This window comes from Vibrio sp. R11-SG3-ISO9 (assembly GCF_059834255.1).
On record NZ_JCBDGU010000045.1, the window covers coordinates 1 to 57,671 of the forward strand.

Annotated in this window: 47 protein-coding genes, 2 tRNA genes and 1 pseudogene (1 of these 50 running past the window's edge); 12 read left to right on the forward strand and 38 right to left on the reverse strand. The window is 45.5% G+C overall.

Annotated elements, in window-relative coordinates; genetic code table 11:
* Positions 1-596, forward strand: a 596-nt coding sequence (locus AC6R05_RS15910; protein WP_500647989.1) for a LysR substrate-binding domain-containing protein, incomplete at its 5' end; no start/stop codon positions are given.
* 37 nt (positions 597-633) lie between these two features.
* Positions 634-846 (forward strand): VF530 family protein, encoded by a 213-nt coding sequence (locus AC6R05_RS15915; protein ID WP_500646505.1) that lies wholly within the window; start codon positions 634-636, stop codon positions 844-846.
* Positions 847-1,060: 214 nt separating this feature from the next.
* On the opposite strand, the gene fusA is transcribed toward AC6R05_RS15915, so the two are convergent.
* Both fusA and radA read right to left on the reverse strand, forming a co-directional pair.
* Positions 1,061-3,148, reverse strand: coding sequence for an elongation factor G (gene fusA / locus AC6R05_RS15920; protein WP_150869204.1), 2,088 nt, complete (start codon positions 3,146-3,148; stop codon positions 1,061-1,063).
* 236 nt (positions 3,149-3,384) lie between these two features.
* On the reverse strand, positions 3,385-4,764 hold the full coding sequence (gene radA, locus AC6R05_RS15925) for a DNA repair protein RadA (RefSeq protein ID WP_255230010.1): 1,380 nt from the start codon (positions 4,762-4,764) through the stop codon (positions 3,385-3,387).
* Between the two features lie 161 nt (positions 4,765-4,925).
* Between radA and AC6R05_RS15930 the strand changes: the two genes are divergently transcribed.
* A complete protein-coding gene (locus AC6R05_RS15930; RefSeq protein ID WP_500647990.1) occupies positions 4,926-7,274 on the forward strand; it encodes a PilZ domain-containing protein in 2,349 nt (782 codons plus the stop codon).
* A gap of 84 nt (positions 7,275-7,358) precedes the next feature.
* Here the strand turns inward: AC6R05_RS15930 and serB are convergent, their stop codons facing one another.
* Positions 7,359-8,339 carry a phosphoserine phosphatase gene (gene serB / locus AC6R05_RS15935; RefSeq protein ID WP_500647991.1) on the reverse strand — a complete coding sequence of 327 codons (981 nt, stop codon included), beginning with the start codon at positions 8,337-8,339 and terminating at the stop codon, positions 7,359-7,361.
* Positions 8,340-8,448: 109 nt separating this feature from the next.
* Here serB and AC6R05_RS15940 point away from each other — a divergent pair, with 109 nt between their 5' ends.
* Positions 8,449-9,063, forward strand: a complete 615-nt coding sequence (locus AC6R05_RS15940) for a YtjB family periplasmic protein (RefSeq protein WP_032551571.1) — start codon at positions 8,449-8,451, stop codon at positions 9,061-9,063.
* A gap of 95 nt (positions 9,064-9,158) precedes the next feature.
* Here AC6R05_RS15940 and deoD read toward each other — a convergent pair whose 3' ends face one another.
* From deoD to AC6R05_RS15985, 9 genes and pseudogenes are all read right to left on the reverse strand, one after another.
* Positions 9,159-9,878, reverse strand: coding sequence for a purine-nucleoside phosphorylase (gene deoD / locus AC6R05_RS15945; protein ID WP_032551570.1), 720 nt, complete (start codon positions 9,876-9,878; stop codon positions 9,159-9,161).
* 70 nt (positions 9,879-9,948) lie between these two features.
* A complete protein-coding gene (locus AC6R05_RS15950; RefSeq protein ID WP_152469230.1) occupies positions 9,949-11,169 on the reverse strand; it encodes a phosphopentomutase in 1,221 nt (406 codons plus the stop codon).
* A gap of 68 nt (positions 11,170-11,237) precedes the next feature.
* Complete coding sequence (deoA, locus tag AC6R05_RS15955) at positions 11,238-12,596, reverse strand: thymidine phosphorylase (protein ID WP_152469231.1); 1,359 nt, start codon at positions 12,594-12,596, stop codon at positions 11,238-11,240.
* A 98-nt stretch (positions 12,597-12,694) separates the two neighbouring features.
* Entirely contained in the window at positions 12,695-13,471 is a 777-nt protein-coding gene (deoC, locus tag AC6R05_RS15960) for a deoxyribose-phosphate aldolase (protein ID WP_152469232.1), read from the reverse strand.
* Positions 13,472-14,026: 555 nt separating this feature from the next.
* Positions 14,027-15,289 (reverse strand): NupC/NupG family nucleoside CNT transporter, encoded by a 1,263-nt coding sequence (locus AC6R05_RS15965; RefSeq protein ID WP_152469233.1) that lies wholly within the window; start codon positions 15,287-15,289, stop codon positions 14,027-14,029.
* Positions 15,290-15,493: 204 nt separating this feature from the next.
* Positions 15,494-16,294, reverse strand: a complete 801-nt coding sequence (locus tag AC6R05_RS15970; protein WP_500647992.1) for a TatD family hydrolase — start codon at positions 16,292-16,294, stop codon at positions 15,494-15,496.
* Positions 16,233-16,428, reverse strand: a pseudogene (locus AC6R05_RS15975) (DUF5363 family protein). Before AC6R05_RS15975 ends, AC6R05_RS15970 begins: the two are co-directional and overlap by 62 nt.
* A 107-nt stretch (positions 16,429-16,535) precedes the next feature.
* Positions 16,536-18,116 carry a peptide chain release factor 3 gene (gene prfC / locus AC6R05_RS15980; protein ID WP_032551563.1) on the reverse strand — a complete coding sequence of 527 codons (1,581 nt, stop codon included), beginning with the start codon at positions 18,114-18,116 and terminating at the stop codon, positions 16,536-16,538.
* Between the two features lie 146 nt (positions 18,117-18,262).
* Entirely contained in the window at positions 18,263-20,260 is a 1,998-nt protein-coding gene (locus AC6R05_RS15985) for a putative bifunctional diguanylate cyclase/phosphodiesterase (protein ID WP_500647993.1), read from the reverse strand.
* Positions 20,261-20,477: 217 nt separating this feature from the next.
* On the opposite strand from AC6R05_RS15985, the gene AC6R05_RS15990 reads away from it, so the two are divergent.
* Positions 20,478-21,464: a PstS family phosphate ABC transporter substrate-binding protein gene (locus tag AC6R05_RS15990; RefSeq protein ID WP_500647994.1), complete on the forward strand. Its 987-nt coding sequence runs from the start codon at positions 20,478-20,480 to the stop codon at positions 21,462-21,464.
* Between the two features lie 88 nt (positions 21,465-21,552).
* Here AC6R05_RS15990 and rimI read toward each other — a convergent pair whose 3' ends face one another.
* From rimI to ubiT, 4 genes are all read right to left on the reverse strand, one after another.
* The gene (rimI, locus tag AC6R05_RS15995; RefSeq protein ID WP_500647995.1) at positions 21,553-21,999 is read right to left on the reverse strand and encodes a ribosomal protein S18-alanine N-acetyltransferase; all 447 of its coding nucleotides are present in this window, start codon (positions 21,997-21,999) and stop codon (positions 21,553-21,555) included.
* On the reverse strand, positions 21,992-22,390 hold the full coding sequence (locus AC6R05_RS16000; RefSeq protein ID WP_500647996.1) for a DNA polymerase III subunit psi: 399 nt from the start codon (positions 22,388-22,390) through the stop codon (positions 21,992-21,994). The genes rimI and AC6R05_RS16000 overlap by 8 nt, the downstream gene beginning before the upstream one ends.
* 146 nt (positions 22,391-22,536) lie before the next feature.
* On the reverse strand, positions 22,537-23,040 hold the full coding sequence (locus AC6R05_RS16005; RefSeq protein ID WP_390518625.1) for a GNAT family N-acetyltransferase: 504 nt from the start codon (positions 23,038-23,040) through the stop codon (positions 22,537-22,539).
* Positions 23,024-23,551, reverse strand: a complete 528-nt coding sequence (ubiT, locus tag AC6R05_RS16010) for a ubiquinone anaerobic biosynthesis accessory factor UbiT (protein ID WP_191907558.1) — start codon at positions 23,549-23,551, stop codon at positions 23,024-23,026. The genes AC6R05_RS16005 and ubiT overlap by 17 nt, the downstream gene beginning before the upstream one ends.
* Positions 23,552-23,811: 260 nt before the next feature.
* Between ubiT and AC6R05_RS16015 the strand changes: the two genes are divergently transcribed.
* From AC6R05_RS16015 to AC6R05_RS16025, 3 genes are all read left to right on the forward strand, one after another.
* A complete protein-coding gene (locus AC6R05_RS16015) occupies positions 23,812-25,851 on the forward strand; it encodes a sensor domain-containing protein (RefSeq protein ID WP_032551557.1) in 2,040 nt (679 codons plus the stop codon).
* A 140-nt stretch (positions 25,852-25,991) separates the two neighbouring features.
* A complete protein-coding gene (ubiU, locus tag AC6R05_RS16020; protein WP_152469240.1) occupies positions 25,992-27,005 on the forward strand; it encodes a ubiquinone anaerobic biosynthesis protein UbiU in 1,014 nt (337 codons plus the stop codon).
* Positions 27,006-27,022: 17 nt separating this feature from the next.
* Positions 27,023-27,901 carry a U32 family peptidase gene (locus AC6R05_RS16025; RefSeq protein ID WP_285466489.1) on the forward strand — a complete coding sequence of 293 codons (879 nt, stop codon included), beginning with the start codon at positions 27,023-27,025 and terminating at the stop codon, positions 27,899-27,901.
* 70 nt (positions 27,902-27,971) lie between these two features.
* On the opposite strand, the gene AC6R05_RS16030 is transcribed toward AC6R05_RS16025, so the two are convergent.
* From AC6R05_RS16030 to rlmE, 17 genes are all read right to left on the reverse strand, one after another.
* Complete coding sequence (locus AC6R05_RS16030) at positions 27,972-29,309, reverse strand: MATE family efflux transporter (RefSeq protein WP_152469242.1); 1,338 nt, start codon at positions 29,307-29,309, stop codon at positions 27,972-27,974.
* A gap of 126 nt (positions 29,310-29,435) precedes the next feature.
* A complete protein-coding gene (locus AC6R05_RS16035) occupies positions 29,436-29,843 on the reverse strand; it encodes a MarR family winged helix-turn-helix transcriptional regulator (protein WP_032551756.1) in 408 nt (135 codons plus the stop codon).
* A 142-nt stretch (positions 29,844-29,985) separates the two neighbouring features.
* Positions 29,986-30,906 carry a lipoprotein NlpI gene (gene nlpI, locus AC6R05_RS16040; protein ID WP_032551552.1) on the reverse strand — a complete coding sequence of 307 codons (921 nt, stop codon included), beginning with the start codon at positions 30,904-30,906 and terminating at the stop codon, positions 29,986-29,988.
* A gap of 122 nt (positions 30,907-31,028) precedes the next feature.
* On the reverse strand, positions 31,029-33,149 hold the full coding sequence (pnp, locus tag AC6R05_RS16045; protein ID WP_500647997.1) for a polyribonucleotide nucleotidyltransferase: 2,121 nt from the start codon (positions 33,147-33,149) through the stop codon (positions 31,029-31,031).
* A 363-nt stretch (positions 33,150-33,512) separates the two neighbouring features.
* Complete coding sequence (gene rpsO / locus AC6R05_RS16050) at positions 33,513-33,782, reverse strand: 30S ribosomal protein S15 (RefSeq protein ID WP_032551549.1); 270 nt, start codon at positions 33,780-33,782, stop codon at positions 33,513-33,515.
* A 207-nt stretch (positions 33,783-33,989) separates the two neighbouring features.
* Positions 33,990-34,943 carry a tRNA pseudouridine(55) synthase TruB gene (gene truB, locus AC6R05_RS16055; protein WP_150869219.1) on the reverse strand — a complete coding sequence of 318 codons (954 nt, stop codon included), beginning with the start codon at positions 34,941-34,943 and terminating at the stop codon, positions 33,990-33,992.
* Complete coding sequence (gene rbfA, locus AC6R05_RS16060; protein WP_032551547.1) at positions 34,943-35,353, reverse strand: 30S ribosome-binding factor RbfA; 411 nt, start codon at positions 35,351-35,353, stop codon at positions 34,943-34,945. Before rbfA ends, truB begins: the two co-directional genes overlap by 1 nt.
* Before the next feature lie 133 nt (positions 35,354-35,486).
* Positions 35,487-38,174 (reverse strand): translation initiation factor IF-2, encoded by a 2,688-nt coding sequence (infB, locus tag AC6R05_RS16065; protein WP_500647998.1) that lies wholly within the window; start codon positions 38,172-38,174, stop codon positions 35,487-35,489.
* 22 nt (positions 38,175-38,196) lie between these two features.
* Positions 38,197-39,684, reverse strand: a complete 1,488-nt coding sequence (gene nusA / locus AC6R05_RS16070) for a transcription termination factor NusA (protein WP_150869221.1) — start codon at positions 39,682-39,684, stop codon at positions 38,197-38,199.
* A 35-nt stretch (positions 39,685-39,719) separates the two neighbouring features.
* Positions 39,720-40,175, reverse strand: coding sequence for a ribosome maturation factor RimP (gene rimP, locus AC6R05_RS16075; RefSeq protein WP_032551544.1), 456 nt, complete (start codon positions 40,173-40,175; stop codon positions 39,720-39,722).
* Positions 40,176-40,412: 237 nt separating this feature from the next.
* Positions 40,413-40,489: transfer RNA gene (locus AC6R05_RS16080), tRNA-Met, on the reverse strand.
* 54 nt (positions 40,490-40,543) lie between these two features.
* Positions 40,544-40,627 (reverse strand) — tRNA-Leu (locus AC6R05_RS16085).
* A gap of 15 nt (positions 40,628-40,642) precedes the next feature.
* On the reverse strand, positions 40,643-40,975 hold the full coding sequence (gene secG / locus AC6R05_RS16090) for a preprotein translocase subunit SecG (RefSeq protein WP_032551755.1): 333 nt from the start codon (positions 40,973-40,975) through the stop codon (positions 40,643-40,645).
* A 281-nt stretch (positions 40,976-41,256) separates the two neighbouring features.
* Positions 41,257-42,597: a phosphoglucosamine mutase gene (glmM, locus tag AC6R05_RS16095; RefSeq protein ID WP_408693592.1), complete on the reverse strand. Its 1,341-nt coding sequence runs from the start codon at positions 42,595-42,597 to the stop codon at positions 41,257-41,259.
* Positions 42,598-42,628: 31 nt separating this feature from the next.
* A complete protein-coding gene (gene folP, locus AC6R05_RS16100; RefSeq protein WP_500647999.1) occupies positions 42,629-43,459 on the reverse strand; it encodes a dihydropteroate synthase in 831 nt (276 codons plus the stop codon).
* An 87-nt stretch (positions 43,460-43,546) separates the two neighbouring features.
* Positions 43,547-45,496, reverse strand: coding sequence for an ATP-dependent zinc metalloprotease FtsH (gene ftsH, locus AC6R05_RS16105; RefSeq protein WP_500648000.1), 1,950 nt, complete (start codon positions 45,494-45,496; stop codon positions 43,547-43,549).
* Between the two features lie 106 nt (positions 45,497-45,602).
* The gene (gene rlmE, locus AC6R05_RS16110; protein WP_032551539.1) at positions 45,603-46,232 is read right to left on the reverse strand and encodes a 23S rRNA (uridine(2552)-2'-O)-methyltransferase RlmE; all 630 of its coding nucleotides are present in this window, start codon (positions 46,230-46,232) and stop codon (positions 45,603-45,605) included.
* Positions 46,233-46,346: 114 nt separating this feature from the next.
* Between rlmE and yhbY the strand changes: the two genes are divergently transcribed.
* On the forward strand, positions 46,347-46,643 hold the full coding sequence (gene yhbY / locus AC6R05_RS16115) for a ribosome assembly RNA-binding protein YhbY (RefSeq protein WP_032551538.1): 297 nt from the start codon (positions 46,347-46,349) through the stop codon (positions 46,641-46,643).
* Between the two features lie 115 nt (positions 46,644-46,758).
* Here yhbY and greA read toward each other — a convergent pair whose 3' ends face one another.
* Positions 46,759-47,232, reverse strand: a complete 474-nt coding sequence (gene greA, locus AC6R05_RS16120) for a transcription elongation factor GreA (protein WP_032551537.1) — start codon at positions 47,230-47,232, stop codon at positions 46,759-46,761.
* A gap of 516 nt (positions 47,233-47,748) precedes the next feature.
* Between greA and AC6R05_RS16125 the strand changes: the two genes are divergently transcribed.
* Positions 47,749-48,780, forward strand: a complete 1,032-nt coding sequence (locus AC6R05_RS16125; RefSeq protein WP_500648001.1) for a porin — start codon at positions 47,749-47,751, stop codon at positions 48,778-48,780.
* Between the two features lie 111 nt (positions 48,781-48,891).
* Positions 48,892-50,298 carry a serine-type D-Ala-D-Ala carboxypeptidase gene (dacB, locus tag AC6R05_RS16130; RefSeq protein ID WP_500648002.1) on the forward strand — a complete coding sequence of 469 codons (1,407 nt, stop codon included), beginning with the start codon at positions 48,892-48,894 and terminating at the stop codon, positions 50,296-50,298.
* A gap of 69 nt (positions 50,299-50,367) precedes the next feature.
* Here dacB and AC6R05_RS16135 read toward each other — a convergent pair whose 3' ends face one another.
* Positions 50,368-51,213 carry a magnesium transporter gene (locus AC6R05_RS16135; RefSeq protein ID WP_032551534.1) on the reverse strand — a complete coding sequence of 282 codons (846 nt, stop codon included), beginning with the start codon at positions 51,211-51,213 and terminating at the stop codon, positions 50,368-50,370.
* Between the two features lie 426 nt (positions 51,214-51,639).
* Positions 51,640-52,827: a tyrosine--tRNA ligase gene (gene tyrS / locus AC6R05_RS16140; RefSeq protein WP_032551533.1), complete on the reverse strand. Its 1,188-nt coding sequence runs from the start codon at positions 52,825-52,827 to the stop codon at positions 51,640-51,642.
* Positions 52,828-52,956: 129 nt separating this feature from the next.
* On the opposite strand from tyrS, the gene shyC reads away from it, so the two are divergent.
* Positions 52,957-54,246, forward strand: coding sequence for a peptidoglycan DD-endopeptidase ShyC (gene shyC / locus AC6R05_RS16145; protein ID WP_500648003.1), 1,290 nt, complete (start codon positions 52,957-52,959; stop codon positions 54,244-54,246).
* A 92-nt stretch (positions 54,247-54,338) separates the two neighbouring features.
* On the opposite strand, the gene AC6R05_RS16150 is transcribed toward shyC, so the two are convergent.
* Together AC6R05_RS16150 and AC6R05_RS16155 are read right to left on the reverse strand one after the other, a co-directional pair.
* A complete protein-coding gene (locus AC6R05_RS16150) occupies positions 54,339-57,461 on the reverse strand; it encodes an efflux RND transporter permease subunit (protein WP_500648004.1) in 3,123 nt (1,040 codons plus the stop codon).
* Positions 57,462-57,472: 11 nt separating this feature from the next.
* A protein-coding gene (locus AC6R05_RS16155) for an efflux RND transporter periplasmic adaptor subunit (RefSeq protein WP_500648005.1) crosses the window boundary here: on the reverse strand, positions 57,473-57,671 show its final stretch. It continues 911 nt past the right edge of the window; only the last 199 of its 1,110 coding nucleotides appear in the window; the start codon falls outside the window, past its right edge — the gene reads right to left on this strand; its stop codon occupies positions 57,473-57,475.

Sequence of the window (57,671 nt, forward strand, 5' to 3'; positions counted from 1 at the left end):
CAGACCTATCCATGCTAATTGAACCAACCAACAAGCTAATTACCTTTGAAGATTCGAGTATTGATATCTGTATACGCTACGGGCACGGTAACTACCCAAATCTAGAGTCGCGTTGGTTAATGGATGAGGTGCTATACCCTGTTTGTCATCCGCTCTATCAGGAGAAGTATGGAATATACAGTGTCGAAGACCTGCACAAAGCGGAGCTAATTGAAGACCGATGGCCTGATATGGATTGGTCAATATGGCTCAATGAAGTGGGGGTTGAGGGCGGTCATACGACATTGCAGTTTGATGGTTCTCACTTTGTACTAGAGGGAGCACTTTCTGTTCAAGGTGTTGCTTTGGTGAAACACAGCTTAGTGTATCGATACCTGCAAGAAGGCAAGCTGGTTAGAATTGGGAATACCGCGCTAAGGCCGAAATACAATTACTTCTTATGTGCACCGTCGGGATACTTTCATCGCGACAAGATTCAACGCTTCTCTAAATGGATAGAAACTCAAGTCAGTGAGTTTGGTAATAAAGGAAGAGAAGAGCTTAATATCGTCGATACTGATTTCTCATTGAAATGGTCCGGAAACTCCGATGACTAAGCTGCTATACTGACGAAAAATACCTATTGGACTTATCATGACACAAGTAAACAACCCACTGCATGGCATTACTTTGCAAAAACTACTGACTGAGCTAGTGGATCACTATGGTTGGGAAGAGTTGAGTTACATGGTTAACATTAACTGCTTCAAGAAAGACCCAAGCATCAAGTCGAGCTTAAAGTTTCTGCGAAAAACAGAATGGGCGCGAACTAAAGTTGAGCAAGTCTATATCGACCTAAAACGCTAATATCCGCTCCCTAAATCGCTCCAACTCCCCGTAGTTCCCTCGCGGGGATTATCCCCTGTGTCTACTTTTTAGGGGCCACATCATATCTCGTATCTCGTATCTCGTATCTCGTATCTCGTACTCGTACTCGTACTCGTACTATGATTCCCATAAAACAAAAGCCCCGCAAGCTTTCACTTGCGGGGCTTTAAAACTAATTAGATTCTAAAAACAATTACTTGTTTTCTTTCTCTTCTTTAGCTTTTGCGATTACTTCTTCAGCAACGTTTGCTGGACATGGTGCGTAGTGTGCGAATTCCATAGAGAATTGACCACGACCAGAAGTAATTGTACGTAGGTGACCGATGTAACCAAACATTTCTGATAGAGGTACGTCAGCTTTAATACGTACGCCAGTAGCACCAGCTTGTTGGTCTTTGATCATACCACGACGACGGTTAAGGTCACCGATTACATCACCAACGTGATCTTCTGGAGTGAACACGTCAACGTTCATGATTGGCTCAAGAAGTTGCGCGCCAGCTTTTGGCATAGATTGACGGAATGCGCCTTTCGCTGCGATTTCGAATGCGATTGCAGACGAGTCAACTGCGTGGAAGCCACCGTCGAATAGCTCAACTTCAACGTCTAGAGTTGGGAAGCCAGCAAGAACACCGTTATCCATCATAGACTCGAAGCCTTTCTCTACTGCAGGCCAGAATTCTTTAGGTACGTTACCACCAACAACTGTTGAAGAGAACGTGAAGCCAGAGTTTGGCTCACCTGGTTTGATGCGGTAGTCGATCTTACCGAACTGACCTGAACCACCAGATTGCTTCTTGTGCGTGTAGCTATCTTCAATCGCTTGAGTGATAGTTTCACGGTAAGCTACTTGTGGAGCACCTACAGTTAGCTCAACGCCGTATGTACGCTTAAGGATGTCTACCTTGATGTCTAGGTGAAGTTCACCCATACCTTTCAGGATAGTTTCACCTGAATCTTCGTCAGTCTCAACTTGGAAAGATGGATCTTCTGCAACCATCTTACCGATAGCGATACCCATCTTCTCAGTAGAACCTTTATCTTTAGGCGCTACAGCGATAGAGATTACTGGTTCTGGGAAGATCATTGGCTCTAGAGTACATTCGTGCTTAGGATCACATAGAGTGTGACCAGTTTGAACGTTCTTCATACCAACAACTGCGATGATGTCACCAGCTTGAGCTTCAGTTAGCTCGTTACGGTCATCAGCTTGCATCTCAACCATACGGCCGATACGCTCAGTCTTACCAGTTGCAGCGTTAAGGATAGTATCACCCTTCTTCATGCGACCAGAGTAGATACGGATGAACGTTAGTGCACCGAAACGGTCGTCCATGATCTTAAATGCTAGAGCACGTAGTGGCTCATCTGCAGATACAGTTGCAACTTCACCAGTTGGTTCGCCAGTCTCTTTATCAGTTAGAGGCTGTGGATCAACTTCAGTTGGAGATGGTAGGTAATCTACAACAGCGTCTAGTACTAGCTGAACACCCTTGTTCTTAAATGCAGAACCACAGAATGTTGGGAAGAATGCTAGGTCACGAGTACCTTTACGGATACAACGCTTGATGTCTTCGATAGAAGGCTCTTCACCTTCCATGTAAGCTTCCATTAGATCATCGTCTTGCTCAACAGCAGTTTCGATTAGCTCTTCACGGTATTGCTCAACATCATCAACCATGTCAGCTGGGATGTCTTGGATTTCGTAGTTTTCTGGAAGACCAGAGTCGTCCCATACGTAAGCTTTACGGCTTAGTAGGTCTACAACACCAACGAAGTCGTCTTCACGACCGATTGGTAGAACCATAACTAGTGGGTTTGCACCTAGAACGTTTTTAACTTGGTCAACAACGTTGTAGAAGTCTGCACCCATACGGTCTAGTTTGTTAACGAAGATCAGACGAGATACTTCTGATTCGTTAGCGTAACGCCAGTTAGTTTCTGATTGTGGTTCAACACCACCAGAACCACAGAATACACCAACACCGCCATCAAGAACTTTAAGAGAACGGTATACTTCAACTGTGAAGTCAACGTGTCCAGGAGTATCGATAACGTTTAGACGGTGACCGTTCCAGAAACAGCTTACAGCTGCTGATTGGATAGTAATACCGCGCTCAGCTTCCTGTTCCATGAAGTCAGTCGTTGATTCGCCGTCATGTACTTCACCAGTCTTGTGGATTTGACCAGTTAGCTTAAGGATACGCTCAGTGGTAGTTGTTTTACCCGCATCAACGTGCGCGAAAATACCAATGTTTCTGTATTTCGATAAATCTGCCATTGTCTTACTCTGTTAATAGGATATAAAATGCGCGCAGAGTATATCACAATCTGTGAAGACTGATAGCTTTGCATGCATTTGAGACTAAAAAACTTTTGCCTTTCCACAATAAGAAAGGAAAAGTGCTCTGTAGAAACAACCTAAGCGGTTGTTAATTTTAATATTGGGCTCGCAGAAAGACGATTAGCAAACCCAATTTGATTTGCTGCTGTATAGATTAGCCTAACTTAGCTTTATTACAACTCATCAAAAGCACTAATTGCTTCTGACAGCTTTTTCACTCCGTGGATTTGCATCCCTGGAATACCGCCCTTAGGCATATTGGCCGCCGGCACGATCGCTTTTTTAAAGCCATGCTTGAAGGCTTCGTTTAGACGCTCTTGTCCACTTGGAACCGGTCTAATCTCTCCCGCCAAGCCAACTTCACCAAACACGACCACATCTTTAGGCAGTGCTCTGTCTCTAAAACTAGACAACAGTGCCATCACTAATGCTAGGTCAGCACTGGTTTCGGTTACTTTAACACCACCAACGACATTCACAAACACATCTTGGTCGGCCATTTGCAGTCCGCCATGTTTATGCAGCACGGCGAGTAACAAAGAGAGGCGGTTTTGCTCTAGGCCTACGGCAACGCGTCGAGGGTTCGCCAACTGTGAATAGTCTACCAGCGCTTGAATCTCGACAAGAAGCGGACGAGTACCTTCCCAGACCACCATCACTGAGCTTCCCGACGTTTCTTCTTCACCACGAGAAAGGAAAATAGCCGAAGGGTTGGAGACTTCTTTAAGCCCCTGCCCTGTCATCGCAAATACACCAAGCTCATTCACCGCACCAAAACGATTCTTGTGGCTGCGCAGCGTTCTAAAGCGGCTATCAGTGCCACCATCAAGCAGTACCGAACAGTCAATGATATGTTCTAGAACTTTCGGGCCTGCTAGCGTGCCATCTTTAGTTACGTGGCCAACAAGGAAAATAGCCACATTATTCTGCTTAGCAAAACGCGTCAGTGCGGTTGCTGACTCACGTACCTGAGCCACACTACCCGGCGATGACTGAACATCGGCGACGTGCATAACCTGAATCGAGTCGATGACCATGATCTTCGGTTGCTCTTTCTCCGCAACCTGACAGATCTTATCAACGTTAGTTTCCGACAACATTTTTAGATGATCTTTCGGTAGCCCTAAACGCGAGGCGCGCATCGCAACCTGCTGCAAGGATTCCTCACCTGTGACATATAAAGTGGGAAGCTGTGAAGAGAGCAGACACATGGTTTGTAATAGTAGTGTCGATTTACCCGCACCTGGGTTACCACCGATAAGAATCGCCGCACCCGGCACCACACCACCACCAAGAACGCGGTCGAGCTCTTTAAAGCCGCTGCTAAATCTTGGTACTTCTTGCAGATCGATCTCTGAAAGGGTTTGAACACTCGACTCGGTTGCACTACCCGCGTAACCGGTAAGTCTCTCATTACGTGCAACCTGAGGTGATGCAGCGAGCCTTACCTCTGTGATTGTGTTCCAAGCTCCGCATGCATTACATTGCCCCTGCCAGCGCGGGAAGTCTGCGCCGCAGTCATTACATACATAAGCTCGTTTTGCCTTAGCCATAAAACCTCAATAATTTACTTCGTTACACGATGATGTTGTCAAATTGTGATGTCGTTGTCCGTACGGATTAAAATAATCGTTGCAGTCGTACCAGTTATACTTAAAGATCGATTTAAACTAGTCGATAACATAAGTGCACTATCCATTCTAACAATAAAAGTATGCAGCAATCTGAAATTCTATCTGTAGCAGAGCGACTCATCCCAGCCTATCACGCTGAGGATTTCGATTTCCTTCTATCACAAATGACAGAGGGCGAATCCCCGTCTCTGAAATTGCTCGTTAAAATGGAACTGAATCGTATCATGGCGCCGTGTACCAAGAGTATCGATTTACGCGGCCGTATCGACGACGAATGTCACCAGTTTACCCTAGATGGGCGTAAACACTGGCTCGATGATATCGCTCTTAATGCCTATCAGCGCGGCACAAAGAAGTTTCGCGGCTACACTGAAGGCGTTTGGGAGATGGTCATGTCTCCGCGAACTCAGCCAGTCAACAACCAAATCAATACCACTCAGCAAGAAGACAACGGCATCACCAGTGCCAATAGTCCTTATGAAGCGGAACCTATTAACCTTGGTTATGATTTAAAACGTCAAGAGAACCGCCTAAAAGTTGCGTCACAAGTCGAGATAACAACCTCAAAAGGCCAAGTGCTGCATGGTGTGACTGTGGATATATCGCCATCAGGTGGGAAATTCAAGGTGCCAAGCGCATTCAAGTATAGCCTTGGCGAAGTGGTTGGCGTCAAATTTACTGAACTGGTCGAAAAGTCGAAAGAGCCGGGAGTCGACAAAACCACCGAATTTCGAATTCTTGGTATCGACGACTCGTACGATAACAATGCCGTTAAGTTTTTAAGAACAGTACGCGTATGCGACAGTAATATCGTGGGTCGTTTAATCGAAGAATCACTTAACAGTAACAGCAAGAAGACTCAGCACGAAAACCAAGACCGAATCATTCGCACCCGTACTCGCGGAATCGAGCATACATACCTCAAGCACACCTGTAACTTGCCTCTCTTTTTTAGCGGTAGTGAGCTCAAGCTAGCTCTACTGACCGATAACAACCATCCTCTTTGGCAGTACTGGCATGATGAGCGTAACCAACAAGCTTTAGGTACGTTGTTTAATGAGCAACGTATGAACCAATTAGCGAAGCCCGGCGTGAAAGGCACGAGTAATGTTATCTACTCGTTCACTCACGAGCACCAAAATAAGACGTTGTTCTACTCAATGATGTTGCCAGAAGCAACTCGCGAGCAACGCCAACTGTTCTGGCATATTGGTGCTAAGAGATCGAGTTGGAAAACCTTTAAGTTCTCTGTTTTTGAACTGTCTGAAGAAGAGCAACAAGCATTAGCTCAGCACTCGAAAGATCTCGCCAGAAGCTCAGAGCAATTGACCCACTGTGGAATCTTGCAAGAGATCGGTGCCGACGACAGCGCGGACGACTATCTGCTTACAGAAAAACCACGTATTGCCAGCAGTGAGCTGAATAAATTCCGCCACGCACGCACCGTTGTGGGCAATATTCAGAGCATTTACTTTGACTCTCAGTCTCGCCGCAAAGAACCACGCTATCAGTTTAAGTCACCACTGCAGATAACAGCAGGCGATGGTGCAGCAGCGAACGGGCACACTCAGGATCTTTCCAAGCGTGGCTTGAGCGTCACATTAGAGCAGCCACTAGTACTCAAGATCGACGATCCTGTAACCATCAACTTCAATGAGCTTCAACTCTATGATAAGAAGCTACCTCTAAGTGCCGTACCTTACCGAGTGATCCGTGTTAGTCCGAACGGTAAGAATGTTCAATTGGCGATCGATGAAACGGGCAAAACCATGCGTACCGTGGCCTTCCTTAACGGCCTTATCGATCATAACCAAAACAAACTGATCAAAAAGAAAGAGATACTACCGACTCACTCACTGTTGGAATCCCTCCACAATGTACTATTGAGTAAAATGGTCAGTAACCCGATCTTTATTGATAAACCAAGTTCAAAGCTACGCTGTAAGATCATAGGGGTTAACTTTCCACTCAATAACTACTTGAGCTTACTGGCGAAGCTTGGACACAACCATAAATTGTCATTGGAGCCGATATTTAAAGGGCACAGTAATACTCTATTAGCGGATCCGCTGAAGAAAATAGAGGGAGCAGGTCCAAAACATCATGATGTTTACGTAGCAGCGGTTAAGTTTGGTGACAAGATTCAATCGGTACATACCAAGCTAAGCCGAGAGTTCAAATCAGTCAAAGAACGAATCATGTTCATTAAGAAAGCTCAGCATATGGGGGAGCTCTACGTTTTACGAGTATCAACCGCACCAGTTTTCGACCCACTGACTAGCTTGTTCCAATCTGATTTAGAGGCGATTGCTCGGATTAGTATGTACCAAGCGAAGAAACTCGAAAATGAAGTGACGGCCTTTATTGGTTATGGCGAAATGTGTGATATCACAGATGAAGTGCTAATCAGACTCGAGTTGACCAAGTAGCCGAACTACATCATTCAACTATTAGCAAAACCCATTAAAAAAGCAGGCTCCAAGGCCTGCTTTTTCTATCTATAAACAAGGATACTATGGTTTCACTTGCCAGCTGATTTTTTGATGCTTAGCCAATACACCAGAAAGAATACATAGCACGCCGCCCAACCCTGAGTAACGCACTGCAGACTGTGCCTGCTGCTCAACTTTCGGTTTCGCGTGATAAGCAATACCCAAACCTGCCGCTTTCATCATCACCAAGTCGTTAGCACCATCACCGACAGCCACCGTATTGTGCAGCTCTATCTCATGCTCGTCAGCCAGCTCAATCAGAATGTCAGCTTTGGTTTGCGCTGATACGACATCGCCCAACACTTGCCCTGTCAGCTTACCATTGACGATTTCCAAGGTGTTAGATTGTGCGTAATCGAGATTAAGAGTGTCTTTAAGGTAGTCAGAGAAGTAGGTAAAGCCGCCCGATGCAATGGCCGTTTTCCATCCTAGCTTATTCAGAGTGCTCACCAACTCTACCAAATCTGGCATGAATGGTAGTGTACTGCGCACCTGCTCTAAGATAGCTTCATCGGCATCTTTCAGTGCACCAACACGCTGACGGAGGCTCTGTTCAAAGTCGAGTTCGCCTTGCATTGCGCGCTCGGTAATATCGGATACCAGCTCACCCACACCCGCCAGTTTTGCAATCTCATCGATGCATTCAATTTGAATCGCTGTGGAGTCCATATCCATCACAATCAAACCCGGCTTCGATAAGTCTGGAACTTCGCTTAGGCAAGCGTAATCCAGTTTTAGACCCTGTAAGATCTCTTCATGCGCAGGAGTAAGTTGTCCAGACATCAGAGCAACTTCGTATTTGCCCACTTTCCAAGTGTCTAGAATGGTATTGTAGAAGCCTGTGAAAAAGTCGATGTCATCGAAGGCTTGAGGAGAAAGATACTCACCAAACACGATCCAGTTTGCCTTTGATTTGGCCAGTTGAGAAGCGAATCGCGTCTCCGGGAGTCGAGTTAACAGTGTAGTATGCCTTTTAATAGGCAAGAGTTTCTGTGCGTCCATGTGTATGATTCCTAATTAACTTAGCTAGACGTTAACCTATTGCAATTTACATGTGCAAGTCTCAATATACCTTAATCATAACATTTGTTTATTTCAGGCGAGATGAATCATGAATGAATCGCTGTTCTCATTACGCAACGCACTGCGTATCTTAGCGCTGATTTTATTAGCCGCTATGTTGGTGGTCACCATCAAAAATACCGTAGTGATCAGTAAAGGTAATGAGAAAATTCAAGCCAAACAGCTCGAAACTCTAACCAAGGTTCTGATCTCACAAGCGTCGCTGTCTGCGAGCAAAATGATCATTCAGCAAGACCAAGAGCGCCTGTTAGAGCTTACCAATCAGCTATCTCAAGACCGACTGGTTTTTGATACCACAATCTACAACGCTGAAGGTATTCGTTTAGCATCGAGTGAAAAAGCGCTAACAGTTCGTGAAGTACTAGGGTTAGACACTCCGCTTTCTACGGCCAGTATCGGTAAACAACAGTTGGTTGAGCCTATCTACTCTCCGGAAAACACCATCATAGGTTTTATCCGAGTGACTTTTGAGACCGGCCGAGTCACGGCTATCTCAGATCACCATTACCGCAAGAGTGACCGCTATATGATTGGTATGGTAGTGATGGGATTTGTGAGTGGCGTGCTGTTTATTCTATTAATCCTCAGACGTGGCAAGTCTAAGTCAGGCGAGAACCTGCTACTCAAGAACGTTAACTCTTAGTAGGCAAGCCCAATCCAACCAAACAATAAAAAGCCCCTACAGTCGAGACTGCAGGGGCTTTTTTCATTCAGCTCAAAGCATACTGAGGCTTTCGATTACTCGTCGTCACCCAGCAGAACAGAGTCTAGTGCAATTACCATCATGTCATTGAAAGTCGTTTGACGCTCATCAGATGTGGTTTGCTCGCCTGTTTTAATGTGGTCTGAAACAGTACAGATAGTCAGTGCTTTCGCGCCGTATTCAGCACATACACCGTAGATACCAGCCGCTTCCATCTCAACGCCAACGATGCCGTACTTGTCCATAACTTCGAACATTTCTGGATCTGGAGTGTAGAACAGCTCAGCTGAGAATAGGTTACCGACTTTTACGTCAACACCGCGCGCTTTTGCCGCGTCTTCAGCTGCACGAACCATTTTGTAGTCAGCAATTGCAGCAAAGTCATGACCTTTAAAGCGAATACGGTTCACTTTTGAATCGGTACAAGCACCCATGCCGATAACAACATCGCGCACTTTAATATCTTCGCTAACCGCACCACAGCTGCCAACACGGATGATTTTCTTCACACCAAAGTCTTTAATAAGCTCTGTCGCGTAGATAGAGCACGATGGGATGCCCATACCGTGGCCCATCACAGAGATCTTACGACCTTTGTAAGTACCAGTGTAACCAAACATGTTGCGAACATCACACACCTGAACAACATCATCTAGGAATGTTTCTGCGATGTATTTAGCACGTAGCGGGTCACCCGGCATAAGAACAACGTCTGCGAATGCGCCCATTTCAGCATTAATATGTGGAGTTGCCATTGAAAATATCCTTTATCTCAAAACAAAAAAGAAGAGAGAGGCTACCCTCTCTCTTCAGTATACTTAAAAATTACAAAAAGCTTGTGCCGTAGCCCATTGGCGACGTGCCGAAGTACGCTGCTAGCGTTTGGCCGATATCAGCAAATGTGTCACGACGACCTAGTGAACCAGCAGGTACATTCTTACCGTAAACAATCACTGGGATGTGCTCACGAGTGTGGTCAGAACCAGGCCATGTTGGATCACAACCGTGGTCAGCAGTTAGGATCAAGATGTCATCTTCTTGCATCATATCCATAACTTCGTGAATACGACCATCGAAGTACTCAAGTGCCGCTGCGTAACCCGCTACGTCACGACGGTGACCGTAAGCAGAGTCGAAATCTACAAAGTTAGTGAACACAATCGTGTTGTCACCCGCTTCTTTGATCGCGTCTTTAGTTGCTTCAAATAGGTCAGGAATACCTGTCGCTTTCGTCTTCTTAGTGATACCACAGCCAGCGTAGATATCAGAGATCTTACCGATTGAGTGAACTTCACCGTTTTTCTCTTCAACCAGTTTTTGCAGGATCGTTGCTGATGGCGGCTCAACAGATAGATCGCGACGGTTACCGGTACGCTCAAACTGACCTTTACCCGCACCAACGAAAGGACGCGCGATAACACGACCAATGTTGTAATCTTCTAGCTCTTCACGAGCGATCTGACAAAGATCTAGCAGGTTTTGTAGACCAAATGTCTCTTCATGACATGCGATCTGGAATACTGAATCTGCTGATGTGTAGAAGATTGGTAGACCTGTCTTCATGTGCTCTTCACCTAGATCATCCAGTACTTGAGTACCCGATGCGTGACAGTTACCTAGGAAACCAGATAGACCAGCACGCTCTAGAATGCGGTCAGTCAGCTCTTTAGGGAAGCTGTTCTCTTTATCAGTGAAGTAGCCCCAATCAAAAAGAACAGGAACACCCGCAATTTCCCAGTGACCTGACGGTGTATCTTTACCAGAAGACAGCTCAGCTGCGTGGCCGTAAGCACCGATGATTTCAGCGTCTGCATCCATACCAGGAGCAAAACGACCTGTTGACTCTTTATGAGCCATCGCAAGCCCCAGTTTAGATAGGTTTGGCAGCGTCAATGGACCTTGACGGTCAGCGTTATCCGCTAAGCCCTTATCACACTGATCAGCGATGTGACCCATAGTATCTGAACCTACATCACCAAATTTCTCAGCATCAGCCGTTGCGCCAATACCAAATGAGTCTAAGACTAAAATAAATGCTCTTTTCATTGCTATTTCCTTTAGCCCGCTCATTATCGAATAATTTTGGTGTGAGCAGGCTTTGTGTAATTTTTTAATTAAACGTCTTCTGAACGAATTTGACGGTAAACATCCGGCGTTGCTGTGTATTCACCACCAACAGTAATCGCACTTTGAAGGGCTGTTGCCGCTTCTTGCCATTGCTCTTCGTTGCGTGCGTGAATCACCGCAAGAGGCTTGTCTTCGCTTGCTACTTCACCTAGACGGATGAAGTTATCGAAACCGACTGCGTAATCGATGCTGTCAGTTGCAACGCGGCGACCGCCACCCATGCCTACTACAGCCATACCGATTGCGCGCGTATCCATTGCTGATACAACGCCACTTTCAAGTGCGTATACTGGCTTGATGATTTCCGCTTTCTCTAAGTAGTTGTCGTAGTTTTCTACGAAGTCAGCTGGACCACCTAGACCTGCAACCATCTTACCGAAGCACTCTGCTGCTTTACCGTTATCCAGTACTGCCATTAGCTTCTCACGAGCCTCTTCAGAGTCTTTCGCAAGGTTGCCAAGCACGAGCATTTCAGCACATGAAGCTAGCGTGATCTCTAGAAGACGAGGGTTACGGTATTCACCCGTCAGGAATTGAACCGCTTCACGTACCTCTACTGCATTACCTGCAGAAGAAGCCAGAACTTGGTTCATGTCAGTTAGAATCGCTGTTGTCTTAGTACCTGCACCGTTTGCTACAGCAACGATAGATTTTGCCAACTCTTCAGACGCTTCGTAAGTTGGCATGAATGCGCCAGAACCTACTTTTACATCCATTACTAGAGAATCTAGGCCTGCAGCCAGTTTCTTAGAAAGGATTGAAGCTGTGATTAGCGAGATGTTGTCTACAGTCGCAGTGATATCACGCGTCGCGTATACACGCTTGTCCGCTGGAGCTAGATCACCTGTTTGACCGATGATTGCAACACCTGCGTCTTTGGTTACTTCACCAAACACTTCGTTGGTCGGTGTGATGTTGTAGCCAGGGATAGATTCAAGCTTATCTAGCGTACCACCTGTGTGGCCAAGACCACGACCAGAGATCATAGGAACGAAACCACCACATGCTGCCACCATTGGGCCAAGCATTAGTGAAGTTACGTCACCTACACCACCTGTAGAGTGTTTATCAACGATAGGGCCATCAAAGTTCATGTGGCTCCAATCGATAACCATACCTGAATCACGCATTGCACACGTTAGCGCAATACGCTCTGGCATTGTCATTTCGTTGAAGAAGATCGCCATTGCAAATGCAGCGATTTGGCCTTCAGAAACCGTGTTCTTAGCAACGCCCTGAATGAAGAAGTTGATTTCTTCAGCAGTCAGCACTTCGCCGTCACGTTTTCTGCGAATAATTTCTTGAGGTAGAAAAGTTGGAGTTTTGGTATTAGATACTTCAGACATTAGATTCCTCCCAACACTCATGATGAGTATGGTATGTAAGGTAAAGAGGTAATATGGAGCGGCAAAATCACCGCTCCATCAAACAGACAATTTAAGAATTAGTAAGCCGTTGGATCAGCTGTTTCGTCTGTTACTTCTAATGTGTTTAGTAGGTTAGTCAGTAGGCTTGATGCACCAAAACGATAGTGCATGTTGTCTGCCCAATCTGCGCCTAGGATGTCATCAGCCATTGCTAGGTATTGTGCTGCATCTTCAGCAGTACGAACACCACCTGCAGGTTTGAAACCAACAGTCTTAGCTACGCCCATGTCACGGATCACTTCAAGCATCATGCGCGCGTACTCTGGAGTCGCGTTTACTGGCACTTTACCTGTTGAAGTTTTAATGAAGTCAGCGCCTGCTTTGATACAAATTTCAGATGCTTTCTTGATTAGTGCTTCTTCTTTAAGCTCACCAGTTTCGATGATTACTTTCAGTGTGATTTCGCCGCATGCTTCTTTACACTGTTTAACTAGCTCGAAACCTACTTCTTCGTTACCGGCGATTAGAGCGCGGTATGGGAATACTACGTCTACTTCGTCTGCACCGTAAGCTACTGCTGCTTTAGTTTCAGCAACTGCGATTTCGATGTCATCGTTACCATGAGGGAAGTTAGTTACAGTCGCAATACGTACTTCTGGAGTACCTTGCTCACGCAGTGCCTTCTTAGCTGCTGGGATAAAGCGAGGGTAAATACAGATTGCAGCTGTGTTGCCCACTGCAGTCTTCGCGTCGTGACAAAGCGCTACAACTTTTTCAGTTGTGTCGTCGTCATTTAGCGTAGTTAGGTCCATAAGTTTAAGTGCACGTAGAGCTGCTGCTTTTAAATCGCTCATTTCTATCTCCGATCAATATATTCAAATAGTTAACTACTTCGCCCTCCATCCAGTATAGATGGATATTTTAGTAATGCTCTGTAGTCACCAATGAACGGACTTGGTTCCCTGAAGACTTGTTGGCCTTACGCCATCAATTGCTATCCTTGTCACCGCACAGTACCAGTTTGGTCTATGGCACAACAAATCTACCTTGTTGTGTCTAACATCTATAGCGTATCGCTATGTTTGGCCTAATCCCAGAAGAATCACGATTGCGATTAAGCAAGCGGTCATTTTCTTGCCAAAAAGAGAAATCCTATCCCTATAGCTTATACATTATAGGTATCCTTCGATAATTTGTAGTGCTCCTTAGAACGCAAACGGTTTGTATCTCAAAATAATTCAGTTTCCGAGTTATTGATGGCAGCAATCGTTGTGAATAACACATCCTGTGTATCAACGTTTCCTGCACTTATTACTCAATAATCCGGTCCCTAAAACAAAAAAGCCCCGCAGCAATCTCTTGCTACGGGGCGATATTAAAGTGGCGTCTATATAATCTAATCTACTTAATTAGAAAGATAGGAAGAAGCCAGCAATTGTCGCTGCCATCAGGTTAGATAGAGTACCAGCAACAACCGCTTTAACACCCATACGAGCGATGTCGTGACGACGGTTTGGAGCTAGACCACCTAGACCACCTAGTAGAATCGCGATAGAAGAAAGGTTTGCGAAACCACATAGAGCGAACGAGATAATTGCTTGAGTCTTAGTAGACATTACTTGACCAGTCGCTTCAACGATTTGAGCGTTTTCACCAACGAAAGGTACGAAGTTTAGGTATGCAACGAATTCGTTAACTACGATCTTCTGACCGATGAATGAACCAGCGATATCTGCTTCAGCCCATGGCACACCAATAATGAATGCTAGTGGAGAGAATACTTTACCAAGGATCCACTCAAGAGTTAGGCCTTCGAAACCAACCCAACCACCGATGCCACCTAGGATACCGTTGATTAGAGCGATTAGACCGATAAACGCTAGTAGCATTGCACCAACGTTTAGAGCAAGTTGTAGACCAACAGATGCACCACCAGCAGCTGCGTCGATAACGTTAGCTGGTTTGTCGTCGCCACCGTCCATTTCATCAGCGATGTCGTCAGCAGGAGTATCAGTCTCTGGCTTGATGATCTTAGCGAATAGTAGACCACCTGGTGCCGCCATGAATGATGCAGCAACTAGGTACTCTAGAGGTACACCCATAGAAGCGTAACCCGCTAGTACACCACCAGCAACAGAAGCTAGACCACCACACATTACAGCGAATAGTTCAGACTGAGTCATTTTTGGTACGAAAGGACGTACAACTAGAGGAGCTTCAGTTTGACCAACGAAGATGTTTGCTGCAGCAGACATAGACTCCGCACGAGATGTGCCAAGAGCTTTCTGTAGGCCACCACCAAGAATCTTGATAACCCATTGCATTACACCAATGTAGTAAAGTACAGAGATAAGTGCAGAGAAGAAGATTAGAGTTGGTAGTACTTGGAATGCAAAGATGAAACCGATACCGTCAACTGAGAAGTTAACTAGGCTGCCGAATAGGAAACCAGTACCGTCTTTACCGTAGTCGATTACGTTTGCTACACCAGCAGAGAAACCTGCAAGCAAATCACGACCCCAAGGGATGTAAAGTACGAATGCACCAAGTGCGAATTGGATAGCGAATGCGCCACCCACCGTTCTTAAGTTAATAGCTTTGCGGTTGTCAGATAGTAGTACTGCGATTGCAATCAGTACAACCATACCGACTAGGCTCATAAACAGGCTCATAGTTTATGACTTCCTTATTAGTTATTTATTGGCGTGTTACAAAATGGGGCTATAAAGCGGAGGCAATTATACTCATGCGACCACTAATAAAGTAATGCCGTCCTCACACTTTGGTATAAGATTCATGTATCATTCATTTACATCTGTGAGCCAAGTCACGATACAACTGTAAAACACGCAAACGATAAACAAAAACTTTAGATTTTATTCACATATACCGAATAGCTGATGGCTATTTTTCCATATTTGAGTTGCAATCGATTGCTTTGACTCTTTCCTGAGCGAAACAAGTTCATTTAATATCGTAACTAAATATTTGGAATGATTAATGTTTCCTTGCTTACCGCTGATCGGCATATCCGGTGCATCCGTCTCTAAAACGACCCATTCAAGGGGTAAACGAGCGACAGTGGTGCGCGTTTTCTGCGCTCTAGGGTAAGTTATCGTTCCACCGACACCGATATAGAATCCCAAGCGAATCCACTCTAAAGCTTGCTGCTCGCTTCCCGAAAAACCATGGATCACTCCACCATTGGTGAATTTTTGTTGCTTGATAAGCTGGATAAGACGGTTATGTGATTTCCGTTCATGGATAATCAGAGGCAGTTTAAAAGCAGTCGCGAGCTGTATCTGATGGATAAAAAAACGCTCTTGCTTATCGATATCCACATCCACAAAGAAGTCCAAGCCGCACTCTCCTATCGCAACACACTGCTCAGAAGCGCCACTTAAATGCTGTTCAAGTTGAGCAAATTCGCTCTCACTCGCTGTCGCTAGAAAGTAAGGATGAAAACCCAGCGCATAGTAAAGGTTGGAATGTTCCGAGCTCAGTTGCTCGAGCTTTTCCCAGTTGGTTTGACCAATCGAGGGGACGACTACCTTCTCAACGCCTTGCTGCTGAGCGGTTATGAGATAGTCTCGAGCGGCCGCAGAACTGTCTTGATCACCCAACGAAAAGACGTCGAAGTCTAGATGACAGTGGGTATCGAATAGCGGTATCGACATTACGGCTTATCTTTCGGTTCTGGTTGAGGATCGCTACGATAAGGGGTGCAACTACGCTTGTTTTCTGGCGTTAACCCTAACTCTTTACACCATTTATCGTACTGCTTAATCCATCTTTTAATGACTTGAAACATCCACTCTCCTCAAGGCAAACATAAAAAAACGCCTATTGCAGAACAATAGACGTTTTTAATCACTTCGACTAGCACCACCTCAGTGAGTTGGCACCGTCATCAATAGATTAGTGCTCGCGAGTTGCACGGAACTCAACATCAGGGAAACGCTCTGATGCTAGGTTCAAATTAACCATAGTTGGTGCGATGTAAGTTAGGTTATCGCCACCATCCAACGCTAGGTTAGTTTGGTTCTTACGCTTGAACTCTTCGAACTTCTTCGCATCACCACACTCAACCCAACGTGCTGTCGCAACGTTCACGCTCTCATAGATCGCTTCAACGTTGTATTCCGCCTTCAGACGAGCCACAACCACATCAAACTGAAGCACACCAACCGCACCTACAATCAGATCGTTGTTCTGTAATGGACGGAATACCTGAACCGCACCCTCTTCAGAAAGCTGAACTAGACCTTTAAGTAGCTGCTTCTGTTTTAGTGGATCGCGCAGACGAATACGACGGAACAGTTCTGGTGCAAAGTTAGGAATACCAGAGAACTTCAGTGATTCACCTTGAGTGAAGGTATCACCAATCTGGATAGTACCGTGGTTATGCAGACCAATGATGTCACCCGCGTATGCTTTCTCAGCACGTGCACGGTCGCCCGCCATGAAGGTTACCGCATCAGAGATACTTACATTCTTACCAGTACGAACATGGTTCATCTTCATACCTTGAGAGTAAGTACCCGATACGATACGCATGAATGCAATACGGTCACGGTGTTTTGGATCCATGTTTGCTTGGATCTTAAATACGAAGCCAGAGAACTTCTCTTCTGTCGCTTCAACATCACGCTCAACTGCTTGACGAGTTTTCGGCATTGGCGCCCACTCAGTCAAGCCATCAAGCATGTGGTCAACACCAAAGTTACCCAATGCGGTACCGAAGAAAACTGGTGTTAGTTCGCCCGCTAGAAATAGGTCATGGTCGAACTCAGGGCACGCGCCCATGACAAGTTCAAGTTCTTCACGAACGCTTTCAGCTAGATCTGCACCAACTTCTGCATCCAGTTCCGGGTTATCTAGACCTTTGATGATACGAACTTCTTGGATCTCATGGCCGTGGCCAGATTCATATAAGATCGTCTCATCGCGGTGAATGTGGTACACACCTTTAAACTCTTTACCACAACCGATTGGCCAAGAGATTGGTGCACACGCCATGCTCAGCTCGCTTTCAACTTCATCTAGAACTTCCATTGGATCACGCACATCACGGTCCAATTTGTTCATGAAGGTTACGATTGGAGTATCACGTAGACGTGTTACTTCCATTAGCTTACGTGTACGGTCTTCGACACCTTTTGCAGCATCGATAACCATTAGACATGAGTCAACAGCCGTTAGTGTACGGTAGGTATCTTCCGAGAAGTCTTCGTGTCCCGGAGTATCTAGTAGGTTTACTAGGCAATCATTGTACGGGAACTGCATCACAGACGTGGTTACCGAGATACCACGTTCTTTTTCCATCTCCATCCAGTCAGATTTAGCATGCTGGTTAGAGCCACGGCCTTTTACGGTACCCGCTTTTTGAATCGCGTTTCCGAATAAAAGAACCTTTTCAGTAATCGTGGTTTTACCCGCATCCGGGTGAGAGATAATCGCAAACGTTCTACGTTTGCTCACTTCTTGTTGGAAAGACATAGTCGCCCTTTGCTGATCTAAAGCGTAAAAAGGGCAAGTTGTTGAGACTTGCCCTTGAATTTTGTGTGCGGATTATACAGAAGTCGCCCAGCTTTCTAAAGCCTGAGCTAGAAAAAGTCAGAGAGTTAGAGTGACTAGGGCTTTCACTAGCCTAAAGTGCCGGACATGGGCACAACATTAGAGGCAGAGTTCAACTTAAGATTCTCTATCAATCTATCTGCGGTTTGAGGAGAAGTAAGATAGTACCCTTGGCCTATCTCACACCCCATCGACATCAAGTCTCGTTGCTGTTGCAATGTTTCCACGCCCTCGGCGATGACTGCTACTCCAAGCTCGTTGCCTATCTGGATCATGCTCTTGAGTAGAACGAGTGAGGTCGAATTGGTGACATAGTCCATCACAAAGCTACGATCGATCTTCAGAGTATCGAACTCAAAGTCTTTAAGATAAGAGAGCGATGAAAAGCCAGTACCAAAATCATCAAGTGCGATACGAACGCCGAGCTGATGCAGCTCTTTAAAGATGATTTGTGCGAATTGGTCATTCTCGATCATCACGGTCTCAGTGATCTCTACTTCTATTCTATGCGTGGCCACACCACTAGAAATAATCACGCGCTTTAAAGCATCAAAGAATTGAGGATGCTTTAAGCTTCGAGCTGAGATGTTAAGACTCATTACGCCGATATCAATACCGCGGGTAAGCCAGTTTTTGTGTTGCGCCAACGCCAGTTCTGCCACCAGCAGATCTATCTGACGAATTTGCCCCGTCGCTTCCGCAACAGGAATAAAATCATTTGGGTACATCAAGCCTTTAATTGGATGCTTCCAGCGCACTAGTGCCTCAACACCCTCCACATCACCTGACTTCAACGCCCATTTGGGTAAGTAGTGAATCTCAAACTGCTGTTTGTCGATTGCCTGCCTTAAATCGCGTTCCAACTCTTTTTGCGACATCGCAATGTAGTTGAGCTCTTTGGAATAGAACTGGAAATTGTTTTTCCCTAGTGACTTGGCGTGATACATCGCATCATCAGCGTAACGGATCAGTGAGTGTTGTGAGGTGCTATCATCTGGGTAAATCGAAATACCAATACTGGCCGTGATTTCTGCAGTTCCGTGTTTCAGTTCAAAGGGTTCTCTCAGACGCTTAATCAGTTTCGAGGCAATTTTATTGGCGACACTCACCGCCATATCGACATCGCGCAGGTGTTCCAAAACAATGACGAACTCATCACCGCTGAATCTCGCTGAGAGATCCGTCACTCGAATCGATTGTGTTATGCGCTGTGCGACCTGCTTTAACAGTTCATCACCTGCGGCATGACCATAGAGATCGTTGACCTCTTTAAAGTGGTCAAGATCGAGAAACAATAACGCGAACGGGCGCTGAGTTTGTTGAGCATTGAGTATCGACTGCCCGAGTCTATCAAGAAACAGAGTACGGTTGGGCAGCTCGGTTAAAGGATCGAAGTAAGCTTGAGTATGAAGCTGTTTGTTCTTGATCTCGATAGAAGACTTAGCATCAGTGAGCGATTTCAATAATAAGTCTCGGCTCTGTTCATGCTTAAACTGAACACGAAGCGAGTACACACCGATAAAGACAGCTGCAATGATCAGGGTAATACTGGTTTTGGTATAACTGGCAATGCCTGACTCATAGCTGGTTTTAATCACACGCTGAATCTCATCGGCTTGGCTGGCGAAATCGAGATAATACTCGTCAGTCTTTAATCCCAGTGACGGCGTTTCTAAAACCGATTGTTGATAATGCGAACCTGCATATTGGCGAAACTCAGCCAGTGTTTGGCGTAGCATCATCAATCGCTCTCGAAGTTCAGGATCGTTGATCGGTTGATAGCTGCCCATGATGCTCTCTCCCCCATCGAGCAACGCCCCTACATGCCAATCAGCAATCTCTAAGTAGTACCAAACCTCTTGGATCGATTGGGTTGTATCTCCAGAAACAATTTCATCAAACCATAAATAAGCCAGAGAGCCGTTGATCTTTATCTCAGCAGCAGCTTCTGCAAGGGGGGACTTTTTGATCAAGAGATCGGTCGATTGCATGACGAGGACTGTGGTCGACGCTACCACCAGCAACGCTAATAAAGAGGTGAATAGGAACTTTCGTTTATTTAGCATTTTGGGGAATAACATAATCAAGACAAAAAGATTGGGAATAAATCGACCTTAATCCATTAATGTTTCAAATTAATGAACAACCAACCATTTCAGTCACTTATGAAGTTTTGATGAATATTGATGAGTGCGCATTGTATAACCAAGTCCAACACCGTATATTTCGGTGGCTTGATTAAATCTGACAATGCTGGCCGATAGAAGCGTAACGTACACTATGATGGAAAGGTTCTTACACAAAGCAATCACCACTATTATCTGTTTGTCTCTATGGCCAACGATGGGCATGGCAAAAGATCTGATCAAGATCGAAGGCTCAAGTACGGTTTACCCCATCACTCGTCAATTTGCTCAGCAATTTATGACGCAGCAGAAAGATGTCGCACAGATAGTGGTTGGTGTCACCGGAACTGGTGGCGGGTTTCGCAAGTTTTGCCGTGGTAAGACGGATATTTCTAACGCTTCCCGCCCTATCAAAACGCAAGAAAAAGCCTTATGTCGAGAAAACGGCATTGAGTTTTTAGAACTGCCCATTGCGCTCGATGCGATCACACTCGTGGTCAGTAAAGACAACGAGTGGTTACAACACCTATCCCTTGAGGAGCTGGCAACCTTATGGCACCCCTCTTCTGAGAAAACCATTACGCATTGGCATCAGCTCAATCCAAGCTTCCCAGCAGAGCCGATCAAGCTCTATGCTCCAGGAAGCGACTCAGGGACTTACGACTACTTTACCAACGTTGTTCTTAATGGCGTCGAACTGCGCGGTGACCACATCGCCAATGAAGACGATTATCTATTGGCCTCAAAGGTCGCAACCAACCCAAATGCGTTGGCTTTTTTAGGCTTTGCTTATTACCAAAACAATCAAACCCAACTCAAGGCTGTTTCAATTTCCAATGACGAGCAGCAAGCCATCGCTCCAAGTATCAATAGTGTCACCAGTGGCCAATACAGCTCGCTTTCCCGACCTCTGTTTATCTACGTTAACAAAGCAGCCGTCAATCGTTATTCCGTCAATCAGTTCATCGAGCACTACTTAAATCAAAAGCACCTATCGTATGTCGTGAGTACTGCTGGCTATATCCCACTGTCTCCGAAAATGCAGAGCGCTGCCCAATCAATCTTTGAAACACAGACCATGGGTTCGGTATTTAACAGTAAAGAGCTAAGTACTAACTTCGAACGCTTTATGGAGCGTAACTAAACAGTTGCTTTGATATCAAAAGGCTGGAGGCAATAAAAAAGCCCAACCTAAGTTGAGCTTTGCCAATATCGATGTGAGCGAAGGAAAGTTAAAAGAAGATGTAACTCATGATAATCGCATCTTCTTTGCCAGTGGCCGTTGGGTAATAGTTACGGCGACGGTCCACCTCGTTGAAGCCAACCCACTCATACAGACCAAACGCGTTGATATTACTTTCACGGACTTCAAGCCATGCGCTTTCTGCTTTTGCTTGTTCGCACACGACTAGAAAATGTTCAATCAACGCCTTGCCGTATCCCTTGCCTTGATGATGAGGGGCAACAGCGATATTGAGAAGTGTTACTTCACCAACAATGTTTTGCGCATAGAAGTAACCAACCACCTCGTCATCGACTAGCATCACATGATGGCAACCACCTCGGCTGTCGAGATCGCGAATCATGTTGTGTGACCAAGGGTGAGTATGAGCTTGTTGCTCAATCTGCCAGATCGCATCAAGGTGCGCGTCTGACACGCTAATAAATTGACTATTCATAAGAACAAATTTGCTGCCATAGAGCGCGGCGTTGCTGATTGTTACCATCAATCTGAGATAATAAAGGGGATTGCAGCGTTTTCGCTGTGATATCAGTATCGGATTCACACCCTGCAAACCATACCCACTGCGGAGAACTTAAATCAAAATGGCTCAGTTCAGTTGGATGAACATATTGCGCTTGTGACAGTTCCAGTTTGATGCTTTTTAGCACTCGCTCAAACATCTCAGCTAGCGTGCCTTGAGGCTTTTCTGGTGAGACTAATAGTAACTGGCATGTTTCAGGCAGTTTAACGAGCTCGGTCTGATAACCAGCCAGACGTTCAGGGTGACACAGTTCCCACTGAGTAATTCCCATTTCCTGTAAATACTGCGCATGAATCTGTGACATGTCTGTGCCTATATGACTGAGCCCAAGGTTGAATCGAGCTGATACTAACAAAAAATAAAGGAGCATCAAGCTCCTTTATCTCTATTGGTCACGTTTCTTCTATCCGCATCTTATGTGCTGGCGAAGTCGATGAGAGTTACGCTCGCCTAGAGCTCATTAAACTCAGGACTGTACTCAATAGTACCACTGTGTCCAGAGAACACCCCTTCCACCAGCTCAATCGCTTGAAAGGCGCCTTCAGGAACATCCCAACGGCACTGAAAACCAAACTCACTCGCAGCCTTAAAACCGACTTTACTGTAAAAGCTTGGGTCGCCCAGAACCACACAGGCTGGATAACCAAAGTCGCGTAGTGACGAAAAGGCCTCTTCCATCAGAGTTCGAGCAATGCCTTGACCACGAAAGTCTTCACGTACGGCTAATGGCGCTAAACCCTGCCAATTATGATCTTCGCCTTGTAGTGTCAGTGGGCTAAACATCACGTGGCCAACCACTTCACCTTCATCAGAGCACGCCACCAAAGACAGCGTCAGATGACTGTTTTCACGCAGGCTCATCACTAGGTTCGCTTCTGCGTCCGTTTCAAAAACAGATTTAAGCAAGCGGTCAATTGCAAGTATGTCTGCAGGTGCCTCAGTTCGAATAAGCATTCATTACCTCATTTTGTGTCTGAGGCGATTGTACCCCCTTCTGCACAAAATCAGCTAATTGATTCAATAACATTTTCATTGGAGCCGGAAGTAGGTCTAAATCTACACTGTCCATCAGGTTCTTCACCTCTAGACCAAGCTCGGTATCCCCTTCAATAGAAAGGCGGCGTTGAAAGAACAAAGTATCTGGGTCTTCTTTGCGTCCAGCGATCAAAACAAGGTCGTTCAGGTTGCCACTAAAGCTCACGTCTTCTGTCACTTCTTTATCTGCAACAACCAGTTGCTCATCTTGATAGCTGATACACCAACTCAAGCCCATATCTTTAATCGACACTTTTAACCACTTGTCTTCAAGAAACTCAAAGTCGCCATCTTCCAACGCTTCCTTGAAAACATTCTTAAGTGCTTCTAATAAGGCTTTTTTTTGTACTGTTTTTGGCAATAACTGGACTGGAGATCGCAAAATTGATGCGGCGTTTTGAACTAGTTGAGTGCGAATCTTGTTTATCACGTGACTTATCCGTAACTTTATCAATAATATGGCACTCATCTTAAGTGATGTTAAAGGCTCAAATCCTGTTATGTATCAAATTAATTTCGGTTTGATGCTTGTACTTTAATATCCTCAAAATCATAGTTATAGTAACTCTGGTAATAAGAACAGTCGCAGAATTGCTGCTATGCTAGGTAAATAGCTAAAATTACATCATTTAGTAATAAACATTCATCTATAATGAATACTCAAGCTTTTGGAGAATTGGTAGTACTTTGATGCCTCCCCAGCAACTACAACATTGGTTTTCACAGCTCACAGCAAATAGTCCTTTCTTTTTTGCTGTTCTTGATGCTCAGCATAACTATTTTATGGTTAATGAGCGCTACTGTGATATTGCGGGGTTAAACCAATCAGAGTTAACAGGAATGAACGACCGCCAAACCCTTGGTGAACAGTTCTACCAACACCTGAAGCCATACTACGAGCGCGCCTTCAAGGGTGAATCCATTGAGGCGGAAATTACGCTCAACGAAACCGACCTCGATACCAGCCTTCATTTTAGCCTAGCGCCACTGTCTAACGGAAAAGACACCGACTACATTGTCTTTCACGCCTTTGACACCTCTGAAAATCAAGTTCTTGTCCGCTCACTCGAAGAGTCTGAAGCCAAATTCCATAAGCTGACTCACTTACTACCGGACGGACTTCTTCTCGTTGAAGATGATTTCATTCTCTCTTCTAACCCAGCTGCAGCTCGTTTGCTTGGCTTTAACTCTCCATCTGAGTTACTTGGCGAAGAGCTAGGACGCCTATTCATTGATGAGCAAACCAAAACAGTCTTCAGCAATAAGCTCAGCTCTATTGTTTCTGAGTCTGGTTTGGTTTGCTTAACTGGCGCGCGCTGCGGTTTTGAGCGTAAGGTTCAATTGCATATTGATTCAACTGCCCTGTTGGGAAGCACTACCCAATTAGTCCTGATTCAAGACGCGCAAGAAGCACCCAAAACCCTCACCACCAACGTTAATGAAGATGCCTACATTGACGACCTGACTAAGCTGTATAACCGTGTTGGGTTCACCAAACGTTTAGAGCAGTTTATTCATAATGAGACGCCAGCGGTGATGTTGTACCTAGATATTGATAACTTCAAAAATATCAATGACTCACTGGGTCATCACATCGGTGATAAGGTGATTAAAGAGGTCGCATCTCGCCTTAAGCGTCTATTACCAAGACGCGCGGTAGTAGGTCATTTGGGTGGCGATGAATTTGGTATCATCTTGCCAGAGCCAGAACACAAAAAGACCGTTGAAGCTCTAGCTGAAAAGATCATTGCTCTGATCAATCAGCCGTTCGATCTTCACCATTTTAGCAAACGCTTGGCTTGTTCAATTGGTAGTGTCAGCTTTCCTCAAGATGGTACCGATGCGCGTATCTTGCTGCAAAATGCCGATACTGCGATGTATGAAGCCAAAGACCGAGGCCGTAACCGCTTAATTAAGTTCAATGAGCAGATGAACAAAGAAGCTCGTATGCGCCTTTGGCTTGAAATCGAACTTCAGAAAGCACTGCAGCAAAATGGTTTAGAGGTTTGGTATCAACCTAAGGTCAACGCCCGTGACTTCACCATCAATGGTGCTGAAGCCTTGGTACGCTGGAAACACCCAGTCGAGGGTTACATTAGCCCTGCTGCCTTTATCCCAGTTGCTGAACGCGCGGGTTTGATTGAACAGCTAGGCCGAGTGGTGATGCGTGAGGTGTTTGCAACAGTTAAACGTTGGAAGATTCAAGGAATCCTTCCTGGGCGCGTAGCGATCAACCTTTCCCCTGAGCAATTTGGTAACCCTAAACTGATCGACTACATGGAAAAGCTGCTACGAACTACAGAGCTAGACCCAAGCGCTATCACCTTCGAGTTAACCGAAAGTGCGGTGATGAGTGACAGCGAACACACGCTTCAGATGCTTAACGCCATCAAGAAACTTGGCTTTGCCCTTTCGATCGATGACTTCGGTACCGGTTATTCATCGCTTTCTTACTTGGCTCGTTTCCCAATCGACGAGTTGAAGATAGACCGCGCCTTCATCACCGACATTGATACCCTGCCAAAGCAAGTCACGGTAATTGAGAACATCATCAACCTCGGTAAATCTCTCAACCTGACTGTTGTTGCTGAAGGTGTTGAAACTAGCGAACAAGCGACACTGCTCTCGAATCTCAACTGTAGCTCAATTCAGGGCTTCCATTTCTATCGACCTCAACCAAAACAGGAAGTTGAGGAGCTCTTTGCCCAGAACCGTCGCCATAAGAACTAACCCACCATTTTTTATGGTTTTGCTCTACCACAAACGGAGTAAAAGCGGATTTATCCGACTAAACCTGCCTTACATCAATTCTGACGTTCACATTTCTTCATAAAATGCTCGCTTCAAATTTATCTACTGGTAGTGAGCAAATGGAACTCTTATGCCCAGCAGGAAACTTACCTGCTTTGAAAACAGCCATTGACTGTGGTGCGGATGCTGTCTACATCGGATTCAAAGACGACACTAATGCACGCCACTTTGCTGGCTTGAACTTCTCTGGCAAGAAGCTAGATCGTGCCGTTGAATACGTCCACGACCGCAAGAAAAAAATTCATATCGCACTCAACACATTCGCTCACCCTAATGGTTTTGAACGTTGGACCAATGCTGTTGACCAAGCCGCTGCATTAGGTGTGGATGCGCTGATCGTGGCGGACATTGCTGTTCTTGAGTACGCGGCGAATAAGTACCCGCATATGGAGTTACACCTATCGGTACAAGCTTCAGCGACCAACGCTGCAGCCATTGATTTCTACCACAAAAACTTCAACGTGAAGCGTGTGGTACTGCCACGCGTACTCTCTATTCACCAAGTAAAACAGCTGTCTCGCAATATCTCTTCAGATGTAGACCTTGAGGTATTTGCCTTCGGTAGCCTGTGCATCATGGCAGAGGGTCGCTGTTACCTCTCATCTTACATGACGGGTGAATCTCCAAATACAGTAGGCGCCTGTTCTCCAGCGAAATACGTACGCTGGCAAGAGACCGAAACCGGGCTTGAGTCTCGCCTCAATGAAATCTTGATCGACAAGTACGCACAAGGTGAAAACGCTGGCTACCCTACCCTGTGTAAGGGCCGCTTCGAAGCTGAAATCGAAGGCGAACGTAAGCGTTATCACGCCCTAGAAGAACCAACCAGCCTAAACACCTTATCGATGCTGCCAGAGCTGTTCGCAGCTAACGTAGCGTCAGTAAAAATCGAAGGCCGTCAACGTAGCCCAGCTTACGTAGAACAAGTGACTCGCACTTGGCGCGCTGCCATTGATCGTTACCAAGCAAACCCAGAGGCTTACCAAGTTGAAGCTGCTTGGAATGCTGCTCTAGCGAACGTATCTGAAGGTACACAAACCACGCTTGGTGCTTACCACCGTAAATGGCAATAGGATTGATGGAGAACACAATGAAATACGCATTAGGCCCACTACTCTATTTTTGGCCAAAACAAGACGTAGAGAGCTTCTACGAGCAAGCTAAGACAAGCTCGGCTGACATCATCTACCTTGGTGAAGCGGTCTGTTCAAAACGCCGCGAGATGAAAGCAAAGCACTGGTTGGATATCGCCAAAGAACTTTCAGCTTCAGGCAAGCAAGTCGTACTATCGACTATGGCGCTTTTGGAAGCACCAAGCGAAGTAAACATCATGAAAAAGTACGTCGACAATGGCGACTTTGCAATTGAAGCCAATGATGTATCGGCCATTCAGCTTGCGAGTGAAAGTAAGGTTCCATTCGTAGTTGGCCCAGCGGTCAACACCTACAACGCGCACACGCTGAACCTGTTTCTTAAGCAGGGCATGACTCGTTGGTGTATGCCTGTTGAGTTGTCTCGTGAGTGGTTATCAAACGTGATGACTCAGTGTGAAGAGCTCAACATTCGTAATAAGTTTGAAGTGGAAGTCTTCAGCCACGGCTACCTGCCTTTGGCCTACTCTGCACGTTGCTTTACGGCTCGCGCAGAAAACAAAGCGAAGGACGATTGCGAGACCTGCTGCATTAAGTACCCAACCGGTCTTCAAGTAGAGAGCCAAGAAGGGCAATCAGTCTTCAACCTAAACGGCATTCAAACCCAGTCAGGTTACTGCTACAACCTGATCAATGATTTGCCGAATATGCATGACTTGGTTGATGTGGTTCGTTTAAGCCCATTGGGCATTGATACCTTCTCTGAGCTCAATAACTTTAGAGCTAATGAAAAGGGTGAGAACCCAATTCAGATTGCTGACCGCCAATGTAACGGTTACTGGCACCAGCTAGCTGGCTTAGAAGTAAAAAACATCTAAGCCCAGTTTTCAAAACGAAAAAGGTCTAGCAATCGCTAGACCTTTTCTTTATCAATTAACTCTCAATTCATTACGCTGTTGCTGTCTGCAGCGGCTGTGCATTGAGCTTCTTTACATCTTTTACCAACATCAGAATCACCACCACACTCAGTGCAATGTTCGACAGTGGGTAAGCAATCCAGATCCCCGGCACACCGAATAGCTTCGGCATAATGTACAAGAAAGGCAGTTGAATCAGCATATTGCCCACCGTTACGAACATCGCTTTGCTGCCTTTGTTTACTGCTTGATAGTAAGCACCAGCGACGACCAAGAAGCCATCAAGCGCAAGAGCGAACATATGCAGTCTAATCCCCAATACCGTGTACTCGACTAGCTGCGGGTCTTCTGAGTTAAACACCGATACAAACTCTCTCGGGAAGATGTTCAACAGAACAATAAAGACCATACCCACAGAGACTGAACTCACCATCGCAATCTTAAGCAGCTGACGAATGTTGTCGTGACGCTTAGCACCATGGTTATAGCTCACGAGTGGTTGCATGCCATTGGCGATTCCCTCTGCTGTGAGGTAGTAAACCGTCACAATGTAGCCAAGAATCGCATACGCACCAATCATCAGTTGGTTACCATATTGTGCAAACAACGCGTTATGTAGCGCCACCATCATCGAGCCATAAGCGTACATAAAGAAGCTCGACGTACCGATAGCGAAGATCTGTGGAATCACATCAAGCTTAAGTCTCAGCTCACTCCAACGCAGACGCAAGTTCGCTCTGCGTGAGAAGAAATAAGCTAAACCTAGACCTGTTACCACTAGCTGTGCGATTGCCGTTGCTAAAGCTGCACCTGTCAGTTCCCAGTTCAGCCATGCAATGAATAGATAGTCGAGCACAATGTTAATCACCGCGCCAACCACCATCAAAATAGTGGCTAAATTTGGACTGTCGTCATTGCGCAGTAAGAACGGCATCGCGATAGAACCCAAGGTAAAGACACTGCCCACAATCAGAATCTGTAGGTACTGTAAGCCAAGATCAAATACGCGCCCTTCCGCCCCCTGCCAACGCAAAAAATCGTCTGCAAAGAAGAAAAGAACGCCAGCGACTAACGGCGTCAACGCCAATAATAGAGTGAGACCAGTAGCGAGGATCTGTTTAGCCCCTTGGGTATCTTTTTCCCCTTGGCGAATCGATACTAAAGCTCCCGTACCCACACCAACAAGCATGCCTAGACCGAGGATTGAACCGATCACTGGCCAAGCCACGTTGATACCGGCAAGGCCATCGGCGCCGACAAAACGCCCAATGAAAATACCATCAACCACTTGGTATAAACCATTGACCAACATTGCAGCCACGGTTGGGATTGTATAGCGCCAAAATTGACGACTGATTGACTGACTCATCTTCTACTCTTACTTTCTACTGTTATCTCACTATAAACAGTGAGTGATGACGTTTCTGTTGTCCTTGAAACCTGCACTCATCTTGCCGACCACTTAGTTAACCAGACTAACTAAATAATCAAATTTTTACTTTAAGGCCTTATTCAACAATAAGTTAAGCTGCTCTATTTCTTGCTCGCTTAACTGGCTCTCTAATGTGTTTGCCATAACCTGATAGATCTTACTCTCTTCCTCTAAGCCCGTTTCAGCTTTTGCTGTGAGTACAACAAGCTTCGAACGTGCATCTTCAGGGCTCGGGCGTCGCTCTACTAATCCTTTTCGCTCTAAGCGCTGTACCATAGTAGTCGCAGAGGGTTTCGTCACTTGCATTTCTTCTGCAAGGTCCGTTAATCGAATGGGCTCTTTAGCCGCCTCAATGACCTTGAGGTAGTCATACTCATTAAAGCTAAGCTGACCAATTGGATCCTCTTTCGATTGCGTTCGCCATATTTTCGACGCAAATCGCTCGATCTTTTCTAGGTTCTCATTCAACACTGTCCTTCGAACAACCCATATTTAATTAGCAATGCTAACTATTTTAATCCAAGTTGATTAAATTGCAATCAGAAAAAGTGTGCCACATAAAAAAGCCGCTCATCAGAGCGGCTTTATTGAGATTTATTTTGAAAGGACTAATTTAGTTCTCTTCAGCTTTTGCTTGTTCTAGCTTAGCCTGCGCAAGGCGCTCTTCCTTAAGATCCATAAAGATACGACCAAGCTCAAGGAAAGAGTAACGATGCTCTACGTACTCATAAACATTGAATGACACCGCGAGCTTGTAAAGAGAGATCGCATTCGCGTAGTCACCACGTAAATGATAACGCTTACCTAAGTAGAAGTAGGTCTCGGTTAAGCGCTGAGCCAACAGTGTGTTGTCACGAGTACCACTCAAGATCGCTTTGAATGCCTGCTCTTCTGAAATTTCATCGAGCATAATCGCAACCAGTACCCAGCCCCATTGCTCATCACGATCTTGGTAGCGTGACTGCAAATCTTTTAGTGCTTGCTCTGGCGTCAGTTCGCTCTGAATGATGTAAAGCCATAGAGCACGGAATGGGTCACTTGGATCATCATTATAGTGCTTAAGCATCTCTTCGTTTGACAGTTCGTAGCGCTCGCCATAGTAAAGGGCAATAGCGCGGTTACGTTCTGCGTATGAGTTGCTTGGGTCAAGCTCTAATGTCGAGTCGAAAGATTCATAAGCAGCATCAAACTCACCCACTTGGGTAAAGTAAACACCCAATAGATTAAAGATGTCAGGTTGTGCCGGATTCAAAGATAAAGACTGATTAAAATCGAGTCGAGCGAGATCACGCAAGCCGACGCTGTCGTAATAGTTGCCGCGTTCAAATAGCATCTTAGCTCGAACGTCATCACCAAGGTCAGGTCTTTGTAACAATTGAGATAAACGGGCTATCTGAACTTCTTGCTGCACACTCGGCTGCAGTGGCACAGCCATAGGTGGATAGACCCAACGCTGAGCTGAGCTGTCCATTGTCGATGCACAACCTGTTAAAACAAGCAGCAGAGACAGACTCGCGGTTTGAAACCATTTCACAAATACTTACTCCTGTTATGACCGCAATAAAAAAGGGAGCGATATGCTCCCTTTATAACATGCTTTGTTAATGATGGGTTAGAAATCACTAAAAAGCGATAGTTCCATCATTTTACTGAGAATTACTCAGCAGCAGGTGCTTCGCCTTCAGCTGGCGTTTCAACTGCTTCTTTCATGCTTAGACGTACACGGCCTTGACGGTCGATTTCAAGAACCTTAACAGGAACTTCTTGACCTTCAGTTAGGTAGTCAGACACTTTCTCAACGCGCTTGTCAGCGATTTGAGAGATGTGTACTAGACCATCTTTACCTGGAAGGATAGTAACGAATGCACCGAAGTCTGCAAGACGCGCAACCTTACCTTGGTAGATACGGCCAACTTCAACTTCAGCTGTGATCTCTTCGATACGACGAATTGCTTCTTTCGCAGCTGTACCTTCAGTTGCAGCAATCTTGATTGTACCGTCGTCATCGATTTCGATAGTTGTACCAGTCTCTTCAGTTAGAGCACGGATAACTGCACCACCTTTACCGATAACGTCTTTGATCTTCTCAGCGCTGATCTTCATTGTGTGAATACGCGGAGCGAACTCAGAGATATCTTCACGAGCACCAGAGATAGCTTCATCCATTACAGATAGGATGTGCTTACGTGCACCTTGCGCTTGGTTAAGAGCAATTTGCATGATCTCTTTAGTGATACCTTCGATCTTGATATCCATTTGAAGTGCAGTGATACCAGTGTTAGTACCTGCTACTTTAAAGTCCATATCACCTAGGTGGTCTTCGTCACCAAGAATGTCAGAAAGAACAACGAAATCGTCGCCTTCTTTAACAAGACCCATTGCGATACCCGCAACAGAAGACTTGATTGGAACACCAGCATCCATAAGAGCTAGCGACGTACCACATACAGAAGCCATTGAAGAAGAACCGTTAGATTCTGTGATTTCTGATACTACACGTACTGTGTATGGGAATTCGTCTACAGATGGCATTACTGCAGCAATACCACGCTTAGCTAGTTTACCGTGGCCGATTTCACGACGCTTAGGAGAACCTACAAAACCAGTCTCACCTACACAGTATGGAGGGAAGTTGTAGTGTAGTAGGAAGTGATCTTTACGCTCACCAGTTAGCTCGTCGATGATTTGAGCATCGCGTTGCGTACCTAGAGTCGCAGTTACAAGCGCCTGAGTTTCACCACGAGTGAATAGTGATGAACCGTGAGTACGTGGAAGAACACCAGTGCGAACGTCTAGTGCACGAACCATGTCTTTTTCACGGCCATCGATACGTGGGTTGCCAGCGATGATGCTGCGACGTACAACTGTTTTCTCTAGATCGTGGAAGATAGAGTGAGCTTCTTTTAGGTTCACTTCTTCGTTTTCAGATACTAGTACTTCGTTAACTTCAGCTGCGATCTCGTGGATGCGGTCGTAACGAGTCATTTTCTCTGTGATTTGGTACGCTTCAACTAGCTTAGCTTCTGCTAGTTCAGCAATACGAGTGTTTAGAGCAGTGTTCTCTTCTGGAGCAACCCAGTCCCATGCTGGAGTAGCAACTTCAGCTGCGAACTCGTTGATCGCGTTAATAACAACTTGCTGTTGATCGTGACCAAATACAACTGCAGATAGCATCTCTTCTTCTGTTAGGTTGTCTGCTTCAGACTCAACCATAAGAACAGCGCCTTCAGTACCCGCAACTACTAGGTCTAGCTTAGAAGTTTCTAGCTCAGTGTTGCTTGGGTTTAGTACTAGTTGACCGTCGATGTGACCAACACGTGCTGCACCGATTGGGCCGTTGAACGGAATACCAGAGATAGCTAGCGCCGCAGAAGTACCGATCATAGTTACGATATCTGGCTGAACATCTGGGTTAACAGATACTACCGTTGCGATAACTTGTACTTCGTTTTTGAATGCATCTGGGAAAAGTGGACGGATTGGACGGTCGATCAGACGAGCCGTTAGCGTTTCACCTTCAGATGGACGACCTTCACGCTTGAAGAAGCCACCAGGGATCTTACCTGCAGCGTATGTACGCTCTTGGTAGTTAACTGTTAGTGGGAAGAAGTCTTGACCTTCAACCGCTTCTTTTTTACCAACAACAGATACGAATACAGACGTATCGTCCATTGTTACCATTACTGCAGCAGTAGCTTGACGTGCAATAACACCTGTTTCTAGAGTTACGGTGTGGTTACCGTACTGAAACGTTTTTACAACTGGTTTTTCAAACATTGTATTTCCTTCATCTAAAGATTGCTCTTTAGAATAAGTGAATGGGTACTCCGCAATGACTAATCGCGACTAGTAAAAAAAGACGAAAAAGAACGACGTTTTACGCTCATCTGTTTTTAATAGTCGCGACCTATTGGCCGACATCTGTGACTGTCATTGTTGAGTAAAGTGAAGTGCCAGAGTTTCATAGAATTACTGGCGTGCAAGAGTATAAACTATTTTTCTGACAAGAGACATTTTCAGAGCCAAAAAACGAGTTTACAGCACACATAACGGGTACTTTTCTCTGAGTTGTGACGATATTTCAGACATAAAAAAAGCCTCAGCAATTGCTGAGGCTCTTTCATCAAATTCGAGATTTGATTAGCGACGTAGACCTAGACGCTTGATAAGCTCTTGGTAACGACCAAGATCTTTACCTTTTAGGTAGTCTAGAAGCTTACGACGGCTAGAAACCATACGTAGAAGACCACGACGGCTGTGGTGATCGCCTTTGTGAGCTTTGAAGTGACCTTGTAGGTGGTTGATAGAAGCAGTAAGTAGAGCTACTTGTACTTCTGGTGAACCTGTGTCGCCTTCAGAGCGCGCGTATTCTGCAACGATTGCTGCTTTAGTTTCTGCATTCAGAGACATAATTCTCTCCTGATAAGAGTAGTTTGATATTTGTAGCAGCCAATCTCTGATTCAGCCGCTACGCGAGCCGTGGATTATAGGGAAGTTTGCCTAGTGGTGCAATAACAATCTATCGCGATCTCACTCAACGAAAAACAAAAAAGCAGAAGACCTAAATTGGACTTCTGCTTTTCACGACTTATAAGCAAAGATTGCGTTTAATCTTGATTACGCTTGCGGCTCTTCTTCACGGAAAACCACCAAGCGTTTTGGTGCTACGCGACCATCATTATCGATCTGAGCTACACCAACAAACAGCTTCTCTTCACCACTTGTCATACGCACTGTGCCTTCTGCTGGCGCACCGGCAACTTGAACAGGCATACCGTGTTGAACTAAATCAGTCAGCTCCGCATTCAGGTTCACTTCTGGTAGATCTTCTACTGCGGTGTCCATTGGCATCAACAGTGGATCAAGCAGCTCTTTTGGTGCAATGTCTTGCTGTTGAGCTTGCTCTAGGATCTCGTTCAGTTGCTCTAGCGTAACCATGCGCTCGTATGGGTACTTTGCAACACCGGTACGACGTAACATGGTTACGTGCGCACCACAGCCTAGCATTTCGCCTAAATCGTCAGTGATGGTACGGATGTAAGTGCCTTTTGAACAGTGCACTTCCATCTCCACTTCATCACCTTCAAAGCGAAGTAGATCGATAGAGTAAACCGTGATCTTACGAGATTCACGCGGTACTTCGATGCCTGCACGCGCGTATTCATACAAAGGCTTACCTTGGTATTTTAACGCAGAGAACATGGATGGTACTTGGTCAGTTTCACCCTTGAAGCTCTCAATGCAACGCTCAAGCTGTTCGCGAGTGACATTCACTTCACGAGTTTCAACAACTTCACCATCAGAGTCGGAAGTGTTGGTACGCTCACCTAGCTTAGCGATCACAACGTAGCGCTTATCAGAATCTAATAGAAACTGAGAAAACTTGGTTGCCTCACCTAAACAGATTGGCAGCATGCCTGTCGCAAGAGGATCCAAAGCACCGGTGTGCCCTGCTTTCTCTGCAAAGTAAATACGTTTTACTTTCTGCAGTGCGTCATTCGATGAGATGCCAGTCGGCTTATCTAATAAAATAACCCCGTTAATCGGGCGACCTTTACGACGGCGAGCCATTACTCTTCACCTTCCGAAGTAGACTCATCACGGCCAGCAGCTTGCTGCTTACGCTTGTCTTCGCTTACCACTTCAGATACTAGGTTAGACATACGCATACCTTCAACCAAAGTGTTGTCGTAAGTGAAACGAATTTCTGGTGTTAGGCGTAGGCGGATACGCTTACCTAGCATCATACGTAGTTGAGGCTCGTGCTCTTTCAGTGCAGCTAGGCTCGACTCTGGTGTTTGCTCGCCCACACATAGGAAAGTAACGAATACTTTTGCGTAAGCAAGGTCACGAGAAACCTCTACATCAGAGATAGTTACCATACCGATACGTGAGTCACGAACTTCACGTTGCAGCATGATTGCTAGCTCTTTTTGTAGTTGCTGAGACACGCGCTGCGTGCGGCTAAATTCTTTTGACATTTTCTTTTCTCACTTAGAAAGATGGGGGGCTTGGTAATAACCAGCCCCCCATGGTGTATTCAACAACCGATTACCACTTACCTATACCAGTAATGTTAGTAACCTTAGTCAATATGTCGAGTCAGCGGACTGATTAGTCTAGAGTACGCTTAACTTCAACGATTTCGAATACTTCGATTTGGTCACCAACGCGAACATCATTGTAGTTCTTAACGCCGATACCACACTCGTAGCCATTCTTAACTTCTTGTACGTCATCTTTAAAGCGACGTAGTGACTCTAGTTCACCTTCGTAGATAACAACGTTATCGCGTAGTACGCGGATTGGGTTGTTACGCTTGATCGTACCTTCAGTAACCATACAACCTGCGATTGCACCAAGCTTAGGCGACTTAAACACGTCACGAACTTGAGCAAGACCGATGATCTCTTGTTTGAACTCAGGAGCAAGCATACCGCCCATCGCCTGTTTCACTTCGTCGATCAGTTGGTAGATGATTGAGTAGTAACGTAGGTCTAGGTTTTCGTTCTCAACAGTACGACGAGCTGTCGCGTCTGCACGAACGTTGAAGCCTAGGATGATAGCGTTAGATGCTGCTGCAAGTACTGCATCAGTTTCTGTAATACCACCAACACCAGAACCTACGATGTTCACTTTAACTTCGTCAGTAGACAGTTTCAGTAGAGAGTCTGCGATAGCTTCTACAGAACCTTGTACGTCCGCCTTAAGAACAACGTTAAGCTCAGCAACTTCACCAGCAGCCATGTTAGAGAACATGTTCTCAAGTTTCGCTTTCTGTTGACGTGCTAGTTTCACGTCACGGAATTTACCTTGACGGTAGTTCGCTACTTCACGTGCTTTACGCTCATCACGTACAACTGTTGCTTCGTCACCAGATGCTGGTACACCAGAAAGACCTAGGATCTCTACTGGGATAGATGGACCTGCAGATGTCACTTCTTGACCGTTCTCATCGCGCATTGCACGAACACGGCCGTACTCTTGACCACAAAGAACGATGTCGCCCTTGTTTAGAGTACCAGACTGTACAAGTACAGTAGCAACTGGACCACGGCCTTTATCTAGACGAGATTCTACAACCACACCAGATGCCATGCCTTCTTCTACTGCTGTAAGCTCAAGAACTTCAGATTGTAGAAGGATAGTCTCTAGAAGACCTTCGATGTTAGTACCTTGTTTCGCAGAGATGTGAACGAACATGTTCTCACCGCCCCACTCTTCAGGGATAACGTCGTACTGTGCCAGCTCGTTCTTAACGTTGTCTGGGTTAGCGTCTTCTTTATCGATCTTGTTTACAGCAACGATTAGCGGTACTTCAGCTGCTTTCGCGTGCTGGATCGCTTCGATCGTTTGTGGCATTACGCCATCGTCTGCTGCTACTACTAGAACAACGATATCTGTCGCTTGAGCACCACGAGCACGCATTGCTGTAAATGCCGCGTGTCCAGGAGTATCAAGGAAAGTGATCATGCCGTTTTCAGTTTCAACGTGGTATGCACCGATGTGCTGCGTGATACCGCCCGCTTCGCCTGAAGCAACGTGAGCTTTACGGATGTAGTCAAGTGTAGACGTTTTACCGTGGTCAACGTGGCCCATGATAGTTACAACAGGAGCACGTGGAACCGCTTCAGCGTTGTTGTCACGGTCGTTTAGTACCGCTTCTTCCAGCTCGTTTTCTTTACGAAGGATAACCTTGTGACCCATCTCTTCAGCAACAAGTTGTGCTGTCTCTTGGTCGATCACTTGGTTGATAGTCGCCATAGCGCCCATCTTCATCATTACTTTGATAACTTCAGTTGCTTTAACAGCCATTTTGCTAGCTAGTTCAGAAACAACGATAGTTTCACCGATAACAACGTCAGCTTTAGCTACAGATGCTGTCTTATCGAAGCCCTGTTGCATTGAAGTTGGTTTAGCCAGTTTACCTTTACCGCCACGACCACGTTGGTTACGACCACCACGGTTGTTAGCAGTTTGCTTGTCAGCTGGCTTCTTCTTGCGACGACGAGGCGCCTTCTCTTCTTTCTGGTCAGCTGCATCTTCCGCTTCACGAGCGTACGTAGAAGTTGTCACATGGTAGTCCGCAGACTTCTCTTGCTCTTGCTTCTTCTGCTCTTCTTCAGACCAGCGCGCTTCGTTCTCTTCTGCTAGTTTACGTGCTTCTTCAACTAGCTTCGCAGCTTCAGCTTCAGCTTTACGCTGTGCTTCTTGCTCTTGACGAGCTTTTAGTTCATCCGCTTCTTTTTTCGCTTGTGCGTTAGCGTCTGCATTTTTTGCATTCATGTCTTTTTTAGCCTTATCAGCTTGTGCGCGTTTTGCTTTTTCTTCAGCTTCACGTTTTGCGTCCGCTTCACGTTTTGCCTTCTCTTCAGCTTCGCGCTGTGCTTTCTCTGCAGCTTCACGTTTCGCTTGCTCTTCAGCTTCACGACGTGCTTTCTCTTCAGCTTCACGCTTCGCTGCTTCCTCAGCTTCACGTTTCGCTTCATCTTCAATAGCGCTGCGCTTCACGTAAGTACGCTTCTTGCGTACTTCTACTTGAACATCCTTACTCTTACCGCCTCCAGCGGCAACACTTAGCGTGCTGCGGGTCTTGCGTTGAAGAGTTAAACGAGTCGGTTCTGCTTCACCAGATGTATCACCATGCTCTTTCTTAAGATGCGTTAGTAATGCTTGCTTCTCTGAATCAGTAACTTGATCCGACCCTGTTTTCTTCATGCCTGCATCAGCAAGTTGTTCAATTAAGCGGTCAACTGGCGTACCAATCTCTTCACTCAGTGCTTTAACTGTTAATTGTGTCATACCGCTTTCTCTCCTTGCTGAATTATTCTTCGTCGCCGAACCAACAGATGTTACGTGCAGCCATGATTAGCTCGCCCGCACGCTCTGCAGTTAGGTCTTCAATGCCTTCTAGTTCATCAACGCCTTGGTCAGCTAGGTCTTCTAGTGTTGCTACACCTTTCGCTGCCAGTTTGTACGCCATTTCGCGCTCTAGGCCTTCAAGTGCTAGAAGGTCTTCTGCTGGCTCAACACCGTCAAATGTCTCTTCTTTCGCTAGTGCTAGCGTTGTTAGAGCATCTTTAGCACGGCTACGTAGCTCTTCTACGATGTCTTCGTCTAGACCATCAATTTCTAGAAGCTCGTTTACTGGTACGTAAGCGACTTCTTCTAGCGTAGAGAAACCTTCTTCAACAAGCATTTGAGCGAAGTCTTCTTCGATGTCTAGGTGCTTCATGAAGTTTTCAATAGAAGCAACCGCTTCTTCTTGGTGTTTCTTCTGAAGATCTTCAACTGTCATTACGTTCAGTTCCCAACCAGTCAGTTGAGATGCAAGACGAACGTTTTGACCGCTACGGCCGATAGCTTGCGCTAGGTTGTCTGCTTCAACAGCGATGTCCATTGAGTGTGCATCTTCATCAACGATGATAGAAGCAACATCTGCTGGAGCCATTGCGTTGATAACAAATTGTGCTGGGTTATCGTCCCAAAGCACGATATCGATACGCTCACCGCCAAGTTCGCTTGATACCGCTTGTACACGTGCACCACGCATACCAACACACGCACCTACTGGGTCAATGCGCTTGTCGTTTGTTTTCACAGCGATTTTAGCACGAGAACCTGCATCACGTGCAGCACCTTTTAGTTCAATCAGCTCTTCACCGATCTCTGGTACTTCTACGCGGAATAGCTCAGCAAGCATTTCTGGCTTAGAACGAGTGATGAACAGTTGGAAACCACGCGCTTCAGGTGCAACTTTGTAAAGAAGACCACGTACACGGTCGCCTGGACGGAAGTTTTCACGAGGAAGTTGATCATCACGTAGGATAACGGCTTCAGCGTTGTTACCTAGGTCTAGGATAATAGTATCGCGGTTAACTTTCTTAACTACGCCTGTTACTAGCTCGCCTTCGTTGTCGATGAACTGCTCAACGATTTGTGCACGCTCAGCTTCACGAACTTTCTGTACGATAACTTGCTTAGCAGTTTGAGTCGTAATACGGTCAAATGTTACAGACTCAATCTCGTCTTCGATGAAACCACCAAGTTCGATTGTTTCGTCTTCGAACTGTGCTGCTTCTAGAGAGATCTCTTTTGTTGGATTCTCAACTTCTTCTACAGCTTCCCAACGACGGAAAGTTTCGAAATCACCAGTCTTACGGTCGATCTCTACGCGAACTTCGATTTCGAATTCGCTTTTCTTTTTCGTTGCTGTAGCAAGCGCGATTTCAAGCGCTTCAAAAATACGCTCACGAGGAACTGCTTTCTCGTTAGAAACAGCTTCTACTACCGCCAAAATTTCTTTGTTCATTAATCTAGCCTCTTAAGCTCTTCTCTCAGGGAGAACTAAAATTTAGGGATCAGGTTCGCTTTTGAAATATTGCTGAGGGCGAATTCTTCTTGTTGCCCTTCAACTAATACTGTTACGGTTTCGCCTTCAATAGATTGGATATCACCTTTCCATTTACGACGGTTGCCGACAGCCATTTTCAAAACGATGCTTACCTCGTGACCAATAAATTGTTGGTAATGCTCTGCTTTGAACAGTGGTCTTTCTAAACCTGGTGAAGACACTTCAAGGTTATAAGCCACTGAAATTGGATCTTCAACGTCCATTACGGCACTTACTTGGTGACTTACTTCTGCACAGTCATCCACATTGATACCGTTTGGTGAATCGATGTAAATACGTAGCGTTGAGTGCTCACCCGCACGAATAAATTCTAATCCAACTAACTCATAACCTGATGCTGCTACTGGAGCTTCAAGCATTTCAGTAAGTTGTCTTTCTAAACCAGTCATTTAACCACTCCAGAAACAAAAAAAGGGCTCAAAGCCCAATTTAAATTCCAAGCAAACATTATCTATCAGCATTTACAAATGCTTAGATAACAAAAAACCCCGTATAAGCCGGGGTTTTTGTTGCTGGACCCTTATATACTAAGCGCCTTCATAAAATGAGTTACTGCACTTAGTTCACAGTGAGGTTCACACTGTGCAAACTTGCTACCAATCAAGACTAAATATAGCACTTAAAATTGGTTGCGGGAGCCGGATTTGAACCGACGACCTTCGGGTTATGAGCCCGACGAGCTACCAAGCTGCTCCATCCCGCGTCCGACTTGCGAGCATTATACGCCCAACAAGATGTTTTACAAGTTTGTAAACAATGGTGCCGAGAGAGGGACTCGAACCCTCACACCAAAGGCACCAGCACCTCATGCTGGCGTGTCTACCAATTTCACCATCTCGGCATCAAATCTTTCAGATTATTGTGGAATTTCGTCGCCTTGCGCCGGAACTTCACTCACTGCATCTTCAGCTTGTTGGATAACTTGACCTTGTGTAGGGTCTACCCATTGTGACTCAGTTTTATGTGTAGACATATTACCAAGCACTAAGCTAAGGATAAAAAATGTAGTTGCAAAAATTGCAGTCATTCGGGTTAGGAAATTTCCTGAGCCACTAGCACCAAACACAGTGTTTGAAGCGCCAGCACCGAAAGAGGCTCCCATATCTGCGCCTTTACCTTGTTGAATTAACACTAGGCCAATTACACCAAGCGCTGCCAACAGGTAAATCACAAGTAGAACTGTAAACATTTTTCCACCTATGTTCCAAATTGTTGAGCCAGCGCCGTTAAGTATTGACATAAATTCATGTTATACAGAACAAGGCTAGCGACCTCCTTACTGAAGGCCGAGCAATACTAGCGAATGCGACGTACGCTGACAAGCGGAATTTACCAAAAAATAAGCCTTTGACTAACGAACGCTCAAAAAAAGGGCAAAACGCAATAAAACCTTCTCTAAAGAGAGGTAAAGCGTCGCCCTTTTTACAGTTTTCGTTATTTAGCTACTTTCGTTAATTAGATAAAGGTAACTTAGCAGCTTGCTTTCACTGCTTCGGCAATTTTAAGTGCTGAGTTTTGTACTAGTTCAGCGTCTTCGCCTTCCACCATTACACGTAATAGAGGCTCAGTACCTGATTTACGTAGTAATACTCGACCTTTCTCGCCAAGCTCAGCTTCTACTTCAGCAACAGACTGTTTTACTGCATCTGCTTCTAGTGGGTTTGAATCACCACTAAAGCGCACATTCTCAAGTACTTGCGGGTAAAGCGTCATACCTTGAGACAACTCATTTAATGACATTTCGCTACCAACAACCGATGCCAGTACTTGCAATGCCGCAACAATAGCATCACCCGTTGTTACTTTATCTAGCAGGATCACGTGACCAGAGTTTTCAGCACCGATCTTCCAACCTTTAGCAAGAAGCTGCTCCATTACGTAACGGTCACCAACAGCCGCACGAACAAACGGAATACCTAGCTGTTTCAGGCCATTTTCCATGCCAAGGTTTGTCATTAGCGTACCAACAACACCGCCTTTTAACTCGCCACGACGCAATGCGTCACGAGCAATGATGTAAGCGATTTGGTCGCCATCAACTTTATTACCCAGTTCATCAACCATGATGATACGGTCCCCGTCACCATCAAACGCTAGGCCAAGGTCCGCTTTCTCTTCAACAACACGAGCTTGCAGAGCGCGTACATCGGTTGCGCCAACTTCATGGTTGATGTTGGTGCCGTTTGGCTCCACACCCATAGCGATCACTTCAGCACCTAATTCGCTGAATACTGCAGGAGCAATGTGGTAAGTCGCACCGTGTGCACAATCGACAACGATTTTTTTACCTGCAAGGCTCAGCTCTGACGGGAAAGTGCTCTTACAAAACTCAATGTAACGACCCGCAGCATCATTCAGGCGAGTTGCTTTACCAAGCTCTGCTGATTCAACACACTCGATTTCTTTGTCCAACTCAGCTTCAATCGCCAGTTCAATATCGTCAGGAAGTTTTGTACCTTCAGAAGAGAAGAACTTGATACCGTTGTCATAGTAAGGGTTGTGAGAAGCAGAGATAACAATACCTGCTTCAGCACGGAAAGTTTGCGTTAAGTATGCAACTGCCGGGGTTGGCATAGGACCAGTAAACGTCGCTTTCAGACCCGCTGCAGCCAAGCCTGCTTCTAGTGCTGATTCCAGCATGTAACCTGAGATACGCGTATCTTTACCGATGATTACTTTCTTTGTGCCTTGTTTTGCAAGTACACGGCCCGCAGCCCAGCCAAGCTTTAGAACAAAATCAGGTGTGATTGGGTATTGACCAACCTTACCGCGTACACCATCTGTACCAAAGTAACGTCTTTTATTAGACATGTTGTTTTCCTTAATTATATTTCTATCTTTTTTAATGATTGTTATTCATCATTTTAATAATTTGCATTGCTTCCAATGTATCTTCTACATCGTGAACTCGAATGATCTGAGCTCCTTTCATGGCGGCAATCGTAGCACAAGTTACGCTACCAACCATACAATCGGCTGGTTTCTTGTCCAACAACTTAAAGATCATTGACTTGCGAGACATCCCTGCGAGTAACGGCAAACCGAGTGTATGGAACTTATCAAGATGTGCCAGCAGCTGATAGTTATGCTCAAGCGTCTTACCGAAACCAAAACCAGGGTCCAGAATCAGCTTATCTTTTGAGATTCCCGCGGCTTCACACGCTGCGATACGCTCTTGAAGAAAATCAGAAACATCTTGCAGTAAGTCATCATAGGTTGGATTGCTTTGCATGGTGCGTGGCTGCCCCTGCATATGCATTAAACAGATCGGCACACCCGTTTCGGCAGCAACTTCAAGGGCACCCGGTTCTTGCAGCGCGCGAACATCGTTGATTAGGTCTGCGCCTGCAGCGACGGCTTGTCGCATCACCTCGGCTTTACTCGTATCAATAGAGATCCAAACATCGTGACGTGCGCGAATGGCTTTAATGGCCGGGATCACTCGCTCAAGTTCTTTTTCAAGCGTTACATCTGGTGCTCCTGGACGAGTCGACTCACCACCGATATCAATAATTGATACACCAGCATCTATCATCTTTTGGGCTTGAGCCAATGCGTTATCAAGCGAGTTGTATTTACCACCATCCGAAAAAGAGTCAGGTGTTACATTTAAAATGCCCATCACATGTGGACGGTCGAGGGTAAGTGTCTTGTCGTTTGCTGTTAAGTTCATGAATTCCATTCTTTGTTCGTCGGTCATTAGCCTAAAAACAGAAAAACCCTGAGCGAGTACTCAGGGTTTTTATTTACGATTTCCAGATTAAGAATCTTTATTCGCGCTATCTTCAGAGTCCGTTTTCGCTTCTTCAGCTTTCACTTCTTCTTTAGCTTCTGGTTTTGCTTCCGCTTTTGGCTCTTCCTTTGCAGGCTCAGCTTTTACTTGGTCGCCCCAACCAGCAGGCTCACGAATTGTATCTTTACGGTCCATTAGGTCATCAATTTGACCTGCATCGATCGTTTCGTACTTCATAAGCGCATCTTTCATTGCGTGCATGATATCCATGTTCTCTTCAAGGATCTTCTGCGCACGAGCGTAGTTACGGTCAATCAGAATACGAATCTCTTCATCGATAAGCTTAGTGGTGTCGTCAGAAACATGTTTAGTCTGACTTACACTGCGACCTAAGAATACTTCGCCTTCTTCTTCAGCATAAAGAAGAGGACCTAGCTTCTCAGAGAAGCCCCACTGAGTCACCATCTTACGCGCAATATCAGTTGCACGTTCGATATCGTTAGAAGCACCAGTCGATACTTTGTCTTTACCGTAGATAAGCTCTTCAGCAAGGCGACCACCGTACAGACTAGAAATCATAGACTCTAGGTGTTGACGAGACATACTTACACGATCTTGCTCTGGTAGGTACATCGTTACACCAAGTGCACGACCACGTGGAATGATAGACACTTTGTACACTGGATCATGTTCAGGTACTAGGCGGCCAACAATCGCGTGACCCGCTTCGTGGTATGCCGTTGACTCTTTTGTTTCTTCCGACATAACCATAGAGCGACGTTCTGCACCCATCATGATTTTGTCTTTTGCTAGTTCAAACTCAACCATAGATACGTTGCGTTTGTTACCGCGAGCAGCGAATAGTGCCGCTTCGTTAACTAGGTTAGCTAGGTCAGCACCAGAGAAACCAGGAGTACCACGAGCAATCAATGACGGCTCTACATCACCTGCTAGAGGAACTTTGCGCATGTGAACTTTAAGGATCTGTTCACGACCACGTACGTCTGGTAGACCAACCACAACTTGACGGTCGAAACGACCAGGACGAAGTAGTGCTGGGTCAAGTACATCCGGACGGTTAGTCGCAGCGATAACAATAATACCTTCGTTACCTTCGAAGCCATCCATCTCTACAAGCATTTGGTTCAATGTTTGTTCACGTTCATCGTGACCACCACCAACACCTGCGCCACGCTGACGACCTACCGCATCGATCTCATCGATAAAGATGATACAAGGTGCCGCTTTCTTCGCTTGTTCAAACATGTCACGCACACGAGATGCACCAACACCAACAAACATTTCTACGAAGTCAGAACCAGAGATAGTGAAGAATGGTACTTTCGCTTCACCTGCAATCGCTTTTGCAAGTAGCGTTTTACCTGTACCTGGAGGACCAACAAGTAGGATACCAGTTGGGATCTTACCACCCAGCTTCTGGAATCGGCTTGGATCACGTAGGTAATCAACTAGCTCTTTCACGTCTTCTTTTGCTTCGTCACAACCTGCAACATCAGCAAACAACGTTTTGATCTGCTCTTCGCTCATCATACGAGCTTTGCTCTTACCGAAAGACATAGCGCCTTTACCGCCGCCACCGCCTTGCATTTGACGCATGAAGAAAATCCACACACCAATCAGTAAGATCATTGGGAACCAAGAGATGAAGATAGTGCCAAGTAAGCTCTGCTCTTCAGGTGGTGTACCTTGAACTTTTACATTTTGATTAATTAAGTCATCAAGCAGCTTCTGGTCATAAACAGGCATGTACGTAACGTACTTAGTACCACCGCCACGACGTGTGAAAGTGATTTCGCTGTTATTGAACTGCGCCTCTTGAATCTGGCCTTGGCCAACTTCCTGTACAAACGTGGTGTAATCTACTGCTCTGCCGTTACTTTCACCAGGGCCAAAGCTCTGGAATACCGACATCAACACTACAGCAATAACAAGCCACAGAATTAAATTTTTTGCCATGTCACTCAAGGTGTCAGCCTCGCGATAACTAATTGTAATTAAAGGTAGGGTACTACAGTTTGTAACCTGTAGCTATATTGTTAACGCACACTATTTAAGAGAATCGTTAACCTTTGTAACCAGTGGCTACAATAAACACTTCACGGGAACGAGCTCGCGAAGAATCGGGTTTTCTCACTTTAACCGTTTTGAACATCTCACGAACGTCCTTAACGTATTGGTCGAACCCTTCGCCTTGGAATACTTTAACAACAAAACTACCATTGGTAGCTAGAACTTGTCGACACATATCCAATGCTAATTCAACTAAATACATAGCTCTTGGTTGATCTACAGAGTTGTTGCCTGCGATATTCGGAGCCATATCAGACATTACTACGTCCACCATGTCCGGTTGGATCCTATCTAATAGTGCTTCTAGTACCGCATCCTCTCTGAAGTCCCCTTGCAAGAAGCTCACACCTGCGATTGGGTCCATAGGTAATAAGTCACATGCAATGATTTGACCACTGTCACCTACAATCTTAGCAGCATATTGAGACCACCCGCCAGGCGCAGCCCCTAAATCGACAACTGTCATGCCTGGAGACAGCAATTTGTCTTTAGTTTGAATCTCTTCCATTTTGAAGTAAGCACGTGAACGGTAGCCTTTCTTACGGGCTTCATTCGCGTACTTGTCGTCGAAGTGTTCCTTCAACCAACGGCCTGAACTGGCCGAATGTTTCTGTTTGCTCATTGGGTACCTAAATTGGAGGAAAGTACTAATTGCTGAATAAATTATAGTCTTCAGCTTTAGATGGCGTTAAAATAGGTTTTTTCAACCCTAATAGTAAAGAAAATTGGCCGCGTAATGAACCTAAGTACCAAACAAAAGCAGCATCTAAAGGGCCTAGCTCACAGTTTAAAACCTGTTGTGCTAATGGGCGCAAATGGACTTACTGAAGCTGTTCTAGCGGAAATCGAAATCGCTCTAGACCATCACGAACTGATCAAGATTAAAGTTGCATCAGAAGATCGTGAGACTAAACAACTGATTATCGATGCCATCGTACGTGAGACTAAAGCAGAAAAAGTACAAACTATCGGTAAAGTACTTGTACTGTTCCGCCAGTCTGAAGAGCGTAAAATCGAGATTCCACGTAAGTAAGCTTAAATATCAGGGACAATCTCAAATATCAGAGATAATCTCGTTGTTTAATCACTACGTGAGAAAAGAAAAAGGTCGCAATTGCGACCTTTTTTGCTATCTAGAGACTGATAAATTAGATGTATTCTACTTTATCAATTTCAAAATCTTTCTCGCCACCTGGCGTTGAAATCATTACTTCGTCGCCTTCCATCTTACCAATGAGACCACGAGCGATTGGTGATTTCACAGAGATACGGCCAGTTTTGATGTCCGCTTCATCTTCAGAAACGATTTGGTAGCGAACTTCTTCATCTGTATCTACGTCGATCAACGTTACAGTCGTACCGAAGATGATCTTACCTGTGTTTTCCATCTGTGTAACATCGATGATTTGCGCTACAGATAGCTTATATTCGATATCACGAATCTGCGCTTCACAGATACCTTGCTCTTCACGAGCAGCGTGGTATTCCGCGTTCTCTTTTAAGTCACCCAGTTCACGAGCTTCACCGATCGCTGCTGAAATGATTGGACGCTGTTTTAGTAAGCGCTCTAGTTCTTCACGTAGCTGCTGTGCGCCACGTACTGTCATTGGAACCTTTTCCATTTTCTACCTCTATGCTGAAAGTTTTCTTCAGCCAAAATAAAGCTACCCAACCTCGTTGGTTAGGTAGTTAGAACAAAACGATTTAGCTTAGTGTAAACAAACTTAGTGGCTAAATCACCTTTATTCAGCGTTGTATTACAAAACCGCTATCTAGGTCTAAATTACACATATCACAAAAATGAATATTAACGTCACAATTAATAAGTATCGAAATAAAAACCTAAAAAAAACAAAAACAAGCAAAAGCCCAAGTTTACGATTAAAAATAAAAACCAAATTAAAACATAAACTTAAAACGCAAAGACAACAATAAAACACTGTTCATTATTTTTATTGATATCATTTTACTAACTTGCGGCGGAACTTTAAGGGTAAAAAGTACCCCACGGATTGCTCCGGCAAGTTTCTAGCTTATGTTCTAAGCCTGATTATGAAGCTTGGTTAATACGAGCAATACAAAAAAGGATTCAAATCCTTGATAACAACCTTTATGGACAGTAATTAGGAATTAATAACATGAACAAGACTATGATCGCGCTTGCTGTATCGGCTGCAGCTCTTGCAACTGGTGCTAACGCTTCTGAACTATACAACCAAGACGGTACTTCTCTAGAAATGGGCGGCCGTGCTGAAGCTCGTCTATCTATGAAAGATGGCAAAGTTGAAGACAAATCTCGTGTGCGTCTTAACTTCCTAGGTAAAGTTGAAATCCAAGACGGCCTATACGGTGTTGGTTTCTACGAAGGTGAGTTTACAACTGACGAAAACGGCGGCGCTACAGATAACAACGACGGTAACATCACTAACCGTTACACTTACGCTGGTCTAGGCGGCACATTTGGTGAAGTAACTTACGGTAAAAACGACGGCGCACTAGGTGTAATCACAGACTTCACAGATATCATGGCTTACCACGGTAACTCTGCAGCAGACAAACTAGCTGTTGCTGACCGCTCTGACAACATGCTGTCTTACAAAGGCGAATTCCAAGCTCTAAATGTAAAAGCAAGCTACCGTTTCGCTGACCGTTCAGAAAACAACAACGGCGAATACGTTGACAACGGTAAAGATGGCTACTCTCTATCTGGTATCTACGCAATCGGCGAAACTGGCATTAAAGTAGGTGCAGGTTACGCAGATCAAGATAAGAGCAACGAATACATGCTTTCTGGCTCTTACACTATGGGCGACCTATACTTCGCAGGTGTATTCACTGACGGTGAAAAACAGCAAAACGATGGTACAAATGACCTAAACTCTGCTGTTGACTACACGGGCTACGAACTAGCAGCGGCTTACACTATGGGCCAAACAGTGTTCACTTCTACGTACAACAACGCTGAAACAAACGGTGACACTTCTGCAGACAACATCGCTATCGATGCAACGTACTACTTCAAGCCTAACTTCCGTGGCTACGTATCGTACAACTTCAACCTTATCAGCAAAGGTGACAAGATCGGTTCTAACGATACTTCAGCATCAGCTTTCGCAACTTCAGCAGATGCTGAGGACGAGCTAGCTCTAGGTCTACGTTACGACTTCTAATTCTGATTATCTAATTGATTAATTAGTTAATTTCGAATCAATACGCCCGCTGACTAGCGGGCGTTTTTTATATCTGTATACTGAAGATATCTCCCATGACTCAGCACTCTTATGCGTCTACTTTCTTCTTTGCTGGCTATCAGCTTCGCTTGCTCTGCTTCAGCTTATGCGCCACTAGAAAAGCTCCCCCATGGCAGCTCTAGCAGCCTAATCTTGCAATCTTTAAGCGAAGATAAAGTTCAGCTTAATACCAATACTCAAGGCTACTATCCACCAGCAAGCACACTCAAGCTAGTAACAGCACTGGCAGCTAAGCTAGAACTCAGTGACAACTTTCACTACACCACCAGCATCGCTCAGTCTGGGAAGGATACCATCATCCAGTTCAGTGGTGACCCAACCTTGCAACGTGACGACCTGAAAAAACTGTTAAATCAATACGCTAAAAAGCAGAGCAATACTATTCAGGGCAATCTCTATTTGGATAACTCCGCTTTCACTGGTTATCAGCGTGCCGTCGGCTGGCCGTGGGACATTCTTGGGGTCTGCTACAGTGCTCCATCAACAGCTATCACGCTTGACAGCAATTGCGCGCAAGCGTCCATCTACACTCAAGACAACGGTAAAACACGAGTTTACATCCCAGTTCACTACCCTGTGGTTGTCTCAACCATTGCTGATACCGTGACCAAATCCGGCCAGAAAGCGACACAGTGTGAGTTAGAGCTTCTGACCACACCAGACAATCACTACCAGTTGTCGGGGTGCTTAGTCGAACGCAAGAAGCCACTACCACTGAAGTTTGCGATTCAAAACCCGGAGCTTTACACACGAGAAGTAACGCAATCACTGCTCAAAGAATCAGGGCTAGCCGTTAAAGGTAACATTATCGTTGGAGTTAAGCCTTCATCTAAGCAAATCAAAGTGGTCGCAAGCCATCAATCGCAGAAGCTACCTGTTCTGCTCGATACCATGCTTAAGAAATCAGATAACCTGATTGCTGATAACCTGACTAAGACTCTTGGTTCTAAGTTTTACGTACAGCCAGGCAGCTTTAATAACGGTACTGAGGCGATAAAACAGATTTTACTCACTAAAGCAGGTATCGACTTATCCCAAGCGCACCTTGCAGACGGCTCAGGGCTCTCTCGTAACAATCGAATGACATCGAAAAGTATGGCCGAGGTATTGCGTTACATATGGCAGAACGATACTGATCTTCAGCTTATCAAGGCGATGCCAACCTCAGGGGTCGATGGCACACTGCGTTACCGTCAGAGCATGCGCAAAGCACCTATCAAAGAAAACATCATAGCCAAGAGTGGTTCGGTGTATGGGAGCTACAACATGGCAGGCTATGGCCTTGATAAGTCAGGTAAACCAAACTCACTGTTTGTTCAGTTTGTGCGTGATTACTTCCCGAAAAAGCAAGACCAAGATAAGCCTGTAGAAGCGCCTATAGTGACCTTCGAGAAGGCGTTTTATCGTGATGTGATTGAATTTAGTCAGAATAAATAAACATAAGAAAGGCGCAGGAAGTAAACACTTACTGCGCCTTTTTTATTGAGAGTTAATTAAAGCGTAGAATCAAGCGATACCAAGAAAGGAATTCACCACTGTAAAGTAGATCCACATACCTGAAATATCGACGATAGAGGCGAGTACTGGGCTCACAAGTACCGCAGGGTCGAGCTTGAACAGACGAGCCACAATAGGCAAACCGCCACCAAGTACCGTCGAAATGGTCACCTGAATAAACAGCGCAACCGCAATCGCAAACGCGATCATGTTAATGTCATAGCCGCCCGTTGACTGATTCTCGCTAAACAGCAGAATGCGGCCAACCATCACCACAGCAATCGCTCCAGCTAAGCAGATAGCCACTCGGAACTCTTTCCAAATTACACTCAGCCATTGACGTTTTTTGAGCTCGCCCGTTGCCAAGGCTCGAATCACCAGAGTCGCCGCTTGTGTACCTGTATTTCCGCCAGCAGCCGCAATTACGGGCATATAAATCGCAAGCAGAACCAACTGACTGAGAATATCCTCATACTGAGCGATAATCAGGCCAGAAACGATCCCTAGCAGTGCTAGCGCAATAATCCAACCGATACGTTGCCTTACGTGGCTCATCACCCCAGTCGTGAGATAACCCTGCTGAGGTTCAACTTCAGAGTAGATAAGTCCTAATTGGTGAGCTAAATGGCGAGAGCGTTTTTCATAGCCCTGCTCTTCTAACTCACTAAGTAGAGCTTGAATAACACTGAGAGAACACTGACCAAGTACCAAGACTGCGTCTTCCAGTGGCATACGATTCAGCAACTCAACTTGCTGCTCACGCGTGTACTGTTGAAAGGCACTCGATACGGCCTGAATGTCTCGTTCAGAGTATAAAGCTTCAATAGATAAAAAAGTGTTGTTCATTACCGTCATGGCGAATCTCCCGATTGGCAAAGGTAACGACCATCAAAACAAGTAGCCTACAGCGAGCACTTCAAGAACATAAAGCTGGGCACACCAAAAGCTTACAATTCTATAACTCAAGAATATATAGCTAAGCGCACCAAGAGCTTAAAGCACTGATGTGTCTACTTGTTAGAATCTAGAGTGTGGAAAAGAATGAAGGGAAAACAAAGATACCCTACCTGAACGGCAGGACATTAGATCAATACCGAGACAGGTTATTCTTCTCCCTTCAAACTAGGAGGATGGTCGGTATTGTTCATAAAAATCTCCAAAATTACTGTCAGTTCGACAGCGCGCATAGTGTAGCAAGGCCGCACAAAATACTTGGTCAACTTTGTGTCAATAAAAAAGGCATCCGTAGATGCCTTTTTACTAACTCATTGAGATTTAATATTACTTGATAGTAATACGAGCAAACTTACGCTTACCTACTTGGTAAACCGCTGTACCCGCTGCAGGTACTAGCTTGCTGTCTTCAATCTTCTCGCCTTCGATCTTAGCAGCACCCTGCTTGATCATACGCATCGCGTCAGAAGTCGAGTTTACTAGACCTGCTTCTTTAAGCACGTTAGCGATAGGCAGACCCGCTTCGAATTCAAACTCAGGCATTTCATCTGGCACTTGGTTCTTAGCAAAACGGTTTACGAACTCTTGCTCTGCTGCGTCAGCATCTGCTTCAGAGTGGAAACGAGCAATGATCTCTTTCGCTAGAAGAACTTTAACGTCACGTGGGTTCTTACCCGCTTCAACGCCAGCTTTCAGCTCAGCCACTTCCTCAAGAGGACGGAAAGACAGCAGTTCGTAGTAGCTCCACATTAGATCGTCAGAGATAGACATGATCTTACCAAACATTTCGCTTGGTGCTTCACTGATACCGATGTAGTTGTGTGCAGACTTAGACATTTTCTTAACGCCGTCTAGACCTACAAGCAGTGGCATCATTAGTACTGCTTGTGGCTTCTGACCTGCCGCTTTTTGCAGTTCACGACCCATTAGCAGGTTAAACTTCTGGTCTGTACCGCCAAGCTCAACATCGCTCTCTAGTGCAACAGAGTCGTGACCTTGTAGAAGTGGGTACATGAATTCGTGGATAGCGATCGGTTGGCCGCCTGCGTAGCGCTTTTTAAAGTCATCACGCTCAAGCATACGAGCAACAGTTTGGTTAGAAGCAAGACGAATCATGCCTTCAGCACCAAGGTCTGATAGCCACTCAGAGTTGAAACGAATTTGTGTTTTCTCTGGGTCTAGGATCTTGAATACTTGCTCTTTGTAAGTTTCAGCATTCTTTAGAACATCTTCACGGCTTAGTGGTGGACGTGTTGAGTTCTTACCAGACGGGTCACCAACCATTGCAGTGAAATCACCGATCAGGAATGTCACTTCATGACCAAGCTCTTGGAAAGCACGAAGCTTGTTAAAGATAACCGTATGGCCTAGGTGAATATCTGGTGCTGTTGGATCGGCACCCAGCTTAATACGTAGAGGACGACCCTCTTTCAGTTTTGCAATCAGTTCGTCTTCTGGAATCAGTTCTTCAACGCCACGTTTGATCTCGGCTAGTGCAGCTTCAATACTCGCCATTCTTGTTCACTCCCACAGATTTGGCAAAAATATAATAGTTAGACATCTTACTTGAATAGCGATGTATTTTGAAACCAGTTACACTATTCAGTCGTCTATTTTCTTAATATTTACTATACGAACCGGAACATGTTGTCTATTTTTGCACGCCTTCCTATATTGCACCGGGTCTTTATTGCATTTTTTAGTGCTGTAATCTTCGTTGCCCTTTTCCTTCTACCCGATGTCAGTTCTCTGCGTGATAAAAGTGACTCTCTAGTTATTGGCAAACATTACCCTCTTACTATCAACGCTGCCGCTCTGGTCAGCAGTGAAGAACATGTACCTACAGCGGTACTCAATTGGGAGAAGTACACGGTTCGTTCTGGTGAAAGTACCTCAGTACTATTCGAGCGTATCGGTCTCTCCTATCGACTATTGATTACGCTGCTGAACACCAATAAAGACATCAACAAACAGCTGTCGAACCTTAAGCCAGGTGACGTTTTACAGTTTGGTTTTGATGAAAACAACGACCTAATTCAGCTAAAAAGGCAACTCAGTGCCTTCGAGAGCTTTAAGATCACCAAGTCAGATGACAGCTACACCTCAAGCTTTGATAAAAAAGAGGTCGCTTACCAATACAACTACGCAGAAGCAGACATCACTTCTAACTTCTGGAACGCGGGCATGAGTGCAGGCTTGACCGCAAACCAAATCATGGAGCTGGCAGGCATCTTTGGTTGGGATATCGACTTCGCGTTAGACATTCGCAAGAACGACAGCTTTAAGATCTTGTACCAAGAAAAAGTGGTAGAAGGTGAAGTGATTGGTCGCGGCAAGATCACCGCTGCGGTTTTCAAGAACCAAGGCGATACCTTTACCGCGATCCTTGATGACAAAACAGGGAACTACTACGACGATCAAGGGCGAGCGATGAAAAAAGCCTTTCTACGCTCCCCAGTCGACTTTAGACGCGTAACATCGAACTTTAACCCTCGTCGTAAACACCCAGTTACCGGTAAAGTACGCCCACACAGAGGCACCGACTATGCCGCGCCTGTGGGTACACCGATTTGGGCTGCCGGCGACGGTATTGTTCAGAAGTCGGGCTACAATCAATTCAATGGTAACTATGTCTTCATTCGACACAGTAATACGTACCTAACCAAGTACCTGCACCTTAAGAAACGCTTGGTAAAAACAGGACAGCGAGTGAAACAAGGCCAGACTATCGGTACCTTAGGCGGTACAGGTCGTGTTACCGGCCCACACCTGCACTACGAATTCTTAGTGAATGGCGTGCACAAGAACGCTCGTACTGTGAAGCTACCACAGTCTAAGTCGCTGACTGGTAAAGCGAAAACAACCTTCATTGCTAACTCGAAGCTACGCCTAGAAAAACTAGACCGTTATAGCCAACTACTGGCCACTAACTAATGTTTCACCTACAACGTTTAACGTTTAACTTTGTGTAAACCGATACGCAAAACAACATAAACGACAAAGGGCACTCTGAGGTGCCCTTTGTTTTATCTATCGTACCTAGCTTTTACTGTTGAGCTTGTGCTCTGTTTGTTTTTATCTCTACCTAACATCAACAAACAAGGCGTGAGTACCAAGGTTAAAACCGTCGCAAACGCCAAACCACCAGCAATGGCAGTTGCCAATTGCGACCACCACTGGGTACTCGGTGCGCCGAATTCGATCTTCTGATTGATTAAGTCGATGTTCATCTCAAGCACCATCGGCATCAAGCCCAAAATGGTTGTCACGGTTGTTAGCATTACCGGCCTTAGACGTTGGACACCGGTTCTTAAAATTGCATCTCGCTTGTCTAGCCCCCGCTTGACCAGCTGATTGTAGGTATCAATCAGTACGATATTGTTATTCACCACAATACCTGCCAATGCGATCACCCCAATGCCGGACATCACCACACCGAAAGGACGCTGGAATATCAATAGCCCCATGAACACACCAACGGTTGAGAAGAGCACCGCACTGAGGATAAGAAAGGCCTGATAGAAGCTATTGAACTGAGTGATGAGAATCAAGGCCATTGCCGCCAACGCAACCATGAATGCACTTTGCAAAAATGCTGATGAGTTCTCTTGCTCTTCGTTCTGGCCACGAATACGAAACTCAACGCCATCGGGTAAGCCCAACTCGCTTAGCGCTTGTTCAATCTTAGGTAGTTCGAGCGCAAGATTGAACCCTTCTTTCATATCGGCCAACACGTTGACCACGCGTTTACCATCTAGGCGCTTAATGGTGTCTTGCTTGTGGTCAGGCACAATCTGAGCGAAATTGGTGATAGGAACCAGACCTGCAGGCGTTTTAACTCTTAGCTGATCAAAACGGCCAATATCTCTCTTATCATTTGGATAACGAACTAAGATATCGACCTCTTCAGAAGAGTCATCAGGCAAATAATCTCCGATCTTTAGCCCGTTGGTCACAAATTGAACCGTATTTCCGACAAGAGTGGCATCGGCAGAAAAGCGAGCTGCATCATCACGCCTAATATCCACTTTCCAATCAATTCCATCTTTACTGCTAGTATCGCTGATGTTGGTCAGAGCTGGGCTGGCATCTGCCCACGACCGAACCATTTTGGCAGCTTGATTTAACTGCTCTGGCGTTTTTGCAGAGAGCTCAATCACCAAGTCATTCTCTACTGGAGGACCAGCATCTGGAAACTTAAACTCAATTTCGACTCCCGGGTATTGATCAGTTTGAACTTTTAGCTCTTCAATGATTGCTTTAACACTGCGACGATACTGCCAATCGACAGGCGTAATCGAAATAAGACCAATCTGATCATCTCCCCCTGTGCGCGTGTAAACACTGTCGAACTCTTCATGGCCAAGCATCATCTGCTCAATATCTCGCATAATAATGTCTTTTTCTTGAATCGCGAGGTCGCCATGCGAACGCACTTTTACGTTGAAGAATGGAGGATCAACTTCAGGGAAGAATTCCGCTCCAAGTCCCGCTTTGGCGTAAGAAAACCCGACAGCAATAGAGAGCAATATCGCGCTCAATAAGATTTTAAGTGGATGCTGAATAGCGATTGAGAGGGTGCGGTAATAGAGCTTAGTAATCCCTGTCGCTTGTGAGAAGTCTCCATTATGTAGAGCCACCATTCGAGATTGATTAGAAGCAGAGACATACTGCGGTTTACCAATCAACCCTCCCAACACAGGAACAAACAACAGTGCCATCAACAGAGAAGCAAACAAGGTCGCGATAAGTGTCAATGGTAAGTACTTCATGAACTCACCAGTCACATCTGGCCAGAACAGCAATGGCGCAAACGCCGCTAAAGTCGTCGCGGTCGATGCTGTGATTGGCCACGCCATGCGCTTCGCTGCCGCTTGATACGCTGTTTTCCTTGCTTCGCCCTCTTGCATCCTCCTATCAGCAAACTCGGTAACAACAATCGCACCATCCACCAGCAAACCAACGGCCATGATCAACGAGAACAACACCACGATGTTGACCGTTAAGCCAAACACCGATAACACCAATAACCCAGTTAAGAACGATCCGGGGATAGATATACCGACCAATAACGCAGTGCGAACACCTAAGATCGCGATGATCACGATCACCACTAAGATAATGGCCGAGAGAATGTTGTTTTGCAGATCATTGAGCATGATCTTGACATCTTTAGACTCATCCCAAGTGAACTTAACCAATAAATTATTTGGCCACTCTACTCTTTGCTGAGCAACACCAACGACAGCTTTAACCAGTTCTACCGTCTCAATGATATTCTCGCCAGCACGCTTCTTGATATCTAATACTAAGGCAGATTTACCATCTAAGCGGGCAAAGCTTTCAGGATCGCGAAAGGCACGCCTTACCGTGGCAACATCGCCAAAGGTCACCACCTGTTTACCGTCAACTTTGATTGGCAGCTCAAGCACATCTTTCAAAGAGTTAAAAACGGAAGGGACTTTGATCGAGAATCGACCATAACCGGTATCCACAAATCCAGCCGCTACAACGCGGTTATTCAGTGCGATCAGATTATAGATATCGGCTTGATCTAAGCTGTAGCTTTCCATGAGTAAGGGATCGACAATGATTTCGACAATGTCTTCTCTGTCGCCAGCGATATCCACTTCGAGTATCTGGCGATAGCTTTCTAGTTTGTCTCCTAGTTCACGAGCAATTTGAACGATAGTGCGCTCGGGAACCGTGCCATATAAAACCACGGAAAGCACGGGTTGCTCTGAGGCTAAAGTCACCTCATTAACGGTTGGTTCATCACTGTCTTCTGGCAACTTAGGCTTAGCAAGATCGACCGCATCTCGCACGTCTGCCATTGCCTTGGTGAGATCAACCCCGACGTTGAATTCCAACACCACCGAAGCATGGCCTTCAGAGGCCGTTGCTGTCATCTCTTTTACACCCTCAATCGACCGCAGCTCTTGCTCTATAGGTCGAACTAATAAGCGCTCGGCATCTGTTGGGGAAATACCTTGGTGGCCAACAGACACATAAATGATTGGAATGGTAATGTCCGGGCTCGACTCCTTTGGAATCGTAATATAAGTGCCGATGCCCGCGACCAAAATAAACAGCAGCAATGACAACATGGTTCGCGAGCGAGACATCGCAGCATCAATCAATGAATACATGATGTTCTCTCCTAGTTCGCCGCTGTTGGTTGCTCTGTGGCAATCACGTTATCACCATCGCGCACAAAACCTTGTCCAACGGTAATGATATCCACTGTCTCCCCCAGTCCTGCAAGCCAAACTCCATCTTGTTCTGCTTTCACTAACTGAATCGGAACAAACTTTACGACCTTGTCATCACCAGATGGCACTAAGGTTTTCACACCAAGG

Excerpts from the sequence above, each read along its gene's own strand:
- deoD (WP_032551570.1), bottom strand. The coding sequence starts at position 9,878 with ATGGCAACTCCACATATTAATGCTGAAATGGGCGCATTCGCAGACGTT.
- rimP (WP_032551544.1), bottom strand. The coding sequence starts at position 40,175 with ATGACTGGTTTAGAAAGACAACTTACTGAAATGCTTGAAGCTCCAGTA.
- fusA (WP_150869204.1), bottom strand. The coding sequence starts at position 3,148 with ATGGCAGATTTATCGAAATACAGAAACATTGGTATTTTCGCGCACGTT.
- yhbY (WP_032551538.1), top strand. The coding sequence starts at position 46,347 with ATGAACCTAAGTACCAAACAAAAGCAGCATCTAAAGGGCCTAGCTCAC.
- AC6R05_RS15985 (WP_500647993.1), bottom strand. The coding sequence starts at position 20,260 with ATGCTAAATAAACGAAAGTTCCTATTCACCTCTTTATTAGCGTTGCTG.
- secG (WP_032551755.1), bottom strand. The coding sequence starts at position 40,975 with ATGTTTACAGTTCTACTTGTGATTTACCTGTTGGCAGCGCTTGGTGTA.
- AC6R05_RS15930 (WP_500647990.1), top strand. The coding sequence starts at position 4,926 with ATGCAGCAATCTGAAATTCTATCTGTAGCAGAGCGACTCATCCCAGCC.
- pnp (WP_500647997.1), bottom strand. The coding sequence starts at position 33,149 with ATGTTTGAAAAACCAGTTGTAAAAACGTTTCAGTACGGTAACCACACC.
- AC6R05_RS16030 (WP_152469242.1), bottom strand. The coding sequence starts at position 29,309 with ATGAGTCAGTCAATCAGTCGTCAATTTTGGCGCTATACAATCCCAACC.
- AC6R05_RS16015 (WP_032551557.1), top strand. The coding sequence starts at position 23,812 with ATGCCTCCCCAGCAACTACAACATTGGTTTTCACAGCTCACAGCAAAT.
- serB (WP_500647991.1), bottom strand. The coding sequence starts at position 8,339 with ATGGACGCACAGAAACTCTTGCCTATTAAAAGGCATACTACACTGTTA.
- AC6R05_RS15950 (WP_152469230.1), bottom strand. The coding sequence starts at position 11,169 with ATGAAAAGAGCATTTATTTTAGTCTTAGACTCATTTGGTATTGGCGCA.
- nusA (WP_150869221.1), bottom strand. The coding sequence starts at position 39,684 with ATGAACAAAGAAATTTTGGCGGTAGTAGAAGCTGTTTCTAACGAGAAA.
- rbfA (WP_032551547.1), bottom strand. The coding sequence starts at position 35,353 with ATGTCAAAAGAATTTAGCCGCACGCAGCGCGTGTCTCAGCAACTACAA.
- AC6R05_RS16125 (WP_500648001.1), top strand. The coding sequence starts at position 47,749 with ATGAACAAGACTATGATCGCGCTTGCTGTATCGGCTGCAGCTCTTGCA.
- glmM (WP_408693592.1), bottom strand. The coding sequence starts at position 42,597 with ATGTCTAATAAAAGACGTTACTTTGGTACAGATGGTGTACGCGGTAAG.
- AC6R05_RS15965 (WP_152469233.1), bottom strand. The coding sequence starts at position 15,289 with ATGAGCCTGTTTATGAGCCTAGTCGGTATGGTTGTACTGATTGCAATC.
- AC6R05_RS16150 (WP_500648004.1), bottom strand. The coding sequence starts at position 57,461 with ATGTATTCATTGATTGATGCTGCGATGTCTCGCTCGCGAACCATGTTG.
- rimI (WP_500647995.1), bottom strand. The coding sequence starts at position 21,999 with ATGAATAGTCAATTTATTAGCGTGTCAGACGCGCACCTTGATGCGATC.
- rlmE (WP_032551539.1), bottom strand. The coding sequence starts at position 46,232 with ATGAGCAAACAGAAACATTCGGCCAGTTCAGGCCGTTGGTTGAAGGAA.
- infB (WP_500647998.1), bottom strand. The coding sequence starts at position 38,174 with ATGACACAATTAACAGTTAAAGCACTGAGTGAAGAGATTGGTACGCCA.
- AC6R05_RS15990 (WP_500647994.1), top strand. The coding sequence starts at position 20,478 with ATGGAAAGGTTCTTACACAAAGCAATCACCACTATTATCTGTTTGTCT.
- AC6R05_RS15915 (WP_500646505.1), top strand. The coding sequence starts at position 634 with ATGACACAAGTAAACAACCCACTGCATGGCATTACTTTGCAAAAACTA.
- AC6R05_RS15940 (WP_032551571.1), top strand. The coding sequence starts at position 8,449 with ATGAATGAATCGCTGTTCTCATTACGCAACGCACTGCGTATCTTAGCG.
- folP (WP_500647999.1), bottom strand. The coding sequence starts at position 43,459 with ATGAACTTAACAGCAAACGACAAGACACTTACCCTCGACCGTCCACAT.
- rpsO (WP_032551549.1), bottom strand. The coding sequence starts at position 33,782 with ATGTCTCTGAATGCAGAAACTAAAGCAGCAATCGTTGCAGAATACGCG.
- AC6R05_RS16025 (WP_285466489.1), top strand. The coding sequence starts at position 27,023 with ATGAAATACGCATTAGGCCCACTACTCTATTTTTGGCCAAAACAAGAC.
- AC6R05_RS16135 (WP_032551534.1), bottom strand. The coding sequence starts at position 51,213 with ATGACGGTAATGAACAACACTTTTTTATCTATTGAAGCTTTATACTCT.
- ubiU (WP_152469240.1), top strand. The coding sequence starts at position 25,992 with ATGGAACTCTTATGCCCAGCAGGAAACTTACCTGCTTTGAAAACAGCC.
- tyrS (WP_032551533.1), bottom strand. The coding sequence starts at position 52,827 with ATGGCGAGTATTGAAGCTGCACTAGCCGAGATCAAACGTGGCGTTGAA.
- prfC (WP_032551563.1), bottom strand. The coding sequence starts at position 18,116 with ATGTCTTTCCAACAAGAAGTGAGCAAACGTAGAACGTTTGCGATTATC.
- ftsH (WP_500648000.1), bottom strand. The coding sequence starts at position 45,496 with ATGGCAAAAAATTTAATTCTGTGGCTTGTTATTGCTGTAGTGTTGATG.
- deoC (WP_152469232.1), bottom strand. The coding sequence starts at position 13,471 with ATGAGCGATTTAAAAGCAGCAGCTCTACGTGCACTTAAACTTATGGAC.
- deoA (WP_152469231.1), bottom strand. The coding sequence starts at position 12,596 with ATGTCTGAAGTATCTAATACCAAAACTCCAACTTTTCTACCTCAAGAA.
- radA (WP_255230010.1), bottom strand. The coding sequence starts at position 4,764 with ATGGCTAAGGCAAAACGAGCTTATGTATGTAATGACTGCGGCGCAGAC.
- greA (WP_032551537.1), bottom strand. The coding sequence starts at position 47,232 with ATGGAAAAGGTTCCAATGACAGTACGTGGCGCACAGCAGCTACGTGAA.
- truB (WP_150869219.1), bottom strand. The coding sequence starts at position 34,943 with ATGGCTCGCCGTCGTAAAGGTCGCCCGATTAACGGGGTTATTTTATTA.
- AC6R05_RS16005 (WP_390518625.1), bottom strand. The coding sequence starts at position 23,040 with ATGCTTATTCGAACTGAGGCACCTGCAGACATACTTGCAATTGACCGC.
- dacB (WP_500648002.1), top strand. The coding sequence starts at position 48,892 with ATGCGTCTACTTTCTTCTTTGCTGGCTATCAGCTTCGCTTGCTCTGCT.
- AC6R05_RS16000 (WP_500647996.1), bottom strand. The coding sequence starts at position 22,390 with ATGTCACAGATTCATGCGCAGTATTTACAGGAAATGGGAATTACTCAG.
- AC6R05_RS15970 (WP_500647992.1), bottom strand. The coding sequence starts at position 16,294 with ATGTCGATACCGCTATTCGATACCCACTGTCATCTAGACTTCGACGTC.
- shyC (WP_500648003.1), top strand. The coding sequence starts at position 52,957 with ATGTTGTCTATTTTTGCACGCCTTCCTATATTGCACCGGGTCTTTATT.